This window comes from Rhodococcus sp. KRD175, from assembly GCF_017168275.1.
Classification (GTDB): domain Bacteria; phylum Actinomycetota; class Actinomycetes; order Mycobacteriales; family Mycobacteriaceae; genus Rhodococcoides; species Rhodococcoides fascians.
In genome coordinates this window covers 56,003-112,883 of the sequence record NZ_JABFAQ010000001.1, presented here as the reverse complement: position 1 = coordinate 112,883, position 56,881 = coordinate 56,003, and the positions used below count along the sequence as shown (strand labels likewise).

The following is a 56,881-nucleotide window of genomic DNA, read 5'->3' as shown; positions in this document are numbered from 1 at the left end:
GGCGCACCCGTTCGAGAACCCGACACCACTGACCAACATCGTGCAGATCATCTCGTTGCTGCTGATCCCGGTGGCCCTCACTCGTACGTTCGGCACGATGATCGGCAACCGCAAGCAGGGTCTGACGCTGCTGGCGGTGATGGCGACGCTGTGGGCGACGCTGTTGGCGGTGACGTTGTTCGCCGAATCCGGTACCCGTGGAGTGGCAGCAACGGCCGCGGGCGCGATGATGGAAGGCAAGGAAGTTCGCTTCGGCATCCCGGCTTCTGCGCTGTTCGCGGTGTCGACGACCGGAACATCCACCGGCGCAGTCAATTCGGCCCACGACAGTATGTCTGCGCTGGGCGGCGGAGCGGTGTTGCTGAACATGCTGTTCGGCGAGATCGCGCCGGGTGGCGTCGGCACCGGTCTGTACGGATTGCTGGTTCTCGCGGTCATCGCCGTCTTCGTCGGTGGTCTGCTCGTCGGCCGAACTCCGGAATTCCTCGGCAAGAAGCTGGGTCGACGGGCCATCACGATGGCCGCGCTCTCGGTTCTCGTGATGCCGATCCTCGTGCTCGTCGGCACGTCGATCACGGTGATACTCGAATCGACGACGAGCTATCAGGGCAACCCCGGCATTCACGGATTCACCGAGTTGCTCTACGCCTATGCATCGGCATCGAACAACAACGGCAGTGCTTTCGGCGGCCTGACGGTGACGAGCGACTGGTTCCAGATCTCCCTCGGTATCGCGATGCTGCTCGGCCGCTTTCTGCCGATCGCCTTCGTATTGGCCCTGGCCGGTTCGCTCGCGACGACCAAACGCAGCGCGCCCAACGCGGGCACCCTGCCCACCGATGGACCGTTGTTCGGCACGCTGCTGATCGGTACCTCCATCCTGGTCGCGGCCCTCACCTTCTTCCCCGCACTTGCTCTCGGACCCATAGCAGAGGCCATGCAATGAACCTGTCACTGAACACCGCTCTACCCGGCGCGTTCCGCAAACTCGATCCGCGCCACCTGGCCCGCAACCCGGTCATGTTCGTCGTCTTCCTCGGCTCGATCGTCACGACGATCCTGTCGATCGCTCAGCCGTCGGTATTCGCCTGGTTCGTCACCGGCTGGCTGTGGTTCACGGTGCTGTTCGCGAACCTCGCCGAATCCGTCGCCGAAGGCCGCGGCAAGGCGCAGGCAGCCAGCCTGCGAAAGGTGAAGCAGGACACTACTGCTCGACGACGCACGGCGTCGGGTGCCGAGTTCGTGATCACCGAGGTGGCCGGTGCCGAATTGAAGGTCGGCGACGAGGTCGTCGTCTCGGCCGGTGAGGTCATTCCCGGCGACGGTGACGTCATCGAGGGTATTGCAACCGTCGACGAATCCGCCATCACCGGTGAGTCGGCTCCCGTGGTCCGTGAATCCGGAGGTGACCGGTCGGCCGTCACCGGCGGCACGATCGTGCTGTCCGACGAGATCGTCGTGAAAATCACTGCAGCGCAGGGCGAGACGTTCGTGGATCGGATGATCGCCCTCGTCGAGGGCGCGGCGCGGCAGAAGACGCCGAACGAGATCGCCCTGAACATCCTGCTCGCGTCGCTGACCATCGTCTTCCTGTTCGCAGTCGTCGCCATCGGACCGATGTCCAATTACGCGGGACAGCAACAGGATCCAATCCAGCTGATTGCCCTGCTCGTCTGCCTGATCCCCACGACCATCGGTGCGCTGCTCTCCGCCATCGGCATCGCAGGCATGGACCGCCTCGTGCAGCGCAACGTACTGGCGATGTCCGGCCGGGCAGTGGAGGCGGCAGGCGACATCGACACGCTGCTGATGGACAAGACCGGCACCATCACCTTCGGTAACCGCCGCGCCACCGGTCTGCATCCGGCGACGGGCATCGACGCCGCCGAATTGGCTCGCGCAGCTCGGCTGTCGTCGCTGGCCGACGGCACCCCCGAGGGACGCAGCATCGTCGAACTGGTCGAGCGCGACTTCGACTCCGTCACGGCAGAGGGCGAATCCGAGCGCGGCGAGTTCGTGGCGTTCACGGCGCAAACTCGGATGAGCGGGTTGGATCTACCGGGCATGGAGATCCGCAAGGGTGCAGCGGATTCGGTCTACAGTTGGATTCGCGACGGCGGCGGGACGGCCGATCTGGACGGCACCGTGCACGACATCGCGCAGAACGGCGGCACTCCGCTGGTGGTCGCGGTACGCGAAACCGGTTCTGCTGCTCGCGCTCTCGGTGTCGTCGAACTCTCGGACGTCGTCAAACCCGGCATTGCCGAACGGTTCGCTCAGCTGCGGGCCATGGGCATCCGAACCGTGATGGTCACCGGTGACAATCCGCTGACCGCCAAAGCCATTGCTGCCGAGGCAGGTGTCGACGACTACCTGGCCGAGGCCACTCCCGAGGACAAGCTCACGCTCATCCGGCAGGAGCAGGAAGGCGGCAGGCTCGTTGCGATGACCGGCGACGGCACCAACGACGCCCCGGCTCTCGCGCAGGCCGACGTCGGCGTGGCGATGAACACCGGCACCTCGGCGGCCAAGGAAGCCGGCAACATGGTGGATCTCGATTCCGATCCGACCAAACTGATCGAAATCGTCGAGATCGGTAAGCAGTTGCTCATCACTCGAGGAGCACTGACGACGTTCTCGTTGGCCAACGATTTGGCGAAGTACTTCGCGATTCTGCCGGCGATGTTCTCCACCGTCTATCCCCAGCTGGGCGGGCTCAACATCATGCACCTGGCGACGCCGGAATCGGCCATCCTGTCTGCGGTGATCTTCAACGCGCTCGTCATCGTCGCGTTGATTCCGTTGGCACTCAAAGGGGTTCGATACACGCCTGCGTCAGCGGCAGCGTTGCTGCGGCGAAATCTGTTGGTGTACGGCGTCGGCGGGGTCATCAGCCCGTTCGTCGGTATCTGGCTCATAGACCTCCTCGTTCGACTCATTCCAGGGATTGGCTGACCATGCGTTTCGTACAGGGATTTCTCCGTCAGGTCGTTGCAGGCTTCGCAGTGCTGCTGGCGCTCACCGTGATCCTCGGCATCGCCTATCCGGCTGTGGTCTGGGGCATCAGCCGCATCGGCACCGACTCCGCCGAGGGGTCACCGCTGCGTGACGCACAGGGCTGCGTCGTCGGCAGCTCGCTGATCGGCGTCGATCCGCAGGTGGCTCCGGGAGAGCCGGATCCGTTCTTCCACACCCGCGTCACGGGCTCGGTATCGGACGACGACGCGTTCGCGCCCGGTGATCCGGCCGCGGCACTACCGACCAATCAGGGCCCGTCGAGCGAGGTACTCGCGTCGTTCGTCGAACAGCGTCGAGCCGCCATCGCCGCCCGGGAGAACGTCGACCCGTCCGCGATTCCGGCCGACGCCGTCACCGGCTCCGGATCCGGTATCGATCCCGATATCAGTCCCGCCTACGCGGCGCTCCAGGTCGCCCGCGTGGCGCAGGTCAACGGAGCGCCGGTGAGCGAGGTGGAGGCTCTGGTCGACGAGTACACCCGCGGCCCGCAGTACGGTGTACTCGGTGCCGAAGCGGTGAATGTCCCGGAGTTGAACCTGGCACTGCGGGACGCATACCGGCCGGGTGAGGAGACAGGCTGTGGCGGACAGGGGTGAGCTGCGGATCTATCTCGGTGCCGCGCCCGGCGTCGGCAAGACTTTCGCCATGCTCGGCGAAGCTCGTCGGCTGCAGGATCGCGGACGTGACGTGGTCGCGGCCGTCGTGGAAACGCACGGTCGGGCGCGAACCATCGAGGCACTCGAGGGCATCGAAGTTCTGCCGATGGCCACCGTCCGTTACCGAGGAGCCTCGGCGCAGGAACTCGATCTCGACGCGGTCCTGACGCGCCGCCCCGAGGTGGTGCTCGTCGACGAGCTGGCGCACACCAACACTCCGGGCAGCGTCCACGACAAGCGGTGGCAGGACGTCGAAGTGCTGCTCGACGCGGGCATCGATGTCATCTCCACCCTCAACGTGCAGCACCTCGAGTCTCTGAACGACGTGGTGCAGCAGATCACCGGTGTTCCGCAGCGAGAGACGGTTCCCGACAGCGTGGTTCGGGCCGCCGACGAAGTCGAGCTGGTCGACATCACACCCGAGGCGCTGCGGAGCAGGCTGCGGCACGGCAACGTCTACGCCGCCGACAAAGTAGACGCCGCGCTGAGCAACTACTTCCGCGGCGGCAACCTGACGGCTCTGCGTGAGCTCGCATTGCTCTGGATCGCCGACCAGGTCGACGCCGCATTGGTGAAGTACCGCAAGGACAATCGCATCACCGACACCTGGGAGGCGCGCGAGCGGGTGGTGGTCGCGGTGACGGGCGGCCCCGAGTCGGAAACCCTGCTGCGGCGGGCGAGTCGGATCGCCTCGAAGTCGAGTGCAGAACTGATGGTCCTGCACATCGTGCGCGGAGACGGCCTCATGGGCGTGTCCGCACCGCAGATGGGTTCCGTGCGCAAGCTCGCCGCCGGCCTCGGTGCGAGTGTGCACAGCGTTGTCGGGGACGACGTGCCCACCACTCTGCTCGATTTCGCGCGCGGAGTGAACGCCACGCAGTTGGTGATCGGTACCTCGAGAAGGTCACGCGCCGCCCGTATTCTCGACGAGGGTATCGGCGCGGCCGTGGTGCAGAACTCGGGAAAGATCGACGTGCACATGGTCACTCACGCCGAGCAGGCCCGTCGGCGGAGTCTGCAGGTCGATTCGGGGCGTCGACGGGTGATCGCCTGGCTGGCCGCGGTTCTCGTGCCTTGCTTGGCCGCTGCAGTGCTGAGCACGGTCGGTCCGGACTTCGATTCCAGCGGTGAGAGCGCCCTGTTCTTCATGGTGGTGCTGTGTGTGGCTCTGTTGGGAGGTGTTGCACCGGCGGCACTCTCGGCGCTGATCGCAGGATTTCTGCTGAACTATTTCTTCACCACACCCAGATACAGCCTGACGATCGCCGAGCCGGACAACTTCGTCGTGACCGTCGTACTGCTGCTGGTCGCTGTCGCGGTCGCGGCCCTGGTGGATGCGGCTGCTCGGCGGACGCGTCAGGCACGCCGGGCGACGCAGGAGGCCGAACTGTTGACCCTGTTCGCGGGGTCCGTCCTTCGCGGTGCCGATCTGGGCGCGCTGCTCGAGCGCGCACGGGAGACGTACCGCCAGTCTGGCGTAGCATTGTGGGACAACCAGTCCCGATCCATCGTGGGCAGCTCGGGCGAACACCCGCCGACCGATCGCAACGGGGCCGACACCGAGATCGACGCGGGCGATTTCACGCTGCTGCTCGTCGGCGAACGTACCCGCGCCCACGATCGCCGCGTCCTCGCAGCCGTCGCCAACCAAGCCGCGGGCATGGTGCGCCAAGCCCGTTTGGCCGAGGAAGCCAGCCGCGCCAACGCACTGGCCGAGGCCGACGCGTTGCGTCGAGCATTGCTCTCGGCCGTCAGCCACGATCTGCGGACGCCGCTGTCGGCGGTCAAGGCAGCCTCGTCGTCGCTGCGCAGCACCGACGTTCAGTTCTCGCCCGAGGACACCGACGAACTGCTCGCCACCATCGACGAGTCGGCCGACCAGTTGACGGCATTGGTGACCAATCTGCTCGACTCCTCGCGGCTGCAAGCCGGTGTGGTGCAACCCAGTCTGCGTCCCGTCTTCGTCGACGACGTACTGGCAGGCGCGCTGGTAGGGGCCGACGAGCGCGTGCGGGTCGAGGTGGGCGACGTCGAAGTGCTCGCCGATCCGGGTCTGCTCGAACGAGTGCTCGCGAACCTGGTGGCCAACAGTGCCCGCTACGCCCCCACCGGCGAGATCACCGTGCGCGCCGCAGTGCACGGTGACATGGCCGCCATCTCCGTCGTCGATCACGGCCCCGGCATCACCGTCGGGGCCGAAGCGACCATGTTCGACGCGTTCCAACGCCTCGGTGACCGTGACAACTCGGTGGGCGTCGGACTCGGCCTGTCGGTGGTGCGAGGATTCGTGCGGGCCATGGGCGGTACCGTCACGGCGTCGGACACCGTCGGCGGAGGGCTGACGATGACGGTCGAGTTGAAGGCGGCGAGCAGGTGAAGGTACGGGCGCTCGTCGTCGACGACGAACCACAGATCGTGCGGGCGCTGCGGATCAATCTGAACGTCCGCGGATTCGAGGTCGTCAGCGCGGCTACGGGTGGGGAAGCACTGCGGGTGGCCGCGAACTTCCACCCGGACATCGTGATCCTGGACCTCGGTCTGCCCGACATCGACGGTATCGACGTCATAGCAGGTCTGCGCGGATGGACCGATGTGCCGATTCTGGTGCTCTCGGCGCGCACCGACTCGGCCGACACCGTCGAGGCGCTCGATGCCGGAGCGGACGACTTCGTGACCAAGCCGTTCGGCATGGACGAGCTGCTGGCGCGACTGCGCGCGGCCCTGCGCCGCGGTCCGCAATCGGTGGCGGATCCCATCGTCGAGACCGCGGACTTCACGGTCGACCTCGCTGCCAAAACCGTTGTTCGACAAGGCGAGAACGTGCACCTGACGCGCACCGAATGGGGCGTCCTCGAACTGCTCGTCCGCAACGAGGGGAAATTGGTGTCGCAGAAAGAGATTCTGCGTACCGTGTGGGGACCCGGGCACGAGCGCGAAACGCATTATCTGCGAATCTATCTCGGCCAACTACGCCAGAAGTTGGAACGAGACCCAGCGGCACCGGTGCATCTGATCACCGAAACCGGCATGGGCTATCGATTCGTGAGCTGAGCGCTACCCGCGCCCGCACCTATCCACCCAATACCTCACCTTCGCGGCGTGGGTCCGCTCCGCCGATCCAGCCACCGTCGGTGCGTTGCAGCGCGCTCAGCCCGCTCGACTGGTCGGCAACCGAGACCTGGTGGCCCTTCTCGCGCAGCGTCTTCACGACCGGATCGTTCTCTCCAGTCACGTTGGGATGTTCGCCGCCGTAGTTGGTGGACGGGGTGTTGGCCGCTCCGAAGTCGACCATCGACACCGCCTGCTGCGGGTCCATTCCCCAATCGAGCAGTCCTACGAGTGTTTTGACGACGAACTGGATGATCACCGACCCGCCGGGTGAGCCCGCGACGAGAACGAGATCTCCGCGTGTGCCGTCGTCGCCGCGGTCGAACACCAGGGTCGGGGCCATCGAACTGCGCGGGCGCTTGCCTGGCTCGACACGGTTGGCCATGGGAGTTCCGTCCTCGGCCACCGGCGCGGCGGAGAAGTCGGTGAGCTGATTGTTGAGCAGGAAGCCGTCGACCATGTGGAACGAGCCGAAAGCCGACTCGACGGTCGTCGTCATCGAGGCTGCGTTGCCCTCGCCGTCGACGATGGAGATGTGGCTGGTGCCGTGCTCGGGATCGGTGGACGAGGCGAACTGCACCGGTCCGAAGTCGCCCGGTTTCGCGGTACCCATCGACTTGCCTTCGTCGATCAGTCCTGCTCTGCTGCTGAGGTACTCGGGGGCGAGCAGGGTGTCGGGCGAGCCGCCGGGTAGGGGTACGAAATCCGGATCGGCGACGTACTTGTCGCGATCGGCGTACGCCAGTCGCTCGGCCTCGGAGATCAGGTGCACGGCCTCGGCGGTCGGCTTGCCGCCGTTGGCGTCCATGTCCGTCGGGGCGTACTGCGCCAGATCGAAGTTCGACAGAATGCCCATCGTCGACGCCACCGCGATGCCGCCGGAGGACGGCCCCGGCATTCCGCAGATGTCGTGATCGCGGTACGGCGTGCACACTGCGGTACGGGTCTTCGGCTCGTAGCCGGCGAGGTCGTCCACCGTGATCTGCCCCGGGGTACGGCCGGCGGTGGTATCTGCTGTCGCGTCGACGATCGCCTGGGCAATGTCGCCGGTGTAGAAGGCATCGGCACCGTCGGTTGCGATGGCGGACAACGTCTTCGACATCGCCGGATTGTTCAGCACCGTGCCGGCAGGCTTACCGGTTCCGTCGGGCTGCAGGAAGTAGTCCTTCGACGCCGGGTCGAGTGCGAGCTTCGGTGCCGAGTCCGCGATGGACGAGGCCATGCGCGGGCTGATCTCGATTCCGTTGTCGGCGAGCTCGATCGCGGGTCGGAACAGATCCCCCCACGGCTTGTCACCGTGATCCTCGTGCGCCTGCTCGAGCATGCGCACAACACCCGGCACGCCGATCGATCGGCCACTGGACCGCGCATCGGGTTGCGGCACAGTGCGGTTGACGTCGTCGATGTACCGCAGGTAGTCGCCGGTGGCACTCATCGGCGCGGTCTCGCGGCCGTCGTAGCTCTGCACCTCGCCCGACGCGGCGTCGTAGTACATCAGAAAAGCGCCGCCGCCGATTCCCGACGACTGGGGTTCGACGAGCCCGAGCACGGTCTGCGCCACGATGAGGGCGTCGGCCGCGGTGCCGCCGTCGCGTAATACCTCGCATGCGGCCTCCGTGGAGACCGGGTTGGCGGTGGAGACCGAGTACGACGGCGTCTCCACCGGAGTCATGCTCGACCGATATCCGGTCGCCACTTCCGGATTGGTGGAGATGTCACCCGAGCCGGTGCTCGGGGTCTTTCCTACCGGGGTGCCGCCACTGGCACCGAGTACGCATCTGTCCGCCGCGGCGGTGTCGGTACCGGCGTCGTCGCTACTGCTGCACGCGACGAGCGGCACCAGCAGGAGAGCACAGGCGAGGGCGGTGTAGCGAACAGGGCGCATTCCGGTTGCAGACACCGCTCGACGCTAACACCGTGGTCACCGTTGCTGCGCGGATTCGAGAAGCCAATGCGCGATGGGGGCGGGCCTGCCGTACAGATAGCCCTGCGCGAAACGGCAGTCGAGTTGCTCGATGATCGCGGCCTGTTCCTCGGTCTCGACCCCCTCGGCGACGGTCGTCACGGAAAGCGCGGACGCCATGGCGGTGATGGCGCGAATCAGCTGGACGTCGGAATCGGAGACGCCGATCTCGTGGACGAAGGACTTGTCGATCTTGAGCAGCGCAATCGGCATCTTGCGCAACCGGTTCAGCGAGGAGTAGCCGATACCGAAATCGTCGAGGACGATGAGTACGCCCATGGCGGCGAGCCGATCGAGCACGGTCTTCGCTGCGCCGACGTCGTCGATCAGAACACTTTCGGTGATCTCGAGCGCCAGGTCCGCACCGGCGACGCCGAAGGTATCGAGCACCCGTTGGACGATGCCCGGCAGCGAGTCGTCGCGCAACTGCATCGGCGAGACGTTGACCGACATGGTGACGTCCTGCCCGTTCGCGCGCAGTGTCACCAGATCGGAGATCGCGGTGCGCAGTACCCACTCACCGATCTCCTCGATGAGATTGGTCGATTCGGCGATCGGGATGAACTCGTTCGGCGTCCGTACTCGGCCCTGCCAGTTCCAGCGCACGAGCGCCTCGTAGACAACGGTCTTGCGGGACTTCGTCGCGACGATCGGTTGGTAGTAGACCTCGAGTTCTCCGCGCCGGATCGCGCCGCGAAGTGCGGTGGCGGTCTCGATCGCCGATGTTGCTCGCGCACGCAAGGACTCGTCGAAGAACGCGTAGCGAGACGCCCCGAGAGATTTCGCGTGATACATCGCGGTGTCGGCCTCGCGGATGGCGTCGTGCAGTCGTTCGGCGTCGGCGATGCCCACCGAGGCCGAGACGTAGGCGGTGGCAGCACTGAGCGGGAACGGCTCGCTCAGTCGCTCGATGATGCGGCGCGCCAACAGTTCCGAACCGGAACGGTCGCGGCGGGTGAGCACCACGAACTCGTCGCCGGCATACCGAACGACGGTGTCGGCGGCACCGACGGCCGCGCGGATGCGACGTGCCGCGGCGACGATCAACTCGTCTCCGACGCGGTGGCCGTACGAATCGTTGACCATCTTGAAGTTGTCGAGGTCGACGAACAGAGTGCAGGTGCGTCCGGGTCGCTGAGCGCGTTCGTGTCGGGCGTACTCCGCGTCGAGCGTCGTGCGGTTCGGCAGTCCGGTGAGCAGGTCGTGTGCCGCGAGGTAGCGGGCATGCTCTTCGCCGGTCTGCACTCGGGCCAGGGCGCGTTCGCCGCGGAGGAAAGCACCGACCAGGATCGAGGCGAGCAACAGCGAGCGGACGATCAGGTCGCCGGTGGAGACCGCCGAACCGAGCAGCGGCACGGTCGCGCAGACCACCAACATCAACACCACGAAGACCACCCGACGGCTGCTGTGGGCGGGTGCGGGGGTCTGCCGGTGCGACACCGTGCGCATCGACGGGTCGAGCGCTGCCATCGCCAGCGACAGGTACGCGAACAGGTAGATGCCGTCGAGCAACCCCGAGGACGGAGCGTCGTCGGTCGTCGCCGCGAAGGCGTAGGACACGTCGCCGACGAACGTCGCCACCAGGGCGAGCAGCGCCCAGAACAGCGCGGCGGAGCGGGGTTTCGAGGAGAAGAGCAGATATGTCGTCAACGTGATCAGCGCCGCGTCGATCGCCGGATAGATCCCGTTCACCACCGTCGACACGGACGAACGCGGCAGGTCGAGGGCCGCAGAGATCAGCAGCAACCACGACAGGAACAGCGTGCCGAGGAAAATCAGGCCTGCATCGACTAGTGGGGTGATGTCGTCGATCGATCGGCGGTCTCGGATCCACCGAGACAGGGCGTATCCCACCAGGGCGTACCCGGTGAGAGTGAACAGATCCGGGAGCAGCGAGAACGATCGATCCAGCGCGTTCGGGTCGCTGCGAAACGAGACTCCGAACATGAACAGCACCGAGGCTCCGAACAGAGCCCACCAGCATCGGGCGTCGGTCGGGCGGTAGCGACGAATTGCCGCACTGATCGCCACGACCGATCCCACGGCGACGACGGCCAGAACGCCGGCACGCACGTCGGCACTGCCCTGGACGAACACCGTCACCGCGATGACGGCCACCGCAGCCAGGAACGCGGTCCGCACCGATGGCACGGCGAATGGCGCAGCGGCCTTCGCATTCATCGAAGGACCCCACTTCCCCTCGCTGTGCGGCGCTCGCACCTTCTCCGCTGACGCCTTCATCGGTGAATATACGTCTTTGCCAGCAAAAACGGTGATCAGGGTCACTATTTGACCCCGAACAAACTTCGACTCCACCGACCCTCGACGCAGAGTCGTCAACCGAGGGTTGACGACGGACTGGCGTCAACCTAGAGTTGACGTATGACCGAATCGACGAAGATCACCAACCCAGTCCGACTCGACGACCTGATCGCCGCCATCGAGAAGGTGCACACCGACGCACTCGATCAACTCTCCGACGCGGTGATCGCCGCCGATGCGCTCGGCGACATCGCCGACCATCTGATCGGCCACTTCGTGGATCGAGCGCGTCGGTCCGGTGCGTCCTGGACTGCCATCGGCGCGTCCATGGGCGTCAGCAAGCAGGCGGTACAGAAGCGCTTCGTGGCCAAGGGTGGCGACGACCCGGCCGAACTCGACGCCAGTCAGGGCTTCTCGCGCTTCACTCCACGCGCACGAAATGTGGTGGTGGGGGCCCAGAACGAGGCCCGGGCGACGAGCAACGATCACATCACCACCGGCCATCTGATCCTCGGCCTGCTCGGTGAGCCCGAGGGCTTCGCCGCGAAGCTACTGGGTGCGCAGGGGCTCACCGATGGGCAGATCCGTACCGCGGTGACGGCGACGCTGCCCGAACCGGCCGATCCCCTGCCGGCGCTGATCCCCTTCGACGCCGGTGCCCAGAAGGCACTGGAATTGACCTTCCGTGAAGCGCTTCGGTTGGGGCACAACTACATCGGCACCGAGCACATCCTGTTGGCGCTGCTCGAGAACGAGGATGCCACCCTGGCCGAACTCGGGGTTCGCAAAGACGCCATCGAGAGCGGATTGGCAACCGCGCTGGGAAGCTGATGTCCGACGTCAGGAGGCCATTGCTTCGGCCCGTTCCACGGCGAACCGTACGTCCTCCTCGATGAGGTCACCGTTGATCGCGGCACCGGCCTTCACGCCTGCCGCCGACGCCGCGACGACGGTGTCCATGGGTGCCGCCACGTTGCCGGCCACCCACACCCCCGGCACGGACGTCGCGCCGACCGGGTCGGCCTCGATGTGGGTGCCCAAGACGTGACCGTTCATCACCATCTCGGTCGTCTCGAGTCCCAATGACTCGAGAACGTCTGCGCGGGAAGTGAAGTTGGGGCCGACGACCACGGCGTCGAGCGCGACGGCGACGCCGTTCGCCAACGTGACGCCGACGATGGCGTCGTTCTCGACGTCGACTCGCGTGATCTCTTCTTCGACCACGACGATCCCGCGGGCGCGCATCCGCGTCAGCTCCTCGGGGCTCAATTCCGTTGCGGTGTGGGTGAATACGGTGACATTCTCGGACAGTTGACGCCACATCTGGGCCTGATGTCCGGACATGACGCTGCCGATGATGCCGATCGCCCAGTCTCGGACTTCCCATCCGTGGCAGTACGGGCAGTGCAGTACGTCGCGGCCCCAGCGCTCGGCGAGCCCGGGGATGCTGGGAAGAATGTCGGTGAGACCGGTGGTGACCAGGAGGCGACGGCCTCGAACGACGGTCCCGTCGGCGAGGGACACCTCGAACCCGGAGTCGGTCCGCGCAGCCGAGGTCGCGCTGCCGTCGACGATGCGGACGCCGTAGTGCTCGGCCTCGATACGGCCGAGTCGAACGAGCTCGAGCGGAGATTCGCCGTCGCGCGTCAGGTAGTTGTGGGAATGGGCGGCCGGAGCGTTGCGTGGATCGCCGGCGTCGACGATCGCCACGGATCGGCGGGAGCGTCCGAGAGCGACGGCTGCGCTGAGCCCCGCGACTCCGCCGCCGACGATGATCGCGTCGACGGGGACATTCTCGACGGGGGCTGGGTATGCGTTGTCTGAAGTCATGTCTGCAGTGTGCGGACAGGATTGCATGGCTGGCAAGAAATATTGCCAGGACAGCAACTTGTCGAAGGCGAAAATACCGCTGCTCCGACTCGCGCAGACAAAACGAGGTAGCTGCCCTGTTTGTCCCCGCGTCGGCCGAACCGACGGTTGCCATCGGTGGTAGTAAGCGCGGATCTACCGCTTGAACAGGCCGTTCGGGTGCGGTCTACTGATCGGCAGGAACAAATTGGGGGCGCAATGGGGCATTTCGAAATCGGGGATACGGTCGTCGCAGTCAGAAATCTGGGACGCGTGCGTTGGCGAAGCGGCATTCCCAAGGGAACCGTGGGGATCGTCGTAGGCATCGACTGGCTCGGCGACGCCCGAGTGGACTTCACCGCCGACCCGTCGATGCGAGGGCGCGGAGAAGCGGTGGAGCACATCGTGGCCGACGGTGACGTCCGGACGGTGCGGTCAGCGCCTCGCCGCTTGTTCGGCTAGCTGCCGTCGGTTCGCTCGTCGTCGGTGGCCGGGCCGGTTTCGATGGCCCCGCCCTCGCTGGACCAGTCGTTGGTGTCTGCGTCCGCAGCTGGGTCGGACTGCATGTCCTTGTCGGCGTCGGGGGCAGGGTTCTCGTCGTGCTTCGGATCAGTCATGTGTGCGGTGTACCCGTGCGGTGCCGGACGAACCGTCGGCACCGCACGGATGGCGAACTGCCGGTCCTACAGTCCGAAGGGCAGCGTTCCCGGTGCCAGCTCGAAGCCGCTGCTACCAGCAGAAATGGAGCCGAAGCCGGCCAGGATCGCGTTGATGAAGTTGGTGATCATGCGATGTTCCTTTCCTTCGATGTGTAGACGTACTCGTGGGACAACCCGGTCGAGGTTACCGGCCGCGGTAGCGTCGAGCCTGTGAGGAACCCTGGGATCTACGTCGGGATTGCTGTTGCCGTGAGTCTGCTGGCGGCGTGTTCTTCGCCCAGTGCACCCGACGCCGACGTCCCGGACGCCCCGGCCTCGGCCTCACTGAACTATGTGGCGCTGGGTGATTCGGCGGCGTCGGGGCCACGTATCCCGGAGCAGGTGGGCGTACCGGGTTGTGAGCAGTCCGACTCGAACTACCCGCACGTCGTCGCGGCTCAGCTCGAGGTCGCGTCGTTCGTCGACGTCACGTGCGGCGGGGCCGTGACCGAGAACCTCGTCTCGACGCCCCAGAGCACCTCCAGCGGGGATCAGCCCGTCCAACTCGACGCGGTGACGCCCGAGACCGATCTGGTCACGGTGACGATCGGTGGCAACGACATCGGGCTCGTCTCGACCGCGGTGGGCTGCCTGACGTTCGCGAATTCCTCGACAGGCAACGTCTGCAAGGACCGGCTCACCGCCGGCGGCGTCGACACCGTCGCCGCCGCCATCGCGGACAAGGCTCCGGGTTGGGGCGCGATGCTCGACGCGGTGGCCGAGCGTGCGCCCGACGCGCGGATCCTCGTCGTCGGATACGGAACGTATCTCCCCGACGGTGGCTGCTTCCCCACTCAGCCGGTTCTCCCCGAGGACGCCGACTACATCCAGAGCAGCATCAGCGCCATGAACCAGGCGCTGAAGACACAGGCCGAGGAGCACGGGGCCGAGTTCGTCGACACCGAGGCACTCAGCGTCGGCCACGATGTCTGTGCGGCAGTCGATCAGCGGTACTTCGAGGGCGTCATCCCGGAGAACCCCGCTGCGCCACTGCACCCGACGGCCGCCGGCATGGCCGCCATCGGTGACGAGGTTGCCTCGATCGTACGAAGCGAATAGGTGTCCACGGGAAGGTAACTGGCTCTACCCGGGCGTTCGACTATCGGGAAGTGTCGACCGTATGGTCTCGTGGTCCGCAGTATTCGGCGTGTTCGCAGTCGCCCTCGTGTTGGTTCTGACACCGGGTCCCAACATGATCTACCTCGTCTCGCGCACCATTTCGCAAGGCAGGCGGGCGGGGATGGTGTCCCTCGTAGGTGTGGCTGTCGGCTTTCTGATCTACCTGACGGCCACCAATCTCGGCCTGGCAGCGGTGTTCACGGCCGTGCCCGCGTTGTACATCGCGGTCAAGCTCGCCGGCGCGGTCTACCTCGGTTGGCTTGCCGTGCAGGCGCTACGCGGAACGGCCTCCGCTTTCGAGCCGACTGCGCTGCAACAGGACTCGAACCGTCGACTGTTCACGATGGGTCTGGTGACCAACCTGCTGAACCCGAAGATCGCGATCATGTACATCTCCGTCATTCCGCAATTCATCGATCCTGCGGCCGGCCGCCTTCTGCTGCAGGGCTTCACGCTCGGCGGCGTACAGATCGCCGTAGCGGTAGCGGTCAATCTGGTGATCGTGGTGTTGGCCGGATCGATCGCCCGATTCCTCGCCGTCCGGCCCACCTGGCTGAAGATGCAGCGCTACCTCATGGGCACCGTGCTCGGGCTACTGGCGGTCCGTGTCGCCACCGACGGCAGCAGGCCTGTTCCCGCGTGAGCAGTACGTGCGCCACCCGCCGAATTCGGTGATGTCGGTGCCCTTCTCGGCGGCGTCGTGGGCGCAGCAGAACCCGGTGACCCAGCGTCCGTCCGACAACTCGACCGGACCGAGGCCCATCGGCGCGGGCAACCCGGCGAGGAAAGTGCCGAGCGCGGCAGCGGACATCCGGTACAGCTCTCCGGCAATGGGTGCGCCGTCCCCTTCGCGCCGCACCAGACCGGGCTTGGGCGGTGTGGTGTGCAGATCCACGAGTCGGTAGTCCGCAGATGTGGTCACCTCGCCGCTGAATCGTGCGCCTCGATCGGTCAGCTGGCTGTGCACCGGGAACCCGCGCAGGTGTGCCCCTACGGCCAGCACCTCGATGCCGTCGTCGATCAACGAGGGTGACGGCGCTTCGCTCAGCCGAGCAGCCAGGTCGATGGCGATCTGATCCTCGAACGCAGGCACGACGAACATCACTCCGAATGGAGTGCCGTCGGGCGTCGGGGCACCGGGGACGGCCACCGCAGCCATGTCGAGCAGGTTGCAGAAGTTGGTGAACGTGCCGAGGCGTCGGTTGATGCCGACCGGATCTGCCTGCACTGCAGCGATGCTCGGGTGTTCGGTGGTGGTGGGCAGCAGCAGACCGTCGACGTCGCGTAGCAGTTCGCGGGCAGCCGTCTTGGCCTGGGTGAGTGTGCCCAGATCGTCCACGTACCGGTGCGCGGACGGGCCGGCTGCAGAGCGGACGATGGTCGCGACCGTGGGATCGGCACCGTCCGGCGCGGTGTCGAGAAATTGGCCGACGGCCGAATAGCGCTGCGCCACGATGGCTCCGTCGTACAACAGTGTGGCCGCATCGAGCAGCCCCGAGATATCGACTTCGACGTGGGTGAAGCCCTTCTCGGCCAGGCCTGCCACCGTCTCCTCGAATGCCCGACGGTATGCCGGGCTCAGCGATACCAGATCTTCGGCACGCGGAACGGCGACCCGGGGTTCCGGTGAGGCGGCCAGTCGTACGTCGGCGGGCCAGGCCCGGCTGCGTGGATCGGTCTCGGTAGGGCCGGCCATCACCTTCATGGCCGCCGCGGCACTGTCGAGGTCGTGAGCCAGCACGGTGACGCAATCGTAGTCGGCGCACGCGGGCACTACCCCGGTGTTCGGCACGATCCCCAGTGAGGTCTTGATGCCCACCAGGCCGTGGAACGCGGCGGGGACTCGCCCGGATCCGGCTGTGTCGGTGCCGATTCCGATGTCCGCGATCCCCAGCGCCACCGCCACCGCCGAGCCGGAACTGGATCCGCCCGAGACCAGCGTGGCGTCCCAGGCGCAGCGCACTGCTCCGTAGGGGCTTCGGGTGCCGACCAGTCCGGTAGCGAATTGGTCCAGGTTGGTCTTGGCGAGTATCAGTGCGCCCTGGCTCGTCAGTCGCTCGATGGCGACGGCGGAGACTGCTGGTGTGTAGGCGAATTCGGGGCACGCCGCGGTAGTGGGCAGACCGGCGACGTCGATGTTGTCCTTGACCGCAACCAGCACGCCGGCGAGCGGCAGCTCTGCACCTGCCTCCAGTGCGCGTTCGAGCGCCACCGCCTCGGCCAGTACGTCGTCCTCGTCGCGCAAGGTGATCCACACCTCGGGTCGGTCGACCTCCGCGATTCGCTTGTAGGCCTCCAGAACTCGTTCTCGTACCTCAGGCAGCATCGATCTTGCCTCTCTTGTCGAATTCTCCGGCTGCCGACCACGCGTCCCGCTCGGCCCCGAAGGCCACGGCCTGAGTCGCGCGGAACTCCGCGATGGATTCGGCGTTGGACTCGAGGAAGTTCTCGTGCTCGGCGAGCGAGAACTCACCGTCGGTGATCTCGACTCCACCGCCTCGGCCTGCTGCCAGATCGGCGCGCAGGTCCATCAGCTCCTCGGGTTCGACCGAGTACCAGGAGATTCGGTCGAAGAACCGCAACAGCCACGGGGTTCCTTCCTCGAACGGGCCTCCGCTGTACGTGGCACTGTGGTTCCACACCTGCGTGGTTCGGCCGACGAACTGGTATCCGCCGGGGCCCTCCATGCCGTAGATGCACAGGTATGCCCCGCCGATGCCGACGGCATTCTCCGGCGTCCACGTGCGTGCCGGGTTGTACTTCGTCGTCACCAGGCGGTGACGCGGATCCAGCGGAGTCGCCACCGGGGCACCGAGGTACACGTCACCGAGCCCGAGCACCATGTAGTCCGCCGCGAAAACGGTATCGAAAACGTCTGCGACGGAATCGAGTCCATTCATCCGCCGGATGAACTCGATGTTCCAGGGACACCACGGGGCGTCGGCACGCACGCCGTGCATGTACCGCTGGATCGCTTCCCTGGTCGACGGGTCGTCCCACGAGAGCGGGAGCCGAACCTGGCGGCTGGGGACCACGAGTTCCGAGGCTGCGGGCAGATCGTCCTCGACCTCGGCGAGCAGTCCCATCAGCGAATCGATCGACAGCACATCGGGATTCACCTTGACCTGCAGTGAGCGGATGCCGGGGGTCAGATCCAGCAGGCCTCGGGGCGCGATGGCCTCGACACGCTGATGCAGCGCGTGTACCCGTGCTCGCAGGGTGAGGTCGAGTTTCATGTCGCCGTATTCGACCAGGACGTTGTCGTCCCCAGATCGCCGGTAGGTGACGCACGTATCGGCGTCGCGCCGAGCGATGACGCCGTCATCCCCGTCGCCGCCGGCGGAGAAGACTGCGGGCAGTGATGCGCGCCGAGCGAGGCCGAGCGATCCCAGCGGCGCGGTGGCTGCAGCCCGGACCGGCACGAATCGGATCGTGTCGCCGGGACGAAGCTGGCCGAGCTTCCAGCGTTCGGCCGCGACAACGGTGACAGGACAGACGAATCCGCCGAGACTCGGGCCGTCGGGGCCGAGCAGGATCGGGGTGTCGCCGGTGAAGTCCAATGCCCCGACGCTGTAGGCGTTGTCGTGGATGTTCGACGGGTGCAATCCGGCCTCGCCGCCGTCGGCGCGAGCCCACTGCGGCTTGGGTCCGATCAGCCGGACTCCGGTGCGATCGGAGTTGAAGTGGACCTCGTAGCGGGTGGCGTAGAGGGTGTCGATGTCGTCGCGGGTGAAGAACTCGGGTGCTCCGTGTGGGCCTTCGGTGACGGCGATGTCCCAGTTGGACGTCAGCACCGGCAGGTGTTCCATCGGGATCGGTCCGAGGACGGCGGAGTTGTCGGAGCGGCCGGCCAGTCCGATGATGTCTCCCTCGCCCAGGATGCCGCCGCGATGTCCGCCGAACTTACCGAGCGTGAATGTCGCTGCGCTGCCGAGGTAGTCGTCGACGTCGAGGCCGCCCTGGATCAGGACATACACCCGCAGACCGTGTCCGGTGGTGGTGCCCACGTCCAGTGTTGCTCCGGCAGGTACCAGAACCGGTCGCCACTGCGGGGCCGGTCGGCCGTCGATGCGCACCGGCACTGCGGCACCGGTGACGCAGACGTAGGTGTCGGCGTCGAACGTCAATGCCGGTCCGGCCATGGTCGATTCGAGGCCGGGTGCGCCCTCGGGATTGCCGAGCGCGGTGTTGCCGAGCCGGAACGACAGATCGTCCATCGGTCCCGACGGCGGCACGCCCACCTTCCAATATCCGACGCGTCCCGGCCAGTCCTGCACGGTCGTGATCATGCCGGGCCGCTGCACGGTCATCTTGGCGGCCGTACTGTTCACAGCGGTCATGATCGCGTCACGATCATCTGCACTGCGGTGGGGTCGAACCCGTTGCAGGGGTTGTTGATCTGCGGGCAGTTCGAGACCAACACCAGGGTGTCGATCTCTGCGCGCAGCGAGAGCGTCTTACCGGGGGCCGACAGACCGTCGACGATGCCGAGGGTGCCGTCGGCGTCGACGGGGACGTTCATGAAGAAGTTGATGTTGGGGGCCAGATCTCGCTTGCCGAGTCCCCACTTGGAACCCTCGATGAGGAAATTCTCGACGCAAGCGTGCTGGTGTTGGGTGTGATGGCCGTAGCGCAGGGTGTTCGATTCCTTGGAGCACGCACCGCCGACGGTGTCGTGGTTGCCGACCTCATCGTCGATGATCGTCATCAGGGGTGTCGAATCATCGCTGCGGAGAACGGTTCCGGTGGTCAGGAACAGGTTCTGTTGCGCGGTGACGGTCGCGGCCGCGGAGTACCGGAGCGAGTGGTCGTGTGCGGCGTACAGCAGGGTGTCGACGGCCTGATTGCCGTAGAGGTCGACGATGGTCAGGATGTCACCGGCCTCGACGATTGCCGACCAGGGGCCGAACGCGGGAGCGATCTCGTCTCTCACTGTCACCGTGTTCACTGTGCTGGTAGTCATTGCGCTGCCTTCCATGCGTTCTCGGTGTTCTGCACTGCGCGCTGGTATTCCGGCTCGGTGTTGTCGAGTGTGAGCAGCTCTTCCGGTGCGCGCCAGGCCAGTACGTCGAGTGTCGTCGTGTCGTACTCGGGACTGGGGTTCAGTGGGTGAGCGGTGTTGGCGAGCAATACGATCACCGGCAGGTGGATGAGCAGATCCACCGAGCAGCCCGGTCCGGCCGAGCCGGTGCTGACGAGGCTCCCGTCCGCGTCGACGGTGACGCCGTGGAAGAACGACAGCGATGGTCCGACGTCACGCGGCTCGAGTCCGTGCTTGGCCGCGGCAAGGGTGAACAGCTCGCGTCCGGCCGGAGCGGACGAATGCGGTGCGCTCACTCCGTATTTGGCGATGTTCGTCGCCGTGGACGTGGTACCGCACAGCGCGTCGTGGTGACCGGAGGTGTCGGCGACGATGGTCGCCAGCACGCGGCCCTGATCGGAGAGCAGGGGGTGGCCCGCGCTCAGGTACGCCTGCCACGGAACCTTGACGGTGTCGGCGGTGTTGAGGCGCTCCCACGGTGCGTCGACGCGATAGAGCAGCAGGTTGGCGCAGGCGGCGCCGTCGACGTCGACGAGGCGCAAGCGGGTTCCGCGAGCCAGAACCTTCGTGGTGTAGCTGCCGCCGGGCACCGATTCTGCCCACGTCAGTTCCGACACGCCCTTCGGTGCTGTGGGGGCCGGTGCAAGGGTCGCCTGGGACCGCGCGTGTTCCTTGGCCGAATGGGTGGTTGCTGTGCTCATGGTGGTTCAGGCTCCGATCGTGACGGGCTTCGGGTGGGCTTTGCCGCGGGGCAGGCAGGCGATGCCCACGACGATCACTGCGAGGACGGTCAGGGGTGCGGCCCAGCGCAGCAGTGGGAATTCGCCGATGGGGTCGAAGATTTCGGCTCGTGGCCACGAGAGGTTGACCACCATGAGCCCGCCGTAGAGAACTGCGGCGATGTTGACCGGCAGGCCGAGGCGGCCGAGGGTGAAGAGCTTCTCGCCGTCGCTGTCCTTCTGCACGCCGCCGTGCGGCCAGCCCTTGAGTCGCTGGATCAGCAGCGGGACGGTCACCATCATGTAGGCGAGGTAGATGAGCACGATGCAGACGCTCGACAGGGTCGTGAAGATCGCGGAGTTGCCGACGTTCACGGCGAGGATGGCTACGCAGGCCAGGCCGATCAGCACCGAGGGTGCGATGGGAGTTCCGGTGCGCGAGTTGACCTTGGCCAGTGCAGCCGAGGCGGGCAGTCGTCCGTCACGGGCCATGGAGAACATCAACCGGGAGGCTGCGGTCTGGATGGCGAGAGTGCAGATGAACACGGCGATGGCGACGTCGACGAGCAGGACCTTGCCCCACGGCGAGGTGAGAATCGAATCGATGACGTACGGAAGTCCCTGCGTCGCAAGCTCACCGTCGGTGAGACTGGGTGCGGCCATGAGTGCGCCGACGATCATCAGGCCACCGCCGAGTGCCGATGCCGAGAGCGCGAGGCGAATGGTGCGCGGTGCGACGCGTCGGGGATTGCGGGTTTCCTCGGCGAGCTCGCCCGCCGAGCCGAAGCCGACCATGACGTAGGCGGCCATCAGACCCGAGACGATCCATGCCCCGATGTAGCCGGGATCTGCTCCGGCACTGCCGGTGTCGAAGACCACCTGCGGGCCGCGCTCGGCGTGAGTGAAGAAGACCAGCACGAGGGCGATGACACCGACGATCTCGCAGGTGACTCCGATGCTGTTGATGCGCGACATCCAGTTCACGCCGATGCAGTTGATGGTGGTGGTGAGTACCAGCAGAATCGAGCCCAGCACAACGGCATTGGCGGCACCGCTCGGCGAGGTGAGTGCCGTGTCCTCGCCGATCAGTTGGAACCCGCCCCAGATGCTGGGCAGCACCACCTGCAACGCGATTGCGGCGGCGGAGGCGGTGACGATCTGCGCGATGATCATGAACCACCCGGCGAACCAGCCGACCAGTTCACCGCCCATGCGCCGGGACCAGTGGTAGATGGCCCCCGAGATGGGATAGCGCGCGGCGAGTTCGGCGAAGTTCAAGGCGACCATGAACTGGCCGAGGAACACCAGCGGCCAGGTGAGGAAGAAGGCCGGGCCGCCGAAGCTGAAGCCGAGGCCGAAGAGCTGGAAGATGGTGGTCAGGATCGAGACGAACGAGAAGCCGGCGGCGAACGACGCGTACTTGCCGAGGCTACGGTGCAGCTGCTGGTCGTACCCGAGGGCAGCAAGATCCGAATGGTCCGTCGTACGAACCGGTTCCGATCCCGCGCCGGGGGCCGGCAATGTTGTCGAGCTCATGTTCACTCCTACGGGCGAGGTGGGTGGTGAGTGACCGCCCGCTGCATCGCCGAGGCGGGTTTCTGTCAGTTGATAGTTTTCGGCACCGCCGTTCCCGGGCGGTGTCCGTCGTGAAACAAGCTCGTTTCGTCTATTTCGATCAGATGACAGAAATCTCACCGTCACGTGGACCTGACAAGATGCAGTCATGACCGGCGCAGGCAGACCACGGCTGAGCACAAAGAAGCGGGCAGGGGACACCGCTCGCGAGGAAATACTCGACGCTTCGGCTGAGCTGTTCACCACTCGCGGATTCACCAACACCTCGACCCGCGTCATCGCCGACGCTGTCGGACTGCGTCAGGCCTCGCTCTATCACCACTTCGCCACCAAGGACGACATCCTCGACGCACTTCTCAGCGGCACCGTCGACGCGCCGTTGGCCGTTGCGCAGCGAATCCGCGATTCCGGAGCCGAGGCCCCGACCCAGATGTACGCCCTCGCCTACTTCGACGCCGGGCAGCTGGCCGCGTCCACCTGGAATCTGGGTGCGCTCTATCTGCTGCCCGAGTTGCGCAGTGAGCGTTTCGAGGCCTTTCGCGATCACCGCTACACACTGATGAGCCTGTATGCGGCCATCGCGTCGGACACGCTGGTTGAACTTGGTTCCGAGCGTCGGCCGGGCACCGAGGACCTGCCGTTTCGCCTGGTGGAGACCGTGGTGAACGCGCGTGCTGACCGCGAGAACGGACGGCGCGACCCGACGGTGGATGCGGCGGGGATTGCCGAGGCCGCCCTGCGGGTGCTCGGCTGGACCGCGGATGTCAGCGCGTTGCACGAGAGTGCGGAAGCCCTGCTCGAGGCGGTCGTCGGAATAGTCGAGGATTCTCGCTCCTTGCATTCGACATGACATCGATAGCAATAGTCGGAGCAGGTGCAGGTCTCGGAGCAGCAGTGGCGCGTAAGTTCGGCGCGGAGGGCTTCTCGGTCGGCCTGATATCCCGCAACCGGTCCCGTGTCGACGCACTCGCTGATCAGCTCGCTGCCGACGGTGTATCCGCCAAGGGATTCGTCGCCGATGTGCGCGATCCGGCCTCCATCGCCGCAGCGCTCGAGCAGGTCACAGAAACCCTCGGCCCCATCGAGGTGCTGCAGTACAGCCCGCTTCCGCAGAAGGACTTCATGCGGCCCGTGCTCGAGACCACCCCGGCCGACATGGTCGGTCCGGTCGAGTTCTCCATCTACGGACCCATCGCCGCCGTTCATCAGGTGCTGCCGGGAATGCGCTTCCTCGGCGAGAACAAAGGCACCATCCTGTTCGTCAACGGCGGTTCCGCAGTCAAGCCCGGTCGTACGGTCACCGGCACGTCCATCGCGTTCGCCGGCCAGGCCGCGTACGCGCAGCTGCTCAACGAGGAGTTGGCCGACGAAGGAATTCAGGTGTCGCAGTTGATCATCGGCGGTGCCATCGACGGCAAGGATCCGAAGAAGAGCCCCGAGGCTCTCGCCGAGCAGCTGTGGAGCCTGCACACCGAGCGCGACAGGTTCCGGGTTCAGGTCGCCACGGACTGACTAGGCTTGCCGGCATGACATTGTTGCCCGACTGGGCTCAGAGCCTGGACCTTGCACCCCACCCGGAGGGTGGATGGTTCAAGGAGACCTGGCGCAGCGAGGTCACGATTCCACAGGCAGCTCTGCCCGACGGTTATCCCGGTCCCCGCGCGGCAGGGACGGCAATTCTGTTCCTACTCATGCCCGGTCAGCAGTCGGCCTGGCACACCGTCCGCGGCACCGAGATGTGGCTCTATCACCGGGGCAGTCCGGTGCAACTCGACCTGGGCAGTGATGGAACCCAGCCGGGTGAGGTGACCTCGCTGCTGGTTGCACCCGAATCTCCGCAGCAGATCGTGCCACCGTCGGTGTGGCAGCGGGCGCGTCCGATGGGCGACGAGCCGAGCTTGGTCAGCTGCACCGTCACCCCGGGATTCGATTTCGAGGACTTCCGGCTCGAGGACTCCCATGGGTAGGAAGCGTGAGTCCGCTGGAGGGCTGAAGCCCGGCCTGTTCGAAATCGACTCGGGCACCTGCGAACTGGTCCGCGACACCTTCTCGGACGACGGGTGGGTCGTCAACGTCAACGATGTTCCCAGTTCGCACATCGACATGAACGACCCCACCGTGCTCGAATTCGAGTACATGCGGTGGATTTCGGGACTGGTACGTGCACAGTGGGATTCGAGCTTCGCGCTGCGGGCGCTGCATCTCGGGGGTGGAGCCTGCACGCTGGCCCGCTCCTTCACCGCCGAATTTCCCGGTGCGCGTCAGGTGGTCGTGGAGCTCGACGGCAAGCTCTCGGAATTGGTCCGCGAGTGGTTCGACCTGCCTCGGGCACCGCTGCTCCGCATCCGCGTCGGCGAGGCACGGGCCGTCACCGAGACGCTGAGCGAGAACAGTCGAGATCTGATCGTGCGAGATGTGTTCTCCGGAGCCACAACTCCGACCCCGCTGCTCACCGCCGAGTTCACCGAGCATGTTCGACGCGTTCTCTCGCCCGGCGGCATGTATGTCGTCAACTGCGGTGATCGACGCGATCTGTCGCTCGCGAAGCAGGAGGCGTCGACCATCGGAAGTATATTTCCGCACACGGCGATCGTCGCCGATCCGGCGATGCTCAAGGGCAGGCGCTACGGCAACATCATCATTGCCGGCAGTGACGTCCCGATCGGGGACTCCCCGGCTCTGGCGCGGGAGCTTCTCGGCGGAGCAGTCCCGGCGCATGTGTGGTTGACCGAGCAGGTGCGGTCTTTCGCGCGTGATGCAAAGGTGTTGCGGGATTGAAGCACTGGGTTCCAAGACCCGCTCACAGCACGTCCTGCGCGAGTGTCATCAGGCGACGGTGCGCATCGGCTCCGGCGCGGCCTATTTCGTCCTGCGGTGCGCTGATCAGGACGTCGTTCTCGACGATCGTTCGACCGCCCACCATCAAGCGAGCAAGCGGTGGCGTCTGCCCGTAGGCGAACGCGACCACAGGGTCGTCCACGGCCGAGTAGAAACCATCGGTGCGCCAGATGGCGATGTCGGCCAGCTTGCCGACCTCGAGCGAACCGATCTCGCTCTGCCGTCCCAGTACCTTTGCACCGCCCAGGGTTCCGATCTCGAGTGCCTGACGCGCGGTCAGTGCTGTCGGACCGTACTTGGCTCGCTGCATGTACATCGCCTGGCGGACCTCGCCGGCAAGCGGCACCATCTCGGCCGAAGCGGAACCGTCCACACCGAGGCCGACGGGTGCGCCGGCCGCGAGCAGGTCCGAGATTCGCGCGATGCCTGCGCCCAGACGTGCATTGGAACTCGGGCAGTGCGCAATGCCGGTGCCGGTGGCCGCCATCTTCGCGATGTCGGAGTCGTGCAGGTGTACCGCATGGGCGAACCACACGTCGTCGCCGAGCCAGCCGACCTGCTCCATGTATTCGACCGGGGTGCAGTTCATCTGAGCGAGGCAATGCTCCTCCTCGTCCAGAGTCTCGGCCAGATGGGTGTGCAGCCGAACACCTTTTGCGCGGGCGAGTTGTACGGACTCGACGAGCAGTTGCTTGCTGATCGAGAACGGGGAGCACGGCGCGACGGCGATGCGGAGCATAGAGCCGAAGGCGGCGTCGTGATATGTGTCGATGGCCTCGGCGGTAGCGGTGAGGATGTCGTCGAGCGTTTCGACCACCTCGTCGGGCGGCAGACCGCCGTCGGAGACACCCCGGTCCATCGAGCCGCGGCACGGCTGAAATCGGACGCCGATGCGCTGAGCCGCGTCGATCTCGGCGGCGAACAGGTCGCCCCGGCCCTTGGGGAAGATGTAGTGATGATCGGTGCTCGTCGTGCATCCCGATTTCGCCAGCCAGCCGAGGCCGGCAGCAGCTGCGCCACCGACGACCTCGGCATCCATCTTCGACCATGGCTTGTACAGCGCCACAAGCCATTCGAAGAGCGTGTTGTCCTTGGCGAGACCTTGAGAGGCCCACTGATAGAGGTGGTGATGGGTATTCACCAGTCCAGGCGTGACGAGGCAGCCGGACGCGTCGATGTTCTCTGCCCCGGCGAGGACCGGTGCCGAGCCGGATCCCACGGCGGTGATCTTCGTTCCTTCGATCACGAGATAGCCGGAGGGAATCTCGTCGCCGACAATGGGGGCGATATACGCATTGGAGATCGCGGTGGTCATGTGTCGTCGGCCTTTCGAGTTGCTGCGACATCGTAAGCCCGCCGGAGCGTCGGCGCAGCGGAGCGGGTCTAGGGTGACGGTATGGCTCTCATTGCACTGTTGGATCTGACGTTCAAGCCCGAATCCCTTGCCGAAGCACGGGCGCTGCTGCGGACCGTTCTCGCGGACACCCGCGCGTTCGAGGGGTGCCTCGGCGTCGAGGTGTGGGTCGACGAAGAGAACGAAGCGCACGTTGTCGCGCACGAGACGTGGGAATCGGCGGAGGCCGACGCGAAGTACCGCGAGTTCCGCGCCGGACCGGGCAAGATCGTCGAATTGCCGCCGCTGCTCGCCGCAGCACCGTCGTTGACGAAATTCACCGTCGATTCTTCGGTGTAGCGGATTCGTCGATCCGGCCACCGGCCACGGTGGCCGGTTGTGGTCGACCGGTGAGGAACCCCTGCACCATGTCGGCACCGAGATCGGCCGCTACCCGCAATTCCGCGTCGGTCTCGACACCCTCCATGATCACGCCGGCACCGATCTGTCGGGCGAAGTCGATGATCGCCGTGGCCGCGGCGCGACGGAACGAGTCCCGGTCGATTCCGTGCACGAGTGCGTAGTCGATCTTGAGGGTGTCGGGCCTGAGCTCGACGATGTGGCGCATACCGGCGAATCCGGCTCCGACGTCGTCGATGGAGATTTGGACCCCCGCGTCGCGCAGGCTCTCGATGGCGCGGGTCACCGCACGGTAGTCGTCGACGCGTTCGTGCTCGGTGATCTCGAGGTGGAAGGTTCGGGTTGCCAGATGCGGACGCAACCGGTCGAGTAGGTCGGTCGTGCGGATGGTGTCGGCCGACGCATTGAGCGACACGAACGGCCCCGGTGGCAGCAGGTGAACATCCGCCAATGCCTGTTCCAGCGCTGCGCGTTCGAGCCGTGGACCGACGCCGGCCTCGGCTGCGTCGCGGTACCACGACAGGGGCGATCCGTGGCCGAACGGGAATCGCGACAGTGCCTCGTAGCCGACGGTCGAACCGGTGACCGTGTCGCAGATGGGCTGAAAAAAGATGTCGGGACCGCCGGATTCGATGAGCGCGTCGATTCTTTGGCTGGCCTGTTCGCGAGCATCCGCTGCGGACAGTCCCGTCTCCGGAAACTTTCCCGAGGTCCGTGCTTTGAAGCGATACATCTCGATGTCGGCGAGAGCGATCAACCGTCGGACCAGGACATGTAGGCCGGTGTCGGCGGGTGGCGTCTCCACGGCCGAGCCCACACTGGTGGTGAACGGCGGGCCGTCGAACGATTCCTCCAGCGATGCGCGAATCCTGTTGTCCGATTCGGCGATCGACTCTCTGGTTCCAACGCTGACGACCACGAACTCGTCGCCGCCGAGTCGTGCGACCGCGGACTTGTCCCCCACCGCACAGGACAGGCGACGGGCGACCTCGACGAGCACTGCGTCACCGGAGGGATGGCCGAACTTGTCGTTGATGTGCTTGAACCGATCGATGTCGAGGACGGTCACTCCGACCGCCTGCTGTGCGCGGTCTTCGGCTGGGGACAGGCGCAACGAGTCGACGGTATCGAGCAGCCCACGTCGGTTCCACAGGCCGGTCAACGGATCTCGTAATGCTCTCGCCGCGCTCGTTCGCAGCTGACCGATGTACGACTTGATCATGAAGGGTGCGGCGTAGAGGGATCCGATGGTGACCATTCGAGAAGTGGTGGACCATGGATCGGCGCCCTCCGAGACAGCCAGAGCGGCGAGGCCCGCAAGGGTGAGTGCGCCGATTGCCAAGTGAATCAACATGACACGGTGCGAGCTCGCGACGACGATGAACGCTGCGACGATCGAGAACATCGCACAGCCCGGCATCGCGTCGAAGTGGGTTTGGAAGGCGAACAGAACGGTCACGATGCCGACGTCGGCGTAGAGGATGTAGACGATCGCCATTCTCGGGGATGCCCACGGCCGGAGGTACCAGGCAATCGCCACCGGCACCGTGGTGACGGACGCCAGGAGCACGGCGATCGACATGGGGTTGGAGAACTGACCGGCGGGGACCATCAGGGCCCCGGCGAGGCCGAATGTGAGCGTCATTCCGCTGATGAACAGCCGCACCCAGCGTTCCTCCGCGGTGGGTGCGAAGTCTCCCGGTTCGGAAATGGTGACGCCCTCCGTAGAACCAGCCACTAACCTGCGTGAACGCTAGCACCCACACCTGGTCCCGTAGTGGGGATACAGCCGTTCAGACCATGTCGTGCTTGGTGAGCCAGCGCAACGTCGGCCAGCCGAGAAACACCGGTAACCAGCAGGTCAGTACGCGATAGAGCAGCACGGACGGGACTGCGATGGAGGCGGGGAGGCCGAACGCGGCAAGCCCGCCGATGAGGGCTGCTTCCACGGCCCCCACACCGCCCGGCGTCGGGGCGGCCGAGGCCAATGTTCCACCGATCATCGTCACCACTGTCACCGTCACGAACGTCGTTCCGCCGCCGAACGCCTCGACACTCGCCCACAGGGCGAGCGCAGCACCCAAAGTGGTTGCGGCGCAACCCAAGATGATGATCGAGAACCGTTTCGGGTCGCGGGCGAGTTCGCCGAGCTCGGTGAGCACTTCGGCAACCTGGGGCCGGACGGCCACTTTCAGCCACAGTCGCAGCTTGGGCACGAACATGAAGGTCCCGACGACTCCGAATGCGACGCCGGCGATGAGGTACAGCACGGTGTTGCCCGGCACCATGTTGGACAGCCCCGACGACGTTCCGGCGACGACGCTGAAGAAGATCAACAGGCTGACATGGGTGATCACCTGAACCGACTGTTGCAGTGCCACAGCGGCCGTCGCGCGGACGGTACCCAATCCACCCTTCTGCAGAAAGCGAACGCTCAGGGCCAGGCCACCGACGCCCGCAGGTGTCGTGGTCGCGGCAAAAGTATTCGCTACCTGCATGATCGTCAGATTCCTGAAGCTGACCTTGCCGAATGCGCAGGCCCACAATGCGGCACCCGCACCGATGTAGGTCAGTGCGGAAACGGCCAGACCGAGCAGTGCCCACCACCAGTCGACCGAGCCCAATTCGACGACGAACGCGGGAACTGCACTGATGAACGGGTATGCGACGTAGACCAATCCGATCAGCAACACGAGCGAGATGATCTGGTTGCGGCTGAATCGAGTCACCTGCTCGGCCTCGATCCTCGCGGCACCGGTCTGATCGAGGACTTCGAGCCGGACGGACTTCATCGTCTTTCCTGCATCGGCGACCGACTGGCGCACCCGAAGGGGGATGGCGGACTTGGTCAATCGACCGGACGCCGCGATCACGACGTCGATTCCCAGTACCTCGACGGCCCTGGCCACGGCGCGATGGGAGCCGAAAAGGTCTGCGGTGGTGAGTAACAGCTGTGCGACGTCGGATTGCATCTGGGCGTCCGACGCGCCGAGTTCTGCGTGCCCGAACCCGCAGAACAGTGCCGCGCCGTCGTGGAGCCGCAGTTCACCCCGATGCAGGTCACCGTGCGAGATCTGATTCTCGTGCAACGTGTTCAGAGCCGACCAGAGAGCTCTGAGCGCGGCATCGTCGAGCTCGGCCTCGATGGGGTCGCCGATGGGCTGGCTGTGCGCGTACAACGTCCAGCCGCGGTCGAGTGCTGCTACCGCCAACGGGTGGCTGCCTGCGGCATTCATACTCTTGATGGCCAGGCCCATCAACGCGCGATGCTCGACGGCGCGGCGCATGGACGCGTGCAACGGCGCTGTCTCGCTGCCGCGGCGGGTGATCCATCGCCAGAACTGGCGCAGCGCACCGCCACTGCGTTGGTTCTGTCCGTAGAGTTCGACCACCACATCGGCGTCCGGGGTGTGTGCGTTCAGCACCAACGGGCCCGGGCCTGCGGGGCGCACGACGGTGAAGCTGCGGACGTCGACGCCCCGGCTGCGGAACAGGCGCACGGCCGCGTCGAGTGGAACCTCCAGTGCCGGGGTGCCGACCAGCAGCACGATGATCGCACCGACGAGCCAACCGACGGCCAGCCCGAGCAGCGAACGGGCCGGGACCACCGTGGACACGACCAGGTGTATCGGTACGAAGGCGAGCAACAGTGCCCACCATGCTCGACGCCACCGCGCGGGCAGGCCCGGGCCCGACACCGTGAGCGCCGCGGCGAGCATGGCGATCCAGCGCGAATCGTCGAGGAATTGCGACAGGAACGTGTCGAGTCGCTCGGGCACGTCCAGGTCCCACGTCGGAGTCGAGATTCCGGTACCGGTGATGGACAGAGCCAGCGCGGCGATCAGAGCTGCTGCCGCATACCCGGCCAACAGTTTCCATTTGCGTCCGGCGATCAGCCCGATCAACACTCCGAACGGGAGGGCGAGGATCGCGACGCCGTAGACGATGTAGACGGCGTTGGACTGATCGGGGCTGAGCACGCCGACGATGTTGGACACCGATTGTTCGAGTGCGTCCCACTGATTTCGAGTGATGAGCGAGCCGGCGATGACCAAGCTCAAGAACACCGAGGCGGCAACGACCCGAATGATGTCACTGGTTCTTCTCACCAGCGGCTGCAGCAGGTTTCCCGCTACGGGAACGTCCCGCCCATCCACGCGCATGGGCTCAACTTACCGTGCGGTACGTCGACGGAGTTCGTTGCGCACGGCGGGCCATTCGGATTCGATGATCGAGAACACGACGGTGTCGCGCAGTGAACCGTCGGCCATGCGTTGGTGATTGCGCAGAATGCCGTCCTGCTTGGCTCCGAGTTTCGCGATGGCCGTCCGCGATTGGAGGTTCATCCAGTGGGTGCGGAATTCCACCGCGATACAACCGAGTTCCTCGAAAGCGTGCGTCAGCAACAGCAGTTTGCTCGACGCGTTGGTACCGGTTCCGTGGGCGGAGCGCGCATTCCAGGTGTACCCGATCTCGACGCGACGGTTGTTCGCATCGACGTTGCAGAAGGTCGTCGCGCCGAGAATCTGGCCGGTATCGTTGCGCCGCAAAGTGAATGGAAGCATGGTTCCCGCGTCGAGCAGTCCCAGCCGGCGATCGATCTCTGCGGCCATGTCTTCCGGTTTCGGAACGCTCGTGTACCAGAGGTTCCAGAGCTCGCCGTCGCGGGCGGCATCGCGCAGCCCCTCGAGGTGATCGCGGCTCAGCGGCTCGAGTGTCACGAGGTCGTCAGTGAGGGTCACCGGTTGCAGAAAGGACATTGGCCGACGATACGTCCCGGCGTGGTGTTCGCAACAGTGAGAAGATCACCGCCGCGGTCACGACGAGAGCTACGACGACGATCGACACGACCTCGGTGTAGGCGTGCGCGTAGGCGTCGGCAAATCCGGGGCGTCCGGCTGCCGCGGCGTCGGCGTCGGCTCGGTCGGGTAGCTCGCCGCGGACCAGGACGGTCAACAACCAGGCATATCCGGCCACCATCAGGGCCTCGCTGCCGATGCGAAACAGGTTCAGCACGCCTGCCGCGGTACCGCTGCTGTGCGGCGGCACCGCAGCCAGTGCCTCGCCGTCCACCAAGCCGATCGGGAGTCCGAATCCGAGCCCCAATGCGATCATCGGGACCACGACGGCACCGAGCGGGACACCTGGTTGCAGCGCCAACATGCCCAGATTGCCGAGGACGAGGCAGCCGAGGCTGACCAGCACGACGCGAGTGGGGGTGACGGCGTCGAACATGCGGCTCAGGCGGGCAACGGTCAGCGGAGCGAGCAGAACGGGGACGGTCATGGCCAGCATGAACACTCCGGCAAGCCCCGGCGTCAGCGACGCGACAGCGCTCAGCGCAGCGGGCAGATACGTGAGCAGCGTGACGAATCCGATGGCCCCGGCCACCGGAACGAGGCACAGGGCCAGGAATCTCCGGTTGCGCAGTAGCGAGAAATCGAGCAGGCGGTGCGCCGTCGATTCGGTTCGCAGAGTCGGCAGAGCGACAGTTCCGATGGCCGCCGCAGCCAGGACGACCGCCTGGGCGGCGAACACGCCCCGCCACTCGAACGCCGCGACGAGCAGCCCGGAGATGGTGGGCCCGAGTGCCAGACCGAGACCGTTCACGGTGCCGAACAGTGCGAACGCGGTTGCTCTGGCCGTGCCGTGGAAGTGAAGCGAAAGAATGGAAGTGGAGCCCACCAGAACTGCTGCGGCTCCGATGCCCGCGAACACCCGCGCGACATCGAGTAGGTACAACGACGGCGCGACGGCGCTGACCGCACTCGCGACGGCCGTCAGCACGACCCCGATGCGGAACGACGTGCGGTGACCGATTCGGTCCGACACTGCGCCCCAGACGACGGTGAACAGCGCGAACGCGATGTTGAAGCCGTTGACGACCCACTGCAGAGGCGTCGGATCGGTGCCGAGGTCGCCGGCGATAACCGGAAGGGCGAGTGCAGTACCCGAGATGGACATCGGTACGACGAATTGAGCCGCGAGTACGACCGGTAGCACTGCCTTCATGTGTCCCCCTGAACCTTAGGTACGATGGTTCTCGTACTAGACCAGGTTTCAAGGTACGGCGCAAGTCGTACCTTGTAGGAGGAGCGCATGGCAGACAAGGACGGGCATCCCGAGCCCGAGGAAATGCAACTGGGTGCGGTGATGTCCGCGTTGGCCGATCCGTTGCGTCGCCAGGTGGTCACCGAACTCGTCGGCGACGACGACGGGGCCGAGCGGACGTGTATGTCGTTCGAGCTCGGTGTCACCAAATCGACTTTGACGCACCATTTTCGAGTGCTACGCGAGGCAGGCCTGGTGTTTCAGGTCGATCGCGGAAACAGTCGCAAAGTGACGCTGCGTCGCCACGAGCTCGAAGAGCGATTCCCCGGTCTGCTCGATCTGATCGCCAACGAAAACCGGTAGCCCCGCGCCCACTTCGCGTCCTACGGTGAGCGGCATGCACTTCGCGATGATCGGCACGACGGCACCGAGTCACATCTACCCCTCGCTCGCCGTCGTCGCCGAATTGGTCCGACGCGGGCATCGCGTCACCTATGCCGTCGGCGAGTCGTTGCGGCACCTGGTCGAACCCGCTGGAGTGGAGGTGGTGGCGTTCCCCTCGATACTTCCCGACGGGGAGGGCTCCTGGCCGGACGACCCGGCGTCGGCGATGCAGGTGTTCCTCGACGAAGCGATCGCGTCCTTTCCCGTGCTCACCGCGTTCTACGACGACGATCAGCCGGATGTGATCCTCTACGACATCGGCGGCCTGACCGCCCCGATTCTCGGCGTCCGGTACGGCGTGACGGCCGTGCAGCTCTCCCCCACGTACGTCGCCTGGGACGGCTACGTCGAGGATCTCGGTGACGGGATGACCTCAATCCGCGAGTCGACAACCGGCGTTGCGTATTGCGATACCTATGCGACCTGGTTGCGAGAGAACGACATCGACGCAGACCCGTGGGATTGGATCACGTACCCGGAACACTGCCTGTCGTTGATCCCGAAAGTGATGCAGCCGAACGCCGATCGAGTCCCCAGCTCGGTGCAGTTCGTCGGCCCATGTCTCGATCCGGTGCGACTGCACGACCGATCGTGGTCCGCGTCCGAGGGGCCCGTTCTCTACGTATCGTTCGGCACCGGGTACAACGAACGCCCCGACTTCTACCGGCTGTGCATCGAGACGTTCGCGAACACGGACTGGCACGTGGTGATCTCCATCGGCCGTCGCGTCGACCCCGCCGTACTTGGGGATCTATCCGCGAATGTCGAGGTCCACGAACATGTTCCGCAGCTCGCGGTGCTCGACGCCGCCACCGTGTTCGTCACCCACGCCGGAATGGGTGGGTGCACCGAAGCCCTGTGGTTCGGCGTACCGACAGTTGCCCTACCGCAGGCGGTCGACCAATTCGGCAACGCGGCGATGCTCACCGAACTCGGGGTGGGAGTGCACGTCGACTTCGACGGGGTGACGGCGACAGGACTGCGCCACGCCGTCGAACAAGCCCGGGGACTCGCGCCGCGCGCACGCGAGATCAGCGCCGAGGTACGTGCGCACGGCGGCGTCGACCAGGCCGCGAATGCGATCGAAGCATTCGGCGTCGATGCCGGCGGAGCGGCTACGTAGCCAGCGTCGCCAATTCCTCGAACGTCTCGGCGTACGTGTCGCGGACCTGATCCCAGGAAGCCGTCATGTCCACACTCTCCGGACCGGCGATCGGCAGCGCATAGCCGTACTGCGAGCGCGGCACCGGGCTACCGGGCAGAACGAGTACCTGCGTGAATGCCGCAGAATCGGGGTTGAACGTCAGAGTGTGCGAGGCGACGTTGCGTCCCCAATCCTCCGACGGCCACGACAGGAAGATCACGTGCCGAGGACTCTCGGCGGGGTCGGTGTACGAGACGTAGCTGCCGTAATGGTCTTCTCCCGGAGACATGATCTTGTACGCGCCGTTGTCGGTGTAGATCAACAACGCCTCGGCGAACGGCTTCTGATCGAACAGTGCGGTGTACCTCAGCGCCTGAACGAACACGGGCCGGCCCAACGGAATCGAGATTGCATCCTGCTGTGTAGTCACGAGAATCAAAGGTACCGATTCAGTCCTCGAGAACGCTGACGCTCACGCCGTAGGGCAGGAAACGAACCCGTCGACGCGGGTCGGTGTTGTCCTTGTGTGCCCGCAACGCATCGAGTTCGGTGGCGTAGAGCTGATCGATCTGCGCCGAGCCGGCATCGTCGACGCTGTAGATCGCCCAGACGCCATCACCCTTCTGGCCTGTGGTTTCCGGCTCCGGCGGGGCTTTGGGTGCTCCCGTGTTGGCGAACAGCGAACCGACGACCTCGCGCAGGCCCTCGGTTGCTTCACGCGCGAACTTGTCGAAGTCGTCGGATCCGAATCCGAAGGGTCCCTGGTTGGCCATGGCGCTACCTCCTGAGTGAAACTCCAGTATGCGCGTTTTCTCCGAATGGGCGAGAAGCTACTGCTGCAGTCGGGCCCCGATGGTGTTGTGCAGAGCCCGCAGTGAGTTCTGGCCGAGCGAGACCGTCTGAGATTCGATGTGTCGCAACAGGTGGGTGTCGTTCAAAACCTTCTCGCTCGACTGGATCAGCACGGTGCCGGCGCCGGTAAAATCGAACTGACGCTCTTCGCCACTGTTAGCCCCGAGGAATCCGCGCGCGGCGCCGAGGAAGTTCTGCATCCAGGCGGCATCGAAGTGATGCGACGGCGACGGGCAATCCGCCCAACCGACAAGAGCTTCCGGGTCGATGCGTAGTGGCGGCTCGGCGAACATGACCGTGCCGTTGGACGAGGCCAAGAACTTGCCGGTACCGAGCAGGGTCAGGAAGCCGGGCACGATGGACTGCTTGAGGTCCAGAGTCGGCTCGAAAGCCAGCAGATTCGCGGCTCGGATCGTCAGGTTGCCGTCGTCGAGGTCGTAGCTGTTGATGTTGAACCCGCGATCGCCGAGGATCAGCTTGCCCTGCCCCTGCGCCAGCACCCAGTCGTTCGAGTACAGCGGCGACGAGAACCGCGCCGCCACGATGGCGGGCATGGACGTCTGCCCGAGCGGTTCGAAGCGAACATTGCCGTAGTACGCGATCATCGCGCCCTTCGACGTGAACCACGGCTGGCCTGCGAGTTCGACGCAGAACGCGTAATCGTTGCCGGGGACGTTGTCGTTGACCGGCAGGGTGTACGGGGTGTGAATCTCCAAACTCATTGCCGCTCCCTAGAACTTCTGCTCGGACGCCTGCACCCACACGGTGCCCATGCCGGTCATCTTCAACTGAATCGCCTCGCCGCTGCCCTTGCCGACGGCGTCACGCCAACCGACGTTGGCGGAGATGTCGACGTTGATGTTGCCGATATGGCAGACGTACGCCTGCGGATCGACCACGACCATGGGGTTGTTGGGCCCGACCTGCAGCGGAGTCGCGCCGCCGTGCGAGAGGACCGCGACGCTGCCCTGGCCGGTGAGTTGCGTCGTGAACAGACCCTGCCCGGTCATGGCACCGCGCACTGCTCCGCGAACGCCGCCCTGGGAGGTGAGCGCAACGATGGAACTCTGCAGGTAGCCGTCGTGCACCAGGAGCCGGTCGGCCTCCACGGTGAGCATGGACGAGCCGTCGAGATGGATCACTTCGACGTACAGCCCGGCGTGGCCGTAGAAGACCTCGCCCTGACCCTCGGCGGCCATCATCGCCACGTGCTCGCCTGCCATCATGCGGCCGGCCATCCCCGCGACGCCGCTCATGCCGGGCATGGCACCCGCGCCGCCGCCCATGGAATGCGGGACGAACCGGACGTCGCCGGTGTAGTAGAGCATCGATCCGCGTCGAGCGAGCACGCTCTGATTCGGTGCCAGAACGGATTTGACGACTTTGCTGTTGACGAGTTCGAGCGGCACGTCAGCGCTCCTCGGGTTGGATGTAGACGACACCCTGGCCGTCGAAGCGGAGGGAGAACGCCTCGCCACTGCCGCCGCCGATGGCGGAGCGCCACGTGACGTCGGTGACGAAACTCTGGTTGAGCTGTCCGCGATGGGCGACGAAGGCATCGGGGTCGACGACGAGCGGATACTGCGGATCGACGGCGAGCGCGATGATCGGCCCACCCTTCGACAGCAATGCCACCGTCCCCGAGCCGTTCACGACTGTGGTGAACAGTCCCTGCCCCGACGTCGCACCACGAAGGCCGGAGAACTTCACGTCCGTCTTCAATTGACCTGTGAGAGCAAGTAATTGAGACGATTCGACGTGCAGGTTGTCGCCTTGCACCTCGACGAGAGTGATGTCCTGGGCGTCGACCGCGAAGTACACGGTGCCTTTGCCGGACACGTCCATCAGCGACAACGACTCGCCGGTCACCTTTTGTTTGAGCGCGGCGCGGAAACCGCCGCCGCCGCCCATGCCTGCGCTCTTGAAGGCGACATCGCCTTCGTAAGCAACCATCGAACCCGACATCGCGCGCAGAGAGTCACCGGTCAGGTCTGCGACCAAAACACGGTGCCCGTTCATCCTCAGCTGAGCCACGGGGGAACTATGCCACCGCTCGCGCCCCCGCGGCTACTGCTGGAGAAAAATCTAGACGAGCGGCTTCAGAGCCTTGCCCGCCAATTCGACGGCACCGGGCTGATGTCCGTTGGTGATCAGGTTGATGATGACGCCGTCGATGCCCTGATCGAGGACGCGCTTCTGCACCTGCTCGGCGACGTCGTCGGGGGTTCCGCAGAAGTGGCGATCGGTGGCCTTCGCTGCGTCCTCCTCGGAGAGATTCGTCAGATCGAGGCCCTGCTTCAGCACGAACTCCCGCTGCAACTCCTTGGCCTTGTCGCCGTCCTCGTCGATGATGACGAAGGCGAGGAAGCTCGTCTCGAGATCCTTCGGATCGCGGTCGACTTCCTCGCAACGAGCCTGAACGGCCGCCATCTTGCGGGGCAGTTCGTTTGCGTCGCAGATGATGTTGAGGTGATCGGCGAACTGTGCGGCCAGGCCGAAGGTCTTCTTCTCGCCGCCACCGCCGAGCATGATCGGCAGGTCATCTCGGATGCGGGGCTCGTTCATGGCGTTCTCGACCTGGTACCACAGGCCGTCGAACGTGGGACGCCGGCCGCGCAGCATGGGTTCGATGATCTGCAGGGCCTCGTCGAGGCGCTCGAAGCGGTCGGTGAACGTACCGAATTCCAGTCCGAAGCTCTGGTGCTCGAGTTCGTACCAGCCGGCACCGATACCGAGAATGGCCCGGCCGCCGCTGACGACGTCGAGGGTGGTGACGGTCTTGGCCAGGATCGCCGGGTTGCGATACGTGTTGCCGGTGACCAAGGCGGAGAGCTGGATGGTGTCGGTGGCCGTCGCGAGCGCCGACAGGGCGGAGTAGGCCTCGAGCATCGGCTCGTCGGGCTTCCCGATTCCGGGGAGTTGGTAGAAGTGATCCATCACGAATGCAGTGTCGAACCCGGCCGCTTCGGCCTCGCGCGCCTGCGCGATGACCTGGGGAAAGAGTTCCGCGACCGAACCGTCGTAGCTGAAGTTGGGCATCTGGTAACCGAGGCGAATAGTCACGGGAGCCACGCTACTCGGATATCGGCCCACGGCACGTGGGAGAGCGCGATAATTCGTCCATGACCACCATCGATCTGGCCCGAGCACCGTTCTCCGGATTTGCCGTCGACGACCTGCCTGCAGCCCGCACGTTCTACGCGGACACCCTCGGTCTCGAGGTGACCGAGAACGAGATGGGGATGCTCGAACTTCACCTGGGAGCTGCGGCGGTACTGATCTATCCCCGTCCCGGTCACGTGCCGGCGCAGTACACCATCCTCAACTTCCCGGTGGCCGACATCGAGGCCGCAGTCGATGCATTGATGGCCAAAGGGGTGGTTTTCCAACAGTATCCGGATATGGGGACCGACGAGAAAGGAATCTTCCGGCACGGCGGACCGCTCATCGCCTGGTTCACCGATCCGGCGGGCAACGTGTTGTCGGTGCTGCAGGACTGAACTCGACCGCTCAGGCAGTCGGGGTTCCTTCGGCCAAAGCTGCTGTTGCGGAACGTCGTACGCCCTGAGGATCGACCCACTCGACGACGGCGACATCACCGGGGTGTCGTCCGATGAGTGCCTGGGCCAGATCCGACGACGAACCGACATCGGCACCGTCGAAGGCGACGATCACATCGTCGCCGGACAGTCCGATTGCCGAGGCCGGAGAATCGGTAGCCACCGTCACCACCTCGGCACCCATCGCCGGCTTGTTGTCGAACACGGACACATCTCGCACCGACACCCCGAAGTACGGGGTCCGGCCCACATGAACCGTCCCGCCGGACTGCCCCGCGACGACCTGATCGAGCACGGCAGCAGCCTCCGTGATCGGAACCGCATACGCCTCGGGGGCCTGCGGAGGCCTGCTCTCGGAGCCGGTGCGCGCCTCGTCCGACAGCCCCGCTGTATTGACGCCCACCACGCGACCCCAGGCATCGAACAGTGGGCCACCCGAATCACCCGCTCGCACATCGGCATCGACTCGAATCATCCGATCCAGAGTGTTCCGCGAACCGTCCACCGAACTACGGGTACGCACCTGCTGATCCAGAGCCGTCACCGCACCCGGCGCAGGCACCAGAACACCTGCGCCGGCAGCATTCCCGACGGCAGTGACCGCATCCCCCACCTCGGGAGGTGAGTCCGGAGCGAACTCGACCACCGGCAGGTCGGCCGCGGAAATCAACTGCATGACCGCCAGATCACGAGATTTGTCGTAACCGAGCACGGTGGCGTCGTAGATCAGTCCGTTGCCCATGTGCACCGCGCTGATCTCGGTCGCGTTTTCGACGACGTGGAAGTTGGTGAGCACCAGGCCGTCCGGGGCGACGACGAAGCCGGTACCTGCGACGCCAGAGTAGCCGGCGGTGGCGGAGATCGTGACGACGGTGGGGTTCACTCGCGCCGAGAGGTCCTCGAGAGTGAGCGGTGGCGGCTCGACGACGGGGACGGACGTGACCGCGGGGGCCTGCAGCTGGACGTCGGTGCCGACAATCCCGGGACTCAGCATTCCGGGACTCAGTACTCCGGGACTCAGCGGCGTGGCGAGGAACCAGACACCGGCGGCGACCAGCGTCAGTACCCACGCTCGCCCACCCGACTGCATGAAAATCGATTATGGTCCGATGCCGAGCGCCGTGCCAGTCAGTCTGCGATCACCGCTCGGGGAACGTCGGCGCGCAACGTGAAGTCGGTGACGAATTCGCCGTCCTCGGGGCCGTATCGATTCTTGATGTCGTAGCTCTCGACGTCGAACGCGTCGAGTGACGGCGAATGGGTGGTGACGGCCATCGAGCCGCCGTCGATGTCGAACTGGAGCAGACGTTGGAAGCCGGTACTGCGTTCGCCGTCGACCTCGAAGTACTGGTAGTCGGCCAGCAGTTGCACGACGGTGCGGTCGGTCTCTCCCACGTGCTCGTCGACGACCGCGACCTGGCCGTCGACGTGCCCGGACAGGACGAGGAAGACGGTCTCGTGTGGAACGACCAGTCGATTCCAGATCTGTTGGCCGGAGCTCGACCCGATGTCGCCGAACCCCATCAGTTTCTTCTCGCCGAGTTCGTCGAGGTAGTAGTGCGTGCCGATGACGACATTGCGGTCGGGGTTCTCGTCGAGAACTCCCTCGGCCCACTGCATGACCTTTTCCGGCGGGTTGTAGCCGATGTACAGCATCAAGAACTTTGCTCCGGCAATATCGACCAGGTCGTAGTGCGCCGAATTGTCCTCGTCGGTGAACGAACCGCCCCAATAGGGTTGATCCCGATAACGCTGAGGGCCGAAGTACTCGTTGTAGAGCGCGTGGTTCTTCTCGTGCTCCCCCGGGACCAATTTGCCCGCAACGTTCCAGATGTTGTCGTGGTTACCGGGCAGAACCCCGTGGGCGATGCCGGCATCCTCGAGGATCTGCATCGATTCGCTGGCGGCCTCGAACTCCTTGCGCGCCTGAGTATCCGGACGCCCCGGGCTGATCCAGCTCTGAATCAGGTCGCCGGTGTGCATGCTGTAGTCGATCTTCAGCTCGTCGGCGTTGTCGGCGGTCCACTGCGTCATCTCCGAATACACACCGGGATCGTCGCGGGCTATGTACTGCGTGTCGGTGATGTGCTGAAGCGCGAAATCGTACGTGCTCGGATCGGCGAAGCTGCTGTCGGGGCGCGCGTTGGTCTCGGCGAACGAACGATCCGCTCGGGGACTGTCGATGACCAGTACTTCGACAGTGCCTCTCTCGGTGGAGATCTCGGCACCCAATTCCACCGAACCGCCGGGCGCAACCGGGTCGGCCGTCGCAATGGCCGGACCCCACGTGTTGCCCGACTCGTTCCACACATGCAACGCCAGATCGTTCGTGTTCACCGATCTGCCCGACCATGTCAGTGTCGCCGTGTCCGTACCGGGCGCGAACGTAGCGGTGTAGCGGAGGTAGGGGTATTCGTCCCACCCCGAGGTACGCATCTCCGTCGTCGACGACTCGACACCGACCTCGTGAGTCGGCGGATTCGGCGCGTCTGCGACACCCGCGACCATGGACGTGGTGATCGCCGCGGGCACCGTCGTCAAACCGATCCCCGGTACCGCAGCCGCCTGGCGAGGCGTCGGCTGGTCGCGGCGCTCGGCAGCCGCATCGGCACCGGTGAGGGCAAGCAGCGCACAGGTCAGCGCCAGGGAGCCGAATGCCGATGGGCGCTTCATACCATCGAGGTTACCGATACCAGCGCCAGAGCCGCGGAAACCGCTGGGCTGCCCGGCTACAGTCGGCTCATGTCCGCGCAGCATCGCCCTCGGGTTCTGATCGGTATCTCCGGCTGGACGTACGCGCCGTGGCGAGGGGATTTCTACCCGAGCGGTCTCGCGCATCGCAAGGAACTCGGGTACGCGTCCGAGCACCTGACGTCGATCGAGATCAACGGCACGTTCTACGCGATGCAAAAGCCGTCGAGCTTCACCAAGTGGCACGACGAAACTCCCGACGACTTCGTGTTCTCCATCAAGGGTGGGCGGTACGTCACGCACATCAAGCGGCTCGTCGGCGTCGAGTCGGCATTGGCGAACTTCTTCGCCACCGGGGTCCTCACCCTCGGTGACAAGCTGGGGCCATTCTTGTGGCAGCTCCCACCCAATCTCGAGTTCGACGCGCAGAAGATGACGGACTTCTGCGCCCTGTTGCCCAGAACTGTGTCTGCTGCAGTGACTTTGGCGGAGTCGCGGGACGACAAACTGGCCGAGGATCGAGTGCTGTTGCCGGCTGCGTCGTCTCGGCCACTGCGGCACTGTATCGAAGCCAGGCATGCAAGCTTCGCCTCCGACGAGGCAGTGGAACTGTTGCGCAAGAACGATATTGCGATCGTGGTTGCCGACACCGCCGGAAAGTACCCGTATATCGACACCCCCACAGCGGATTTCATGTACGCGCGACTGCACGGAGACGAAGAGTTGTACGCCAGCGGCTACACCGACGACGCTCTCGATCGATGGGCAACCAAGATCTCCGAGTGGACGTCGGCGGGCCGGGACGTCTTCGTGTACTTCGACAACGACATCAAGGGCTACGCACCCTTCGATGCCATGAAACTCATCGAGCGCGTCGGTAGCTGAGTATTCGTCTCTCTAGGATCGAAGTTAGAGGAGCGAATACTCGTGTAGCTACTGACTCGATGCAGGTAGAGCCTCTGCGACACGTGAAAGGCTGCGCGCCGCCGCGAGAATCGTCTCCACCTTGTCCGTCAAGGCGTCGCCCTCGAATGTCTCCACGCGGCCACCGACGCTGATCGACGCGACGACCACCCCGTCGCGTCCGAGAATCGGTGCGCCCACCGCCGCGACGCCGGCCAGGTAGTCGGAGTTGCTCAGCGCGTATCCCTGCGTTCGGATCCGGTCGAGATGATCCATCAACTGGTCTGGTGACGTCAGTGTTCGGCTCGTGTATGCAGCAAGCTCTCCGCCGAGCCAGCGGTCGCGAATGCGAGCGGAGAACGCGAGCATCGCCATCGGACCGGCCGTGGCGTGATACGGAAGAACGGATCCAATCGAAATACCCGCTACCACAAGGGGATTGCTGCCCTCGTGGCGGTCGATGCATACCGCGCCCTCGTCAGCGGGAACCATCAGATAGGCTGTGTCGCCGAACTTTTCGGCGATCTCGGACAGGTACGGCTGGGCGGCACCGCGGATGTCGAGCTGTGTCAACGCGGACGATCCGATCTCGAACACCGGCATGGCGATCCGGTACGAACCCTCCGCCGTTCTGTCCACCCAGCCGGCATGGATCAACGTCGTCATCAGACGATGCACGGTCGTCTTGTTCATTCGACTCGCCGCCGTCAGGTCGTTCAGCGTCCATACAGGATGCGTCGTGTCGAAATGGTCGAGCAGAGCGCATGCCTTCACGACGGCACCGACGATATCGCGGCCGGCTTGGGCGTCGGACTCGGTGGGAACTGCCACGAGTTGTTCCTTCCGGTCGGGTGGAGCGTCGTCGCCATCCTACGAACCGACGCGCGATGCGCTATCGATCCACGGGTATTGACTTGTGATCCGAGCCACTCTAAATTCGGAAGGCGTTCCGCAATACGAAACGGAGAGTGCTCGTGACGATGACTTTGAGAGGCCTGACCGAACAAGGCCTGGTGTATGCGCCCGGCGTCTGGGACGGGTTGACGGCCAAGCTGGCCGAGCAGGCGGGCTTCTCGGCGCTGTGCGCGTCCGGCTTCGCCGTATCGGCTGCGCTCGGACTGCCCGACGCCGAGCTCTACACGATGACCGAGAACCTGCAGGCCGTCCGGACCATTCGCGAGGCATCGTCTCTGCCCCTCGTCGCGGACATCGACACGGGCTACGGAAACGCCGTCAACGCCGCGCGCACCGCGACCCGGTTCGCCGAGGCCGGTGTCCATGGTGTGTTCATGGAGGACCAGCTGTCGCCGAAGAAATGCCCGATCTGCGTCGGCGAGCCGGTGGACTTGATCTCCGTCGAGGAGGCGTCGGGCAAGGTTCGGGCGGTGCGTGATTCCATGCCGGACGACGTTCTGCTCATCGCACGCACCGACGCACGTGGCGACGAGGCGATCATGCGCGCACAGGCCTACGTCGACGCCGGAGCCGACATGATCATGCCGGTGACGAAGACGTTCGAGACCGTCGAGCAGTGGGAGAACTGTCACCGAGCGGTCGGGGTTCCGCTGATGGCCACGCTCACCGCGTCGACCTGGACCGAGCGGGAGTTCACTCCGGAGGTTCTGGCACAGATCGGAGTGCGGCTGGCCCTGCTGCCCACTCAGGTGCTGATGGCCGCAACCGGTGCCGCACGCGAGACTCTGCGTCGCCTGGCCGCAGGCGAAGCTCCCGCCGACGTCAGTGCCGACGCGCTGCAGCACCACGAGTTCGTGGACCTCATCGGTTTTCCCGAAGTCGAAGCGCAGCAGCGTAAGTACCTTCCTGCAGAGGCGAACCGATGACATCGGCCGCGTTCACGATGGTCGAGAAGATCCTCGGTAGGACCTGTGGCGGTGATCCAGTGCGTGCCGGTGAGAACCACGCGGTACGACCGGCTCGGATGATCGCGTACGACTTTCCCGGGTACACCGATGTGATGTTCCGGCAGATGCGCGACGACTTCGGTATCACCTCACTCGAGGACCCGTCTCGGTACGTCGTCTTCATCGATCACATGTTGACCAAGCGCAACGACCGGGAACAAGAAGTACACCAGGTCACCCGAGAGTGGTGCGAGTACTACGGAATCGAGTTGCACGAGGGCCGCGGCATCGGGCACCAACTCACCGCCGAACTCGGTTTGGCCATCCCCGGTGACTTCCTCGTCCACTTCGACGGCCACATCAGCGGAATCGGGGCGTTCGGTGCGTTGGGCTGGGGTATCCGCCGAGATCTGATCGAGGCATGGGTGACTGGCCAACTCTACGTGGATATTCCAGCGACGACGCGGTTCGACCTGTACGGAGAATTCGCGCCGGGGGTGGACAGCCGCGATCTGGTGCACACCATCATCGACCTCGTCGGGGCCGACGGGTGCGCACACCAGGTGATGGAATTCGGTGGCCCCGGTGCCCGGTCGATGAAAATCGATCACCGGCAGGGATTGTGCGGCATGGCGATGTTCACCGGAGCCGTGTCCGCGATATTCGAACCGGACGAGACCTCACTCGCCTACGCCAACGATGTTGCGCGACAGTCGTTCACACCGGTCCACCCTGACTCCGATGCGACCTACGCAGCCCGGCACACCATCGACCTCGCCCAGATCGTGCCGCAGGTCGTGCAGCCCGGCTCGGCGCGTGCAGCCAACACCCACACAGCAGCCGAACTCGCCGGCACTCCGATCACCAAGGCGTTCATCGGATCCTGTGCCAGTGGACGAATCGAGGATCTGCGGGCCGCGGCACTCGTGCTCGACGGACGCACCGTGGCTCCCGGTGTGGAGCTCAATGTCGTGCCCACGTCGCAGAAGGTGCACGATCAGGCCGAGCGAGAGGGGCTGCTCGACGTACTGCGCGCGGCGGGTGCGCACATTGCAGTGTCGAGCTGCGACTTCTGTTTCGGCTATCAGAAGCCGTTGGCGGCGGGCGAGAATTGCATATCCACCGGCGTGCTCAACATCTCCGGCCGGATGGGTAGCTCGGACGCCAACATCTACATGGGTTCTCCGTACACCGTCGCCGCCAGCGCGCTGGCCGGCACGATCCAGCAGGTGGGATCGTGAGCGCCTACCCACCCCCGCCCGACGTCATCTCCGGCCGAGTTGCCTGGGTCTTCGGCGACGACTTCGACATCGATCTCGTTGTCGGCGTTGCGAATATCAAGTCGTACGATCCCGAACACCTGAGGTCGGTCTGCATGACCGCATACGATCCGGGTTTCGTCGATCGTGTTCGGCCGGGCGACATCATCGTCGGCGGCCGCAACTTCGGGTACGGTCACCCGCACTATCCGCCGATGGTGGCTCTGCGCAACGCCGGTATCCAGGCCATCGTGGCCGAGTCGTTCTCGCCGGGATTCTGGCGCGGAGAGACATTCAACGGAGTACCCCTCATCACCATTCCGGAAGTCTCCGGCGCGGTCGTCACCGGTGATGCCGTCGAACTCGATTGGCGACGAGCAGCATTGACCATCGCCGATGGTCGATCCCTGGTGGGTAGTGCGCCCAGCCCTCGTACTGTCGCAGTCATCGAGGCCGGCGGATCGTACGAACTACTTCTGGCCGAACACCGAAGCAAGCAACCACTCACAGGACAGGGAACAGCGCGATGACGAACGTCGACCAGCCTTCTGCGGTCACCAGCGCACCGAAAGCCGACACCACCACCGCGCGCCGTGCCGCGCTCGCCGGTGGCGTCGGCACGCTCATCGAGTATTACGACTTCGCCGTCTACGGATTTCTCGCCGTAGTCATTGCGCCACTGTTCTTTCCGTCCACGAGCCCCGGCGTGTCCATCCTCGCGACCCTGGCGGTATTCGGAGTCGCATACGTCGCACGTCCGCTCGGAGGCATCTTCTTCGGCCGCCTCGGCGACAGAAAGGGCCGTCGGCAGGCTCTGGTCGTGACAGTGGTCTGTATGGGTATCGCGTGTGGAGTCCTGGGAATGCTGCCCACACATTCGAGTGTGGGCGTACTGGCACCGATTCTGCTCGTTGTCATCCGACTCGCCCAAGGATTCTCTGCAGGAGGTGAAATCGGCGGTGCAGCAACCTATATCGCAGAGTCTGCACCGCCGAACCGTCGCGGCTTCTTCGGGTCGTTCACGCCGATCGGTTCCACCCTCGGATTCGCGGTCGCCGCAGCCGTGGTCGGAGTGGTCGCCCTCATCACCACCGACGACCAGATGTCGTCGTGGGGCTGGCGCATTCCGTTCCTGCTTGCACTTCCCCTCGCTCTGGTCTGTCTGCGAGTGCGGCTGAAGCTCGAAGACAGCCCGGAGTTCGAGGAAATGGCGGCGAAGAACGAGGTTGCGAAAAGCCCGTTGAGCGATGTCGTGAAGAAGCAGCCGTGGTCGGTGCTACGTGTCGTCGGAATTGCGATCGCTATGAACGGATCCGGTTACATCGGTCTGACGTACTTCAGCGTGTACCTGATCAACGACCTCGGATTCTCCAAGGACTCGGTCTACTGGACATCCGCGATCGCAATTGCGTTGGCCTGTGCAACCTTCCCGCTCAGCGGCATGCTCACCGACAGATTCGGGCGCAAACCGGTACTGCTCAGCGGCTACGTTGCGTATGTCGTCATTGCGTTGCCGGTGTTCATGATCCTCGGCGCGACGTCGTCGATCATCGTGGTGGGCTGTGTGTACTTCGTCTACATGGTTCTCAACGGAGTCGTGCAGGTACCCGCGTTCCCACTGTTCACCGAGCTTTTTCCGCGGGCGGTTCGATACACCGGAGTGTCGTTGGGCTTCAACATCGGGACCATCGCCGCAGGCGGAACTGCACCGTACGTCGCCGCTCAACTGGTGGAGTCGACCGGCAACGCCATGTCACCCGCCTACTGGGTCATGGGTGTCTGCGTGATCGGCGTACTCACGGTGCTGACCATCAAGGAAACCGGACGCGAGAAACTCCCGGTGTAGTGCGTCGTAGATGCCGGCCGTAGTTCGAGACTCGTCCCACCACGTGCACTCGGCGTGGTGGGGCGTCCCGCGTGTGTGCGGTCGAGGACGCAGCCGACCGGGGTCACAAACGCGAGCGCACTTGCCAGATGCGCGCAGAATAGCGACGGGATCGGTGTCTACTTTGTGCGCGTCTGGCAAACGCGCGCGCGTTTGCGGAAATGGGGGCCGCTACCCCAGTATTCCGCACTCTTGCGTCAAAGCTAGATATGGATAGACAGCGCTACGGAGCGCAGAGTCGACGCACGGCGGCTTCGATTTTCGACGCCCGACGCTGAATTTCGGCGTCATCGGCAGGCTCGCAGTGCAGGCTCGGCGCGGTCATCCACGCCGAGGTGATGCCGAACATCATGGTGATCAGATCCTCGACGGTGAAGGCGTCGGAGATCAGTCCGTCTCGCTGGGCGTCGGCCATGGCCCTGTGGCGCTCGGCGATGACCGAGTGGATGTCGTCGGTGCCCGAGGTCGCCATACCGCCCTGCAGCTGGGTCCACAGCAGGAGTCGGTGCTCCTCGGGATGCGCAGCGAGGTGCAGGTATTCGCGCGCTGCGTACCCGCCGAGGTCGTCGACGGCGAAGGGTACTTCGTCGATGAACCGCGCGAACCCGTCCTCGACGACGGCCCGGAACAGGGCTTCTTTGTCGCCGAAGTAGGCGTACACACGTTCCTTGCTGGCCTTGGCCGCGGCCGCGATGCGATCGACGCGGGCCCCGGCCAGCCCGTGTACCGAGAACTCGTCCCGGGCGGCGACGACGATGCGGGCGCGGGTCGCACTGGCGTCAGGTTTCATGGCGGTCACCATACCCCCAACCAACTAGTTCGTTTGACTATTGGTTCTGGGTCGCCTACCTTTTTGCTCGGGACATTTTTCGTGCCCAGAATCAACGAGTACGAGTGGGGTAGAAACATGTCGCAGCTCTCCGAGCGCGAAGCGCCGGATCTGAATCCGAACTACGAGCGCCGATGGCTGGTGCTGTGCATCGTCGCCATCACGCAGCTCACGATCGTGCTCGACGGCACGATCGTCAACATTGCGCTGCCGCAGGCTCAGCTGGACCTGGGCATCAGCGACAGCAGCCGCGCCTGGGTCATCACCGCCTACGCGTTGTCGTTCGGCGCACTGCTGCTGCTCGGCGGACGCATCGCCGACTACTGGGGACGCAAGCGCTCGTTCATCGTCGGCATGGCAGGCTTCGCCGTTGCCTCCGCTATCGGCGGACTCGCTCAGGAAGGCTGGCAGCTGTTCATCGCGCGCGCCGGCCAGGGTGTGTTCGCTGCACTGCTCGCCCCGGCAGCACTGGCCATCCTGACGGTGACGTTCACCGACACCAAGGAACGCGCCAAAGCGTTCGGCGTCTTCGGTGCCATTGCCGGTGGCGGCGCAGCGGTCGGCCTACTCCTCGGCGGAGTGCTCACCGAATACGCGAACTGGCGCTGGTGCCTGCTGGTCAACATCCCGGTCGCAGTGTTCGCCATCGCCGCAGCGGTGCCGCTGGTGAAGGAGAGCAAGGCTCACGGAGACACCCGCTACGACCTGCCCGGCGCGATCCTCGTCGCTCTCGGTCTGGCATCGCTGGTCTACGGCTTCACCGAGGCCGAAGACGGCTGGGCGACGGTACCCACCATCTCGTTCATCGCGCTCGGCCTCGCTCTGCTGGCCGCGTTCGTCGTCGTCGAGTCCAAGTCCGCCAACCCGCTGCTGCCCTTGAGTGTGTTGCTCGACCGTGACCGCGGTGCCGCGTACATCGGCTCGGCCGTCATCGGCGCTGCCCTGCTCGGTGGCACGTTGTACCTCACGTTCTACTTCCAGATCGTGCTGGAGATGAGCCCGGTGATCGCCGGCGTCGCGTCGCTCCCGATGACCGGCGGCATTTTGATCACGGCCGCGCTCGCTTCTGCACTCGTGCCGAAGATCGGACCCAAGCCGCTGATGGCCGTCGGTCCGGTCGTCTCCGCAGTCGGCCTGCTGCTGCTCACCCAGATCGGCGTCGACACCTCGTACTTCACGCACGTCCTGCCGGGCGTCGTGCTGCTCGGCCTCGGCCTCGGTCTGCTGATGGTTCCGATGCAGAACGTCGCACTGATCGGCGTTCCCGATCACGACGCAGGTGCCGCATCGGCGCTGATCAACGCCACCCTGCAGGTCGGTGGTGCACTCGGTGCTGCGGTGTTCACCACCGTCTACACCTCGTCGAAGACCTCGTACCTGGCCGAGAATCCGGCACCGACTCCGCCCGCCGGAGTTCCCGCGGAAGCTCTCGCCGGCCAGGAAGTGCCCAGCGACGAGATGTTGGCCGCGCTGCCGGAGCCGATCCGCAACTTCGTGCTCGCGACCATCGACCACGCGTTCTCGGCCGAGGTCTCCGGCTACGCCTGGGCATTCGGTACCGCCGCGATCCTCGTCGCGCTGGTGAGCCCGGTCGTGTTGCTGCTCGTCCGCGCGAAGAAAGACGACCTGCCCGTCGGCGACACCCCGGTACATATCGGATAACGCAGGCACGAACCGACAACCCCGCTGCTCAGCCGTCGAGCAGCGGGGTTGACGTTCTTCGAAGGCATCGTCAGTCCGGGTCGATTGCTTCGGCCTGCGCGGTGAGCAACATGTGCAGCAGCTCGGGAGACAATGCCATCGGAGGCATCGCGCCGAGAGTGATGGAGTTGTCGGAATCGCCGTTCAGTTCCTCCACCTCGTCGTGCAGGCTTTCCATCTTCTCGTCCAGCGTGTTGGCCGTCTCGGCGGCCTCGGTCAGTTCCGCCAACAGGGTGGGCGGAATCTGGCCGCGGTACTTGTAGAAGATCTTGTGCTCGAGGCTCGCCCAGAAATCCATGGCAATCGTGCGGATCTGGAGTTCGACCAAGACCGGTTGGACGCGATCGGACATGAACACCGGAATTTCGACGATGAGGTGCAAACTCTTGTAGCCGTTGGCTTTCGGGTTCGCGATGTAATCCTTGACCTCGACGACTCGAACGTCGGTCTGACTACTGAGCATGTCCGCGATGCGGTAGGTGTCGGAGATGAAGCTGCACGTGATGCGGACACCTGCGACGTCGAAGATGTTCTCGCGAATGGCGTCGAGCGTCAGTGCGCACTTCTTGCGCTGAGCCTTGTCGACGATGCTCTCGGGCGTCTTGAGTCGCGACGAGACATGCTCGATGGGGCTGTAGCGGTGGATGTGAGTGAATTCCTGCTTCAGGATGTTGATCTTGGTGATCAGTTCGTCGATTCCGAACTTGTAACTCATCATGAAGCGGGTGAAATCGTGCCTCAGCTGCACCAGGTCGACGACGGCTTCACTGTTGCTCATGCCCCCGATTGTCCACGATCGCCGGACGTGACCGCGCCGCGCGAGAATCGAAGCTGGCGTCGCTGCACGTGGCACCGAGTTCTGGGGTGAACCGCACGAGATTGCACCTCTGGCACTGATGGGTACGGTGATGCCCCCGCTCACACGAGCAAGCACGCGAACCCACCAGTACCGAACCGGCGACAAGCGGATGGCCGTTGGTGCAGTGAGTAGGTGCTCGTTCTGCCCACCGATCGCCGACGCGGTAGAGCGAGCCGGCAACCGGGTCGGTGTCGCGCTCGTCGGATGCCATCGCGCGCAACCGCCTTCGACACTGTCTACCGCCCGATTTGGACCGCCCGAAGTGGCTCCGCTGGCCGCATCGCCAACTCCGGGGGCCCGCTCAGACTAACAGAAATCGAACGTATGTTCTAACGTGGATGTCAAAACCACGTCTTGCGGCCACCGACTGCGCGCCCCATCGAACCGAGCAACGTCAGAACCGCGCCGACGACCACCAGAATGATGCCGATAGTCGTCAAAATTGAAATGCCGGCGAAATAGCCGATGAGGGCGAGGATGATTCCGAGAACGATCATGACTACTCCTGGTGCCAAAGTGAGCCCACTATCGACGAATTGTCGATGGGACCGAACCTACTCGGGCGCGTGGACGATTGCTCACAATTGTCGCTATTTTCCGGCATCCACTTTCGCCGCGAGGAAAGCCTCCGGATCGATCAGATCCGCCTGCCCCACGATCGATCCCAGATCCGCGATGCGCTCGATCCCGGTGAGCACCATCTCCTCCTCGACGGTGCCCTCGGCGTAGCCGTAGTAGCAGGTCGACGTGGTGTGGTTGTGGTCCTTGTCGATGCGGTTGGCGCGGCCCTCGATCTGCCTGATGTCGATGGGTGTCCACCGAGGATCGTGAATCAGCGTCACGCGCGGTGCGAGTGTGGAGACCGTCCCCTCCGGGAGCAGTAACTCGTTGGTGTGCAGGTTGATCGCGCTCGTGGTGGTCGAGACGATGACCGACGCGTCGCCGGTCTGAAAACGACGAATCGACGCCTCCTGCTCGGGACTGCTCATGCTCCCGTCGACCACGGCGACCTCGAGCCCCTCGTCTCGAAGTGTCTGGGCCAGAGCAGCGACCGACTCGCGGTAGAACATCGAGACGAACACCTGATTGCCTGCCTTGACCCACGTCCGGACTTGATCCGCAGACGCGGGAATGCGCAGGTACGAGCACTTCTGGCGAAATCGCAGCGTCGCCGCGCGGGTACTCGGATTCTTCTGCAGCACTCGCTTTCCGCCGACGGCCTTCCAGATCGGCAGGCCGACTTCCTTGCGGTAGTCCACCCACGCCGAGTTGTACAGCCGCTTCTGCGCGGCCGTGAGTTCCTGGCCGAGGGGCTCCCGCGGAGTCGGCGGCGACGGTCGTGAAATCGACCACGGCACAGCACCTCCCGAGAGCCAGCCGTGCACCGACGCGATGTCGCGGGCTCGCGTCGTCGCGTCCTCGGGCTCCCACCGCCACGTGGTCAACCCCGTCGTGGCCTTGCCTGCCTTGACGGCGAAGCCGGACTCGATGAGGAACTCCGCCCACTTCATCGTCACGGCATACCCGAGATACTCGTCGTCGCCGAGGATCTCGACGCCGCGGCTGCGTTCGACGGCGCGGGCCATGTACGCGAAATGCAGCGGCTGATAGCCGGGAGTGGCAGACATCCACACGACGGATCGGGCCGCCTCCTGATACCGCCACAGAATTTGCGACTGCTGCGATTCGATGTTCATCAACGCATGCGACTCGTCGGCGATCACCACGTCGATGTCGAACCGCAGCTCGCCCAGCGAGATGGTCCGCTTGTTCTGCGTCCGTTTACGTTTGCCCAGATCGGTCTCGGGCGGAACCGACAGCAGCTTCTTGGTGGACTGATAGGTGATCAGCAACCAACGCTTGCGGTCGGATGGTTCGATGTCGGCCTCGCTGTCTGCAATGGTGCGACGCCACCCCGGCAGCGCACCCTTGGGTGCCACCACCAGAACCGTGCCGATCTCGGCGGCCGACATCTGCCGCACGGCCTCGCACACGGCCAACGTCTTACCCAGACCCGTCGAATCCATCTGCGCGAAGTACGGGAAGCCGGCGTCGAGCGCGGCCAGATGGCGTCGGACCGATTCGAGTTGGGTGTCGCGAGGCTGCATCGCCCGTTCGCGCACCTCTTCGTCGCGCCAACTGTCGTTCGCGTCGTCCTCGAGCCACCGCTGCAGGCTGTACGGCATCGATTCGTACGGCTGCAGGTACTCGGGCAGTTCGGTTCCGTAATACGCGAACACGCGCGGTCCGGGGTACCAGCGCGCCCCCGCTGCGCCCGCCGCGGACCGATCCTCGAACGGCACGTCCAACACCCAGACGCGCTCGCCGGGATCGGGCACCCGAAGATCGGGGGCGGCGGACTTGCGGGGCGACGTCTTGCGCGGGGCTGTTCTCTTGCGAGGTGCGGCCTTCTTCGGGGCAGCTTTCTTCGCCGCAGGCTCACCGTTCTTCGCAGCCGCGAACTTTCGCGCAGCGCTGCTCTGCCCGGCCTTGACGGTGCGGGCAGTGGTGGATCGGGCAGTGCGTTTACGAGGTGGCATCGGATCCAGTCTGTCGTACGGTGTGCACGAACACCGTAAAGGAGCCCTGTGACATACCCGAACGACCCGCGCGCCGTAGTTCTCGTCCACGACCGGGACCCGTCCCTGGCGCGTCGCGATATCGGCACCCTCGCCGCCGAATTGCGCACCAGGGGTTTCCTGTTGGACGTGCATTCCTTCGACCACAGTCCCGATGTCGCACCACCGACGCTGTCCGACGCGCAGGTGGTCGTGGTCATGGGCTCACCCGACGCCGCGTACGACGACACCCTGACGTGGCTCGCGCCGGAGATCGCGTACGTGCAGCAGGCGATCGATGCGCAGGTCCCGGTTCTGGGTGTGTGCTTCGGCGGCCAGTTGCTTGCTCGCGTGCTCGGCGGATCCGTCCGCAAGTCCGAGTACCCCGAGTACGGATTCGTCGACGTCGAGACCTCCGATCCCGAGCTCGTCGCCTCGGGCCCGTGGATGGAATTCCACGGCGACACGTTCGTCGCTCCGCCGGAGGCGACGGTCATCGCCCGCAACGAGGCAGCGCAGCAGGCCTTCGTCTGCGGCCCGCACCTCGGGTTGCAGTTCCACCCCGAGATCGACCTCGACACCTACGATGCGTGGGCGGCCGCGTGGGACCGCGACGGCGTCGAACATGCGGTGGACGTGCACGAGATCAGGCAAGACATTGCCGACTCCGAAGCTGCAGCTCGGGCGCGGTGCTCGGCGCTGCTGGACGCATTTCTCGCCCGATCCTCGGCGGTGCCCCGGTAGGGTCGAACGATGACCGAGGCCAGGCCCAGCAACTTCAGCGATCACCAGCTCGGCATCTACGCCGCCGGAATGTTCGCTCAGCAGACACCGTCGATCACCACCAACCTGGCGAGGCTGGAGGACCAGGCTGCCGAGAAGCTCTCGCCCGAGGCGCTCGGCTACATCGTCGCCAGCGCGGGCAGTGGCTCGACGGCGCGGGCGAACCGGGCCGCCTTCGACAGGTGGGCCATCACGCCGCGGATGCTGCGCAGCTCGGCCTCGCGTGATCATGCGTGCACCGTGCTCGGCACCGACATGCCTGCACCGCTGCTGATCGCTCCGGTGGGTATTCAGACTCTCGCCCATCCCGACGGTGAACTCGCGACGGTTCGCGCGGCTGCGGAACTCGGTGTGCCGTACATACATTCGACGCAGGCCTCGCATTCCTTCGAGCAGATCGCCGAGGCGGGCGGAGATGCGCCACGCTGGTATCAGTTGTACTGGCCGACGGACGAATCGGTACTGCTGAGCTTCCTGCAGCGTGCGAAGGACACCGGATTCACCACGTTGGTGCTGACGCTCGACACGACGTTGCTGGGCTGGCGGCCCGCCGATCTCGACCGCGGGTACCTTCCGTTCTTGGCCAACCTCGGAATCGAGAACTATCTGAGCGATCCGGCGTTCCAAGCCGGACTCGCTCAGCCCGTCGAGGAGAATCCCGTTGCGGCCGCGATGCATTGGGCGCAGATGTTCCCCAATCCCGGCCTGTCGTGGAAGAACCTGGCGTTCCTGCGCGAGCATTGGGACGGCCCGATCGTGCTCAAGGGCATCTGCACCGTCGGCGACGCCCGACAAGCGGCCGCCCAGGGAGTCGACGGCATCGTCGTCTCCAACCACGGTGGACGTCAGATCGACGGTGCCAGGCCGTCTCTCGACGCGTTGCCGTCCATCGTCGAGGCCGTCGGTGACGAACTGACGATCCTGTTCGACTCCGGTGTGCGCACCGGTGCCGACATGGCCAAGGCGCTGGCGCTCGGTGCCGATGCGGTTCTTCTCGGCCGCCCGTTCCTGTACGGTCTCGCCCTCGGCGGGCAGGAAGGTGTTGCACACGTACTACGTTGCCTGCTGGCCGAATTCGACTTGGTGACCAGCCTGTCCGGCCATACCGGCGCGGGCGAGCTCGGTCGCGACTCGATCGAGGCGTCCTGATGGAGTGGACGAAGCACGCCATCTGGTGGCACCTGTACCCGCTCGGTTTCACCGGTGCGCCGGTGCACGGATGGGACGGTGAATCCCAATCGGATCAGCACCGGCTGAACAGAATCGAGAAGTGGCTCGACTACGCCCTCGAGCTCGGTGCGTCGGGTATCGCCCTGGGGCCGATCTTCGAGTCGGAGAAGCACGGCTACGACACTGTCGACTACTACCACGTCGACGGTCGGCTCGGCACCGACGAGGATATCGATTCGCTGATCGCTGCGGCGCATTCCCGCGGTCTGAAAGTGATGTTCGACGGCGTCTTCAACCATGTCGCGCAAAGCTTCCCGAAGTTCCGTGAGGCCCTGGCCGCGGGTCCGGATTCCGAGGCCGCGGAGTGGTTCCACCTCGACTGGTCCGGCGACGAGCCGACGCATCGCAACTTCGAGGGCCACGACGAACTGGTCGCTCTCAACCACGAGAGCCCGCACGTGCAGCAGTACGTGGTGGACGTGCTCTCGCACTGGCTCGAACGCGGCGTCGACGCCTGGCGGCTCGACGCGGCCTACGCGGTACCGCCGCGCTTCTGGGCCGCGGTGCTGCCGAAGGTTCGCGAAAAGCATTCGGAGGCATACTTTCTGGGCGAAGTCATTCACGGTGACTACGACCGGATCGTCTCGGCCTCCACGTTGGACTCGGTGACGCAGTACGAACTGTGGAAGGCGATCTGGAGTGGGCTGAGCGAGAAGAATTTCTTCGAGCTCTCGCATGCCCTCGAGCGTCACAACGGCTGGCTCGACGCCTTCGTGCCCGCCACGTTCGTCGGAAATCACGACGTCAATCGCATCGCCAGCGTCATCGAAGACGAGCGACATCTGCTGCACGCGTTGGTGGTTCTGTTCACCGTGGGCGGGATGCCGATGATCTACTACGGCGACGAGCAGGCATTCCGCGGTATCAAGGAAGATCGCGTCGGCGGTGACGACGAGGTGCGTCCCGAATACCCCGACACCTCCAAGGATCTGGCACCGTACGGCTGGCCCGTCTACCGAGTACATCAGGAACTGATCGCGGTACGACGTCGCAATCCGTGGTTGTACTCCGCGCGCACCGAGACGCTCGAGCTAACCAACACCGCATTGCTCTACCGCGTGTACGCGGACGACAATTCGATGACGGTGGCGCTCAACCTCGGCGACGAGGCCATCGACTACCCGGTCCAGGGCGACGACGTGCTGGCGGGCGAGGCACACCTGAACGGTGGACGAGTGAGCGTTCCAGCGCACGGCTGGGCTGTCATCGGCTGATCGTTGCATACGGTTGTGTTCGGCTGTCTATGTCGAGCGCAAGAAAGCGGTAGAGAGACCTACAGGTACAGTCGACCGCGACACGGGGTGCCCGTCAGGGCTGAGATCACACCCGTCGAACCTGATCTGGTTAGGACCAGCGAAGGGAATGTCGTGATGTCTCGGTATTTCCTGTCCCTCGTGACGGTCCCGACCTCGAACGAGAGGCGTAGCGCATGAGACTCGACGAGCAGACAGTGTTGATCACCGGCGGTGGACGCGGGCTGGGAGCAGCGATCGCCGCGGCGTTCGCCGGTGAGGGCGCACGTGTGGTGATCGACTACCGCGCCAGCAAAGAGGCCGCGGAGGCGTTGGCGGACAGGCTCGGCGACCGTGCATTCGCGGTTCAGGGCGACGTGACCGACGAGAGCGCGGTGGCCTCGGTGTTCGACTCGGCACGTGCGCATTTCGGCACTCCG

At 65.0% G+C, this 56,881-nt stretch carries 54 protein-coding genes and 1 riboswitch (2 of these 55 cut by a window edge); of the genes, 27 read left to right on the top strand and 27 right to left on the bottom strand.

Features of this window, described 5'->3' with window-relative positions:
* The 5 genes in view from kdpA to J1M81_RS00535 are tightly spaced (at most 2 nt apart) and all read left to right on the top strand, a layout consistent with a single transcriptional unit that may run on beyond the window.
* Positions 1-946: the 3' portion of a potassium-transporting ATPase subunit KdpA gene (gene kdpA / locus J1M81_RS00555; RefSeq protein ID WP_206497451.1), read on the top strand. Its footprint begins 719 nt before the window's first position; only the last 946 of its 1,665 coding nucleotides appear in the window; its start codon lies off the left edge, out of view; its stop codon occupies positions 944-946.
* The gene (kdpB, locus tag J1M81_RS00550; RefSeq protein ID WP_032400980.1) at positions 943-2,955 is read left to right on the top strand and encodes a potassium-transporting ATPase subunit KdpB; all 2,013 of its coding nucleotides are present in this window, start codon (positions 943-945) and stop codon (positions 2,953-2,955) included. The genes kdpA and kdpB overlap by 4 nt, the downstream gene beginning before the upstream one ends.
* A 2-nt stretch (positions 2,956-2,957) precedes the next feature.
* Positions 2,958-3,614, top strand: a complete 657-nt coding sequence (locus tag J1M81_RS00545) for a potassium-transporting ATPase subunit C (protein WP_045841593.1) — start codon at positions 2,958-2,960, stop codon at positions 3,612-3,614.
* On the top strand, positions 3,598-6,051 hold the full coding sequence (locus tag J1M81_RS00540) for a sensor histidine kinase KdpD (RefSeq protein ID WP_052053615.1): 2,454 nt from the start codon (positions 3,598-3,600) through the stop codon (positions 6,049-6,051). The genes J1M81_RS00545 and J1M81_RS00540 overlap by 17 nt, the downstream gene beginning before the upstream one ends.
* Positions 6,048-6,725: a response regulator gene (locus J1M81_RS00535; protein WP_032367717.1), complete on the top strand. Its 678-nt coding sequence runs from the start codon at positions 6,048-6,050 to the stop codon at positions 6,723-6,725. Before J1M81_RS00540 ends, J1M81_RS00535 begins: the two co-directional genes overlap by 4 nt.
* Positions 6,726-6,744: 19 nt before the next feature.
* On the opposite strand, the gene ggt is transcribed toward J1M81_RS00535, so the two are convergent.
* Positions 6,745-8,667, bottom strand: coding sequence for a gamma-glutamyltransferase (ggt, locus tag J1M81_RS00530; RefSeq protein ID WP_206497459.1), 1,923 nt, complete (start codon positions 8,665-8,667; stop codon positions 6,745-6,747).
* A 36-nt stretch (positions 8,668-8,703) separates the two neighbouring features.
* Complete coding sequence (locus J1M81_RS00525; protein WP_032373617.1) at positions 8,704-10,926, bottom strand: bifunctional diguanylate cyclase/phosphodiesterase; 2,223 nt, start codon at positions 10,924-10,926, stop codon at positions 8,704-8,706.
* Positions 10,927-11,127: 201 nt separating this feature from the next.
* On the opposite strand from J1M81_RS00525, the gene J1M81_RS00520 reads away from it, so the two are divergent.
* A complete protein-coding gene (locus tag J1M81_RS00520) occupies positions 11,128-11,838 on the top strand; it encodes a Clp protease N-terminal domain-containing protein (RefSeq protein ID WP_196249528.1) in 711 nt (236 codons plus the stop codon).
* Positions 11,839-11,847: 9 nt separating this feature from the next.
* Here J1M81_RS00520 and J1M81_RS00515 read toward each other — a convergent pair whose 3' ends face one another.
* Entirely contained in the window at positions 11,848-12,837 is a 990-nt protein-coding gene (locus J1M81_RS00515; protein WP_032401034.1) for an NAD(P)/FAD-dependent oxidoreductase, read from the bottom strand.
* A gap of 291 nt (positions 12,838-13,128) precedes the next feature.
* On the opposite strand from J1M81_RS00515, the gene J1M81_RS00510 reads away from it, so the two are divergent.
* Positions 13,129-13,317, top strand: coding sequence for a hypothetical protein (locus tag J1M81_RS00510; protein ID WP_230595184.1), 189 nt, complete (start codon positions 13,129-13,131; stop codon positions 13,315-13,317).
* Here J1M81_RS00510 and J1M81_RS00505 read toward each other — a convergent pair.
* Positions 13,314-13,472 carry a hypothetical protein gene (locus J1M81_RS00505; protein ID WP_196249529.1) on the bottom strand — a complete coding sequence of 53 codons (159 nt, stop codon included), beginning with the start codon at positions 13,470-13,472 and terminating at the stop codon, positions 13,314-13,316. The two genes, J1M81_RS00510 and J1M81_RS00505, sit on opposite strands and share 4 nt — an antisense overlap.
* 252 nt (positions 13,473-13,724) lie before the next feature.
* Here J1M81_RS00505 and J1M81_RS00500 point away from each other — a divergent pair, with 252 nt between their 5' ends.
* Both J1M81_RS00500 and J1M81_RS00495 read left to right on the top strand, forming a co-directional pair.
* Entirely contained in the window at positions 13,725-14,612 is an 888-nt protein-coding gene (locus J1M81_RS00500) for an SGNH/GDSL hydrolase family protein (RefSeq protein ID WP_206497450.1), read from the top strand.
* Positions 14,613-14,673: 61 nt separating this feature from the next.
* Positions 14,674-15,315 (top strand): LysE family translocator, encoded by a 642-nt coding sequence (locus tag J1M81_RS00495; RefSeq protein WP_206497449.1) that lies wholly within the window; start codon positions 14,674-14,676, stop codon positions 15,313-15,315.
* Here J1M81_RS00495 and atzF read toward each other — a convergent pair.
* Genes atzF through J1M81_RS00470 form a run of 5 tightly spaced genes read right to left on the bottom strand, consistent with a single transcriptional unit; the run spans position 15,265 to position 21,968 of the window.
* Complete coding sequence (gene atzF / locus J1M81_RS00490) at positions 15,265-16,998, bottom strand: allophanate hydrolase (RefSeq protein WP_206497448.1); 1,734 nt, start codon at positions 16,996-16,998, stop codon at positions 15,265-15,267. The genes J1M81_RS00495 and atzF overlap by 51 nt on opposite strands.
* Positions 16,988-19,012 carry a 5-oxoprolinase/urea amidolyase family protein gene (locus J1M81_RS00485; RefSeq protein ID WP_206497447.1) on the bottom strand — a complete coding sequence of 675 codons (2,025 nt, stop codon included), beginning with the start codon at positions 19,010-19,012 and terminating at the stop codon, positions 16,988-16,990. Before J1M81_RS00485 ends, atzF begins: the two co-directional genes overlap by 11 nt.
* The gene (locus tag J1M81_RS00480) at positions 19,009-19,635 is read right to left on the bottom strand and encodes an urea amidolyase associated protein UAAP2 (protein WP_094651324.1); all 627 of its coding nucleotides are present in this window, start codon (positions 19,633-19,635) and stop codon (positions 19,009-19,011) included. Before J1M81_RS00480 ends, J1M81_RS00485 begins: the two co-directional genes overlap by 4 nt.
* A complete protein-coding gene (locus J1M81_RS00475) occupies positions 19,632-20,414 on the bottom strand; it encodes an urea amidolyase associated protein UAAP1 (protein ID WP_206497446.1) in 783 nt (260 codons plus the stop codon). The genes J1M81_RS00480 and J1M81_RS00475 overlap by 4 nt, the downstream gene beginning before the upstream one ends.
* A 6-nt stretch (positions 20,415-20,420) precedes the next feature.
* Positions 20,421-21,968 carry an amino acid permease gene (locus J1M81_RS00470; protein WP_206497445.1) on the bottom strand — a complete coding sequence of 516 codons (1,548 nt, stop codon included), beginning with the start codon at positions 21,966-21,968 and terminating at the stop codon, positions 20,421-20,423.
* Between the two features lie 187 nt (positions 21,969-22,155).
* Here J1M81_RS00470 and J1M81_RS00465 point away from each other — a divergent pair, with 187 nt between their 5' ends.
* From J1M81_RS00465 to J1M81_RS00450, 4 genes are read left to right on the top strand one after another with little or no spacing between them, the layout of a single operon-like run.
* Positions 22,156-22,857 (top strand): TetR/AcrR family transcriptional regulator, encoded by a 702-nt coding sequence (locus tag J1M81_RS00465; protein WP_032369984.1) that lies wholly within the window; start codon positions 22,156-22,158, stop codon positions 22,855-22,857.
* The gene (locus J1M81_RS00460; RefSeq protein ID WP_032369983.1) at positions 22,854-23,519 is read left to right on the top strand and encodes an SDR family NAD(P)-dependent oxidoreductase; all 666 of its coding nucleotides are present in this window, start codon (positions 22,854-22,856) and stop codon (positions 23,517-23,519) included. Before J1M81_RS00465 ends, J1M81_RS00460 begins: the two co-directional genes overlap by 4 nt.
* Before the next feature lie 14 nt (positions 23,520-23,533).
* Positions 23,534-23,974 (top strand): cupin domain-containing protein, encoded by a 441-nt coding sequence (locus tag J1M81_RS00455; protein ID WP_032369982.1) that lies wholly within the window; start codon positions 23,534-23,536, stop codon positions 23,972-23,974.
* Positions 23,967-24,785, top strand: a complete 819-nt coding sequence (locus J1M81_RS00450) for a spermidine synthase (protein ID WP_032369981.1) — start codon at positions 23,967-23,969, stop codon at positions 24,783-24,785. The genes J1M81_RS00455 and J1M81_RS00450 overlap by 8 nt, the downstream gene beginning before the upstream one ends.
* Before the next feature lie 22 nt (positions 24,786-24,807).
* Here J1M81_RS00450 and J1M81_RS00445 read toward each other — a convergent pair whose 3' ends face one another.
* Positions 24,808-26,160, bottom strand: coding sequence for an 8-oxoguanine deaminase (locus J1M81_RS00445; protein ID WP_206497444.1), 1,353 nt, complete (start codon positions 26,158-26,160; stop codon positions 24,808-24,810).
* Between the two features lie 81 nt (positions 26,161-26,241).
* Between J1M81_RS00445 and J1M81_RS00440 the strand changes: the two genes are divergently transcribed.
* Positions 26,242-26,538 carry a putative quinol monooxygenase gene (locus J1M81_RS00440; protein ID WP_032367731.1) on the top strand — a complete coding sequence of 99 codons (297 nt, stop codon included), beginning with the start codon at positions 26,242-26,244 and terminating at the stop codon, positions 26,536-26,538.
* Here J1M81_RS00440 and J1M81_RS00435 read toward each other — a convergent pair.
* From J1M81_RS00435 to J1M81_RS00420, 4 genes are read right to left on the bottom strand one after another with little or no spacing between them, the layout of a single operon-like run.
* Complete coding sequence (locus J1M81_RS00435; protein ID WP_283348127.1) at positions 26,516-28,336, bottom strand: bifunctional diguanylate cyclase/phosphodiesterase; 1,821 nt, start codon at positions 28,334-28,336, stop codon at positions 26,516-26,518. The genes J1M81_RS00440 and J1M81_RS00435 overlap by 23 nt on opposite strands.
* A gap of 55 nt (positions 28,337-28,391) precedes the next feature.
* Positions 28,392-30,761, bottom strand: coding sequence for a lysylphosphatidylglycerol synthase transmembrane domain-containing protein (locus J1M81_RS00430; RefSeq protein WP_201010259.1), 2,370 nt, complete (start codon positions 30,759-30,761; stop codon positions 28,392-28,394).
* Between the two features lie 9 nt (positions 30,762-30,770).
* A complete protein-coding gene (locus J1M81_RS00425; protein ID WP_206497443.1) occupies positions 30,771-31,358 on the bottom strand; it encodes a GNAT family N-acetyltransferase in 588 nt (195 codons plus the stop codon).
* Positions 31,327-32,610, bottom strand: a complete 1,284-nt coding sequence (locus J1M81_RS00420; protein ID WP_032367734.1) for an MFS transporter — start codon at positions 32,608-32,610, stop codon at positions 31,327-31,329. The genes J1M81_RS00425 and J1M81_RS00420 overlap by 32 nt, the downstream gene beginning before the upstream one ends.
* An 87-nt stretch (positions 32,611-32,697) precedes the next feature.
* Between J1M81_RS00420 and J1M81_RS00415 the strand changes: the two genes are divergently transcribed.
* Positions 32,698-33,012: a helix-turn-helix transcriptional regulator gene (locus J1M81_RS00415; RefSeq protein ID WP_027495157.1), complete on the top strand. Its 315-nt coding sequence runs from the start codon at positions 32,698-32,700 to the stop codon at positions 33,010-33,012.
* Between the two features lie 34 nt (positions 33,013-33,046).
* Positions 33,047-34,216 carry a macrolide family glycosyltransferase gene (locus J1M81_RS00410; protein ID WP_206497457.1) on the top strand — a complete coding sequence of 390 codons (1,170 nt, stop codon included), beginning with the start codon at positions 33,047-33,049 and terminating at the stop codon, positions 34,214-34,216.
* On the opposite strand, the gene J1M81_RS00405 is transcribed toward J1M81_RS00410, so the two are convergent.
* The 6 genes from J1M81_RS00405 to J1M81_RS00380 form a co-directional block, all read right to left on the bottom strand.
* Complete coding sequence (locus J1M81_RS00405) at positions 34,209-34,667, bottom strand: hypothetical protein (RefSeq protein ID WP_032373489.1); 459 nt, start codon at positions 34,665-34,667, stop codon at positions 34,209-34,211. The genes J1M81_RS00410 and J1M81_RS00405 overlap by 8 nt on opposite strands.
* Before the next feature lie 19 nt (positions 34,668-34,686).
* Positions 34,687-35,010: a hypothetical protein gene (locus J1M81_RS00400; protein WP_032369979.1), complete on the bottom strand. Its 324-nt coding sequence runs from the start codon at positions 35,008-35,010 to the stop codon at positions 34,687-34,689.
* Positions 35,011-35,067: 57 nt separating this feature from the next.
* Positions 35,068-35,811 carry an AIM24 family protein gene (locus J1M81_RS00395; RefSeq protein WP_032367735.1) on the bottom strand — a complete coding sequence of 248 codons (744 nt, stop codon included), beginning with the start codon at positions 35,809-35,811 and terminating at the stop codon, positions 35,068-35,070.
* 9 nt (positions 35,812-35,820) lie between these two features.
* Positions 35,821-36,498 carry an AIM24 family protein gene (locus tag J1M81_RS00390; RefSeq protein ID WP_027495162.1) on the bottom strand — a complete coding sequence of 226 codons (678 nt, stop codon included), beginning with the start codon at positions 36,496-36,498 and terminating at the stop codon, positions 35,821-35,823.
* A gap of 1 nt (position 36,499) precedes the next feature.
* Positions 36,500-37,108: an AIM24 family protein gene (locus J1M81_RS00385; protein WP_206497456.1), complete on the bottom strand. Its 609-nt coding sequence runs from the start codon at positions 37,106-37,108 to the stop codon at positions 36,500-36,502.
* 66 nt (positions 37,109-37,174) lie between these two features.
* Positions 37,175-38,152 (bottom strand): LLM class F420-dependent oxidoreductase, encoded by a 978-nt coding sequence (locus J1M81_RS00380; RefSeq protein WP_032370057.1) that lies wholly within the window; start codon positions 38,150-38,152, stop codon positions 37,175-37,177.
* Positions 38,153-38,211: 59 nt separating this feature from the next.
* On the opposite strand from J1M81_RS00380, the gene J1M81_RS00375 reads away from it, so the two are divergent.
* Entirely contained in the window at positions 38,212-38,589 is a 378-nt protein-coding gene (locus tag J1M81_RS00375; RefSeq protein ID WP_206497442.1) for a VOC family protein, read from the top strand.
* 10 nt (positions 38,590-38,599) lie between these two features.
* On the opposite strand, the gene J1M81_RS00370 is transcribed toward J1M81_RS00375, so the two are convergent.
* Positions 38,600-39,739, bottom strand: coding sequence for a S1C family serine protease (locus J1M81_RS00370; RefSeq protein WP_206497441.1), 1,140 nt, complete (start codon positions 39,737-39,739; stop codon positions 38,600-38,602).
* 38 nt (positions 39,740-39,777) lie between these two features.
* Complete coding sequence (locus J1M81_RS00365; RefSeq protein ID WP_206497440.1) at positions 39,778-41,322, bottom strand: metallophosphoesterase; 1,545 nt, start codon at positions 41,320-41,322, stop codon at positions 39,778-39,780.
* Between the two features lie 69 nt (positions 41,323-41,391).
* Here J1M81_RS00365 and J1M81_RS00360 point away from each other — a divergent pair, with 69 nt between their 5' ends.
* Positions 41,392-42,225 (top strand): DUF72 domain-containing protein, encoded by an 834-nt coding sequence (locus J1M81_RS00360; RefSeq protein WP_032373493.1) that lies wholly within the window; start codon positions 41,392-41,394, stop codon positions 42,223-42,225.
* 48 nt (positions 42,226-42,273) lie between these two features.
* Here the strand turns inward: J1M81_RS00360 and J1M81_RS26760 are convergent, their stop codons facing one another.
* The gene (locus tag J1M81_RS26760) at positions 42,274-43,074 is read right to left on the bottom strand and encodes an IclR family transcriptional regulator (RefSeq protein WP_032373494.1); all 801 of its coding nucleotides are present in this window, start codon (positions 43,072-43,074) and stop codon (positions 42,274-42,276) included.
* A 149-nt stretch (positions 43,075-43,223) separates the two neighbouring features.
* Here J1M81_RS26760 and J1M81_RS00350 point away from each other — a divergent pair, with 149 nt between their 5' ends.
* From J1M81_RS00350 to J1M81_RS00335, 4 genes are read left to right on the top strand one after another with little or no spacing between them, the layout of a single operon-like run.
* On the top strand, positions 43,224-44,084 hold the full coding sequence (locus J1M81_RS00350; RefSeq protein WP_032373624.1) for an oxaloacetate decarboxylase: 861 nt from the start codon (positions 43,224-43,226) through the stop codon (positions 44,082-44,084).
* The gene (locus tag J1M81_RS00345) at positions 44,081-45,346 is read left to right on the top strand and encodes an aconitase family protein (RefSeq protein WP_371828224.1); all 1,266 of its coding nucleotides are present in this window, start codon (positions 44,081-44,083) and stop codon (positions 45,344-45,346) included. The genes J1M81_RS00350 and J1M81_RS00345 overlap by 4 nt, the downstream gene beginning before the upstream one ends.
* Positions 45,343-45,894, top strand: a complete 552-nt coding sequence (locus J1M81_RS00340; protein ID WP_206497439.1) for a 3-isopropylmalate dehydratase — start codon at positions 45,343-45,345, stop codon at positions 45,892-45,894. The genes J1M81_RS00345 and J1M81_RS00340 overlap by 4 nt, the downstream gene beginning before the upstream one ends.
* A complete protein-coding gene (locus J1M81_RS00335; protein ID WP_032389364.1) occupies positions 45,891-47,210 on the top strand; it encodes an MFS transporter in 1,320 nt (439 codons plus the stop codon). Before J1M81_RS00340 ends, J1M81_RS00335 begins: the two co-directional genes overlap by 4 nt.
* Positions 47,211-47,472: 262 nt before the next feature.
* On the opposite strand, the gene J1M81_RS00330 is transcribed toward J1M81_RS00335, so the two are convergent.
* Complete coding sequence (locus J1M81_RS00330) at positions 47,473-48,039, bottom strand: TetR family transcriptional regulator (protein ID WP_206497438.1); 567 nt, start codon at positions 48,037-48,039, stop codon at positions 47,473-47,475.
* 81 nt (positions 48,040-48,120) lie between these two features.
* Here J1M81_RS00330 and J1M81_RS00325 point away from each other — a divergent pair, with 81 nt between their 5' ends.
* Positions 48,121-49,740 (top strand): MFS transporter, encoded by a 1,620-nt coding sequence (locus J1M81_RS00325; protein ID WP_230591034.1) that lies wholly within the window; start codon positions 48,121-48,123, stop codon positions 49,738-49,740.
* Between the two features lie 70 nt (positions 49,741-49,810).
* Here the strand turns inward: J1M81_RS00325 and J1M81_RS00320 are convergent, their stop codons facing one another.
* The 3 genes from J1M81_RS00320 to J1M81_RS00310 form a co-directional block, all read right to left on the bottom strand.
* Positions 49,811-50,557 carry a GTP pyrophosphokinase family protein gene (locus J1M81_RS00320; protein WP_206497437.1) on the bottom strand — a complete coding sequence of 249 codons (747 nt, stop codon included), beginning with the start codon at positions 50,555-50,557 and terminating at the stop codon, positions 49,811-49,813.
* A 422-nt stretch (positions 50,558-50,979) separates the two neighbouring features.
* Positions 50,980-51,135: a DUF6131 family protein gene (locus J1M81_RS00315; protein ID WP_094611554.1), complete on the bottom strand. Its 156-nt coding sequence runs from the start codon at positions 51,133-51,135 to the stop codon at positions 50,980-50,982.
* 93 nt (positions 51,136-51,228) lie between these two features.
* Positions 51,229-53,178: a DEAD/DEAH box helicase gene (locus J1M81_RS00310; protein WP_230074123.1), complete on the bottom strand. Its 1,950-nt coding sequence runs from the start codon at positions 53,176-53,178 to the stop codon at positions 51,229-51,231.
* Positions 53,179-53,226: 48 nt separating this feature from the next.
* Between J1M81_RS00310 and J1M81_RS00305 the strand changes: the two genes are divergently transcribed.
* The 4 genes from J1M81_RS00305 to J1M81_RS00290 form a co-directional block, all read left to right on the top strand.
* Positions 53,227-53,940, top strand: coding sequence for a type 1 glutamine amidotransferase (locus J1M81_RS00305; protein ID WP_032367744.1), 714 nt, complete (start codon positions 53,227-53,229; stop codon positions 53,938-53,940).
* A 9-nt stretch (positions 53,941-53,949) separates the two neighbouring features.
* On the top strand, positions 53,950-55,128 hold the full coding sequence (locus tag J1M81_RS00300; RefSeq protein ID WP_201010248.1) for an alpha-hydroxy-acid oxidizing protein: 1,179 nt from the start codon (positions 53,950-53,952) through the stop codon (positions 55,126-55,128).
* Positions 55,128-56,423, top strand: a complete 1,296-nt coding sequence (locus tag J1M81_RS00295) for an alpha-amylase family glycosyl hydrolase (protein WP_206497436.1) — start codon at positions 55,128-55,130, stop codon at positions 56,421-56,423. Before J1M81_RS00300 ends, J1M81_RS00295 begins: the two co-directional genes overlap by 1 nt.
* A gap of 73 nt (positions 56,424-56,496) precedes the next feature.
* Positions 56,497-56,589, top strand: a riboswitch (TPP riboswitch).
* A 49-nt stretch (positions 56,590-56,638) separates the two neighbouring features.
* On the top strand, positions 56,639-56,881 hold the 5' end (the start) of the coding sequence (locus J1M81_RS00290; RefSeq protein ID WP_206497435.1) for a 3-oxoacyl-ACP reductase. 519 nt of this gene lie beyond the right edge of the window; the window shows 243 of its 762 coding nt (coding positions 1-243); the start codon lies at positions 56,639-56,641; its stop codon lies off the right edge, out of view.

Excerpts from the sequence above, each read along its gene's own strand:
- J1M81_RS00345 (WP_371828224.1), top strand. The coding sequence starts at position 44,081 with ATGACATCGGCCGCGTTCACGATGGTCGAGAAGATCCTCGGTAGGACC.
- J1M81_RS00455 (WP_032369982.1), top strand. The coding sequence starts at position 23,534 with ATGACATTGTTGCCCGACTGGGCTCAGAGCCTGGACCTTGCACCCCAC.
- atzF (WP_206497448.1), bottom strand. The coding sequence starts at position 16,998 with ATGCTGCCTGAGGTACGAGAACGAGTTCTGGAGGCCTACAAGCGAATC.
- J1M81_RS00335 (WP_032389364.1), top strand. The coding sequence starts at position 45,891 with ATGACGAACGTCGACCAGCCTTCTGCGGTCACCAGCGCACCGAAAGCC.
- J1M81_RS00545 (WP_045841593.1), top strand. The coding sequence starts at position 2,958 with ATGCGTTTCGTACAGGGATTTCTCCGTCAGGTCGTTGCAGGCTTCGCA.
- J1M81_RS00495 (WP_206497449.1), top strand. The coding sequence starts at position 14,674 with ATGGTCTCGTGGTCCGCAGTATTCGGCGTGTTCGCAGTCGCCCTCGTG.
- J1M81_RS00505 (WP_196249529.1), bottom strand. The coding sequence starts at position 13,472 with ATGACTGATCCGAAGCACGACGAGAACCCTGCCCCCGACGCCGACAAG.
- J1M81_RS00330 (WP_206497438.1), bottom strand. The coding sequence starts at position 48,039 with ATGAAACCTGACGCCAGTGCGACCCGCGCCCGCATCGTCGTCGCCGCC.
- J1M81_RS00485 (WP_206497447.1), bottom strand. The coding sequence starts at position 19,012 with ATGACCGCTGTGAACAGTACGGCCGCCAAGATGACCGTGCAGCGGCCC.
- J1M81_RS00370 (WP_206497441.1), bottom strand. The coding sequence starts at position 39,739 with ATGCAGTCGGGTGGGCGAGCGTGGGTACTGACGCTGGTCGCCGCCGGT.
- J1M81_RS00350 (WP_032373624.1), top strand. The coding sequence starts at position 43,224 with ATGACTTTGAGAGGCCTGACCGAACAAGGCCTGGTGTATGCGCCCGGC.
- J1M81_RS00525 (WP_032373617.1), bottom strand. The coding sequence starts at position 10,926 with ATGAATGCGAAGGCCGCTGCGCCATTCGCCGTGCCATCGGTGCGGACC.
- J1M81_RS00425 (WP_206497443.1), bottom strand. The coding sequence starts at position 31,358 with ATGTCCTTTCTGCAACCGGTGACCCTCACTGACGACCTCGTGACACTC.
- J1M81_RS00375 (WP_206497442.1), top strand. The coding sequence starts at position 38,212 with ATGACCACCATCGATCTGGCCCGAGCACCGTTCTCCGGATTTGCCGTC.
- J1M81_RS00315 (WP_094611554.1), bottom strand. The coding sequence starts at position 51,135 with ATGATCGTTCTCGGAATCATCCTCGCCCTCATCGGCTATTTCGCCGGC.
- J1M81_RS00385 (WP_206497456.1), bottom strand. The coding sequence starts at position 37,108 with ATGAACGGGCACCGTGTTTTGGTCGCAGACCTGACCGGTGACTCTCTG.
- J1M81_RS00460 (WP_032369983.1), top strand. The coding sequence starts at position 22,854 with ATGACATCGATAGCAATAGTCGGAGCAGGTGCAGGTCTCGGAGCAGCA.
- J1M81_RS00450 (WP_032369981.1), top strand. The coding sequence starts at position 23,967 with ATGGGTAGGAAGCGTGAGTCCGCTGGAGGGCTGAAGCCCGGCCTGTTC.
- J1M81_RS00320 (WP_206497437.1), bottom strand. The coding sequence starts at position 50,557 with ATGAGCAACAGTGAAGCCGTCGTCGACCTGGTGCAGCTGAGGCACGAT.
- J1M81_RS00440 (WP_032367731.1), top strand. The coding sequence starts at position 26,242 with ATGGCTCTCATTGCACTGTTGGATCTGACGTTCAAGCCCGAATCCCTT.
- J1M81_RS00480 (WP_094651324.1), bottom strand. The coding sequence starts at position 19,635 with ATGACTACCAGCACAGTGAACACGGTGACAGTGAGAGACGAGATCGCT.
- J1M81_RS00515 (WP_032401034.1), bottom strand. The coding sequence starts at position 12,837 with ATGACTTCAGACAACGCATACCCAGCCCCCGTCGAGAATGTCCCCGTC.
- J1M81_RS00395 (WP_032367735.1), bottom strand. The coding sequence starts at position 35,811 with ATGAGTTTGGAGATTCACACCCCGTACACCCTGCCGGTCAACGACAAC.
- J1M81_RS00430 (WP_201010259.1), bottom strand. The coding sequence starts at position 30,761 with ATGCGCGTGGATGGGCGGGACGTTCCCGTAGCGGGAAACCTGCTGCAG.
- ggt (WP_206497459.1), bottom strand. The coding sequence starts at position 8,667 with ATGCGCCCTGTTCGCTACACCGCCCTCGCCTGTGCTCTCCTGCTGGTG.
- J1M81_RS00300 (WP_201010248.1), top strand. The coding sequence starts at position 53,950 with ATGACCGAGGCCAGGCCCAGCAACTTCAGCGATCACCAGCTCGGCATC.
- J1M81_RS00445 (WP_206497444.1), bottom strand. The coding sequence starts at position 26,160 with ATGACCACCGCGATCTCCAATGCGTATATCGCCCCCATTGTCGGCGAC.
- J1M81_RS00295 (WP_206497436.1), top strand. The coding sequence starts at position 55,128 with ATGGAGTGGACGAAGCACGCCATCTGGTGGCACCTGTACCCGCTCGGT.
- J1M81_RS00475 (WP_206497446.1), bottom strand. The coding sequence starts at position 20,414 with ATGAGCACAGCAACCACCCATTCGGCCAAGGAACACGCGCGGTCCCAG.
- J1M81_RS00410 (WP_206497457.1), top strand. The coding sequence starts at position 33,047 with ATGCACTTCGCGATGATCGGCACGACGGCACCGAGTCACATCTACCCC.
- J1M81_RS00310 (WP_230074123.1), bottom strand. The coding sequence starts at position 53,178 with ATGCCACCTCGTAAACGCACTGCCCGATCCACCACTGCCCGCACCGTC.
- J1M81_RS00360 (WP_032373493.1), top strand. The coding sequence starts at position 41,392 with ATGTCCGCGCAGCATCGCCCTCGGGTTCTGATCGGTATCTCCGGCTGG.
- J1M81_RS00420 (WP_032367734.1), bottom strand. The coding sequence starts at position 32,610 with ATGAAGGCAGTGCTACCGGTCGTACTCGCGGCTCAATTCGTCGTACCG.
- kdpB (WP_032400980.1), top strand. The coding sequence starts at position 943 with ATGAACCTGTCACTGAACACCGCTCTACCCGGCGCGTTCCGCAAACTC.
- J1M81_RS00470 (WP_206497445.1), bottom strand. The coding sequence starts at position 21,968 with ATGAGCTCGACAACATTGCCGGCCCCCGGCGCGGGATCGGAACCGGTT.
- J1M81_RS00465 (WP_032369984.1), top strand. The coding sequence starts at position 22,156 with ATGACCGGCGCAGGCAGACCACGGCTGAGCACAAAGAAGCGGGCAGGG.
- J1M81_RS00415 (WP_027495157.1), top strand. The coding sequence starts at position 32,698 with ATGGCAGACAAGGACGGGCATCCCGAGCCCGAGGAAATGCAACTGGGT.
- J1M81_RS00365 (WP_206497440.1), bottom strand. The coding sequence starts at position 41,322 with ATGAAGCGCCCATCGGCATTCGGCTCCCTGGCGCTGACCTGTGCGCTG.
- J1M81_RS00520 (WP_196249528.1), top strand. The coding sequence starts at position 11,128 with ATGACCGAATCGACGAAGATCACCAACCCAGTCCGACTCGACGACCTG.
- J1M81_RS00400 (WP_032369979.1), bottom strand. The coding sequence starts at position 35,010 with ATGGCCAACCAGGGACCCTTCGGATTCGGATCCGACGACTTCGACAAG.